37 protein-coding genes, 1 tRNA gene and 2 pseudogenes are annotated in these 43,310 nt (G+C 45.9%); 14 read left to right on the forward strand and 26 right to left on the reverse strand.

Translation table 11 applies throughout. The features are described from left to right. Positions 1-78 precede the first annotated feature (78 nt). The gene (locus QUA24_RS19385) at positions 79-1,002 is read left to right on the forward strand and encodes a fused MFS/spermidine synthase (protein ID WP_333231376.1); all 924 of its coding nucleotides are present in this window, start codon (positions 79-81) and stop codon (positions 1,000-1,002) included. 528 nt (positions 1,003-1,530) lie between these two features. Here the strand turns inward: QUA24_RS19385 and QUA24_RS19390 are convergent. The 3 genes from QUA24_RS19390 to QUA24_RS19400 form a co-directional block, all read right to left on the reverse strand. Then, the gene (locus tag QUA24_RS19390) at positions 1,531-1,959 is read right to left on the reverse strand and encodes a heavy metal-responsive transcriptional regulator (RefSeq protein WP_333158165.1); all 429 of its coding nucleotides are present in this window, start codon (positions 1,957-1,959) and stop codon (positions 1,531-1,533) included. Between the two features lie 103 nt (positions 1,960-2,062). Next, positions 2,063-2,356, reverse strand: coding sequence for a hypothetical protein (locus tag QUA24_RS19395; RefSeq protein WP_333158163.1), 294 nt, complete (start codon positions 2,354-2,356; stop codon positions 2,063-2,065). A 354-nt stretch (positions 2,357-2,710) separates the two neighbouring features. Further along, complete coding sequence (locus QUA24_RS19400) at positions 2,711-2,881, reverse strand: hypothetical protein (protein ID WP_172186391.1); 171 nt, start codon at positions 2,879-2,881, stop codon at positions 2,711-2,713. Positions 2,882-3,048: 167 nt separating this feature from the next. Between QUA24_RS19400 and QUA24_RS19405 the strand changes: the two genes are divergently transcribed. The 3 genes from QUA24_RS19405 (at position 3,049) to speA (ending at position 7,258) form a co-directional block, all read left to right on the forward strand. Then, a complete protein-coding gene (locus QUA24_RS19405; RefSeq protein ID WP_333158160.1) occupies positions 3,049-3,639 on the forward strand; it encodes a DUF3611 family protein in 591 nt (196 codons plus the stop codon). A 147-nt stretch (positions 3,640-3,786) separates the two neighbouring features. Continuing rightward, the gene (locus QUA24_RS19410) at positions 3,787-4,938 is read left to right on the forward strand and encodes a helix-turn-helix domain-containing protein (RefSeq protein ID WP_333231379.1); all 1,152 of its coding nucleotides are present in this window, start codon (positions 3,787-3,789) and stop codon (positions 4,936-4,938) included. A 310-nt stretch (positions 4,939-5,248) separates the two neighbouring features. Beyond that, complete coding sequence (gene speA / locus QUA24_RS19415; RefSeq protein WP_333231380.1) at positions 5,249-7,258, forward strand: biosynthetic arginine decarboxylase; 2,010 nt, start codon at positions 5,249-5,251, stop codon at positions 7,256-7,258. Between the two features lie 129 nt (positions 7,259-7,387). On the opposite strand, the gene QUA24_RS19420 is transcribed toward speA, so the two are convergent. The 8 genes from QUA24_RS19420 to QUA24_RS19455 form a co-directional block, all read right to left on the reverse strand. After that, positions 7,388-8,551, reverse strand: a complete 1,164-nt coding sequence (locus tag QUA24_RS19420; RefSeq protein WP_333216205.1) for an NDP-sugar synthase — start codon at positions 8,549-8,551, stop codon at positions 7,388-7,390. A gap of 320 nt (positions 8,552-8,871) precedes the next feature. Further along, positions 8,872-9,687 carry a segregation/condensation protein A gene (locus tag QUA24_RS19425; RefSeq protein ID WP_333231382.1) on the reverse strand — a complete coding sequence of 272 codons (816 nt, stop codon included), beginning with the start codon at positions 9,685-9,687 and terminating at the stop codon, positions 8,872-8,874. Positions 9,688-9,760: 73 nt separating this feature from the next. Continuing rightward, a complete protein-coding gene (locus tag QUA24_RS19430) occupies positions 9,761-10,150 on the reverse strand; it encodes a LapA family protein (RefSeq protein WP_333231384.1) in 390 nt (129 codons plus the stop codon). Positions 10,151-10,350: 200 nt separating this feature from the next. Beyond that, a complete protein-coding gene (locus QUA24_RS19435; protein WP_333231386.1) occupies positions 10,351-11,175 on the reverse strand; it encodes a DUF3153 domain-containing protein in 825 nt (274 codons plus the stop codon). Between the two features lie 213 nt (positions 11,176-11,388). Further along, the gene (locus QUA24_RS19440; RefSeq protein WP_333231388.1) at positions 11,389-12,693 is read right to left on the reverse strand and encodes a TldD/PmbA family protein; all 1,305 of its coding nucleotides are present in this window, start codon (positions 12,691-12,693) and stop codon (positions 11,389-11,391) included. A 166-nt stretch (positions 12,694-12,859) separates the two neighbouring features. Then, on the reverse strand, positions 12,860-13,495 hold the full coding sequence (locus QUA24_RS19445; protein WP_333231390.1) for a hypothetical protein: 636 nt from the start codon (positions 13,493-13,495) through the stop codon (positions 12,860-12,862). Between the two features lie 77 nt (positions 13,496-13,572). Further along, positions 13,573-14,094 carry a tetratricopeptide repeat protein gene (locus tag QUA24_RS19450; RefSeq protein ID WP_333034929.1) on the reverse strand — a complete coding sequence of 174 codons (522 nt, stop codon included), beginning with the start codon at positions 14,092-14,094 and terminating at the stop codon, positions 13,573-13,575. A gap of 47 nt (positions 14,095-14,141) precedes the next feature. After that, positions 14,142-14,501, reverse strand: a complete 360-nt coding sequence (locus QUA24_RS19455; RefSeq protein WP_333098950.1) for a single-stranded DNA-binding protein — start codon at positions 14,499-14,501, stop codon at positions 14,142-14,144. A gap of 330 nt (positions 14,502-14,831) precedes the next feature. Between QUA24_RS19455 and QUA24_RS19460 the strand changes: the two genes are divergently transcribed. The 3 genes from QUA24_RS19460 (at position 14,832) to mreD (ending at position 17,296) form a co-directional block, all read left to right on the forward strand. Beyond that, complete coding sequence (locus tag QUA24_RS19460; RefSeq protein WP_006632285.1) at positions 14,832-15,839, forward strand: rod shape-determining protein; 1,008 nt, start codon at positions 14,832-14,834, stop codon at positions 15,837-15,839. Positions 15,840-15,926: 87 nt separating this feature from the next. Beyond that, positions 15,927-16,733 carry a rod shape-determining protein MreC gene (gene mreC, locus QUA24_RS19465; RefSeq protein WP_333231392.1) on the forward strand — a complete coding sequence of 269 codons (807 nt, stop codon included), beginning with the start codon at positions 15,927-15,929 and terminating at the stop codon, positions 16,731-16,733. Next, positions 16,730-17,296, forward strand: coding sequence for a rod shape-determining protein MreD (mreD, locus tag QUA24_RS19470; protein ID WP_333231393.1), 567 nt, complete (start codon positions 16,730-16,732; stop codon positions 17,294-17,296). The genes mreC and mreD overlap by 4 nt, the downstream gene beginning before the upstream one ends. Positions 17,297-17,348: 52 nt before the next feature. Here mreD and QUA24_RS19475 read toward each other — a convergent pair whose 3' ends face one another. Next, positions 17,349-18,140 (reverse strand): HAD family hydrolase, encoded by a 792-nt coding sequence (locus QUA24_RS19475; RefSeq protein ID WP_333231395.1) that lies wholly within the window; start codon positions 18,138-18,140, stop codon positions 17,349-17,351. Between the two features lie 246 nt (positions 18,141-18,386). Between QUA24_RS19475 and argB the strand changes: the two genes are divergently transcribed. After that, positions 18,387-19,298 carry an acetylglutamate kinase gene (gene argB, locus QUA24_RS19480; protein ID WP_333034924.1) on the forward strand — a complete coding sequence of 304 codons (912 nt, stop codon included), beginning with the start codon at positions 18,387-18,389 and terminating at the stop codon, positions 19,296-19,298. 365 nt (positions 19,299-19,663) lie between these two features. Next, positions 19,664-21,139, forward strand: a pseudogene (locus QUA24_RS19485) (transposase). Between the two features lie 46 nt (positions 21,140-21,185). Here the strand turns inward: QUA24_RS19485 and QUA24_RS19490 are convergent. The 4 genes and pseudogenes from QUA24_RS19490 to QUA24_RS19505 all read right to left on the reverse strand — a co-directional run. Then, positions 21,186-21,744: pseudogene (locus tag QUA24_RS19490) on the reverse strand (IS4 family transposase); the annotation flags it as partial. Positions 21,745-22,111: 367 nt separating this feature from the next. Then, complete coding sequence (locus QUA24_RS19495; RefSeq protein WP_333231397.1) at positions 22,112-22,315, reverse strand: hypothetical protein; 204 nt, start codon at positions 22,313-22,315, stop codon at positions 22,112-22,114. 91 nt (positions 22,316-22,406) lie between these two features. Next, positions 22,407-23,837, reverse strand: a complete 1,431-nt coding sequence (locus QUA24_RS19500) for a hemolysin family protein (RefSeq protein WP_333231418.1) — start codon at positions 23,835-23,837, stop codon at positions 22,407-22,409. Between the two features lie 115 nt (positions 23,838-23,952). Further along, the gene (locus tag QUA24_RS19505; RefSeq protein ID WP_333231399.1) at positions 23,953-24,642 is read right to left on the reverse strand and encodes a hypothetical protein; all 690 of its coding nucleotides are present in this window, start codon (positions 24,640-24,642) and stop codon (positions 23,953-23,955) included. A gap of 185 nt (positions 24,643-24,827) precedes the next feature. On the opposite strand from QUA24_RS19505, the gene QUA24_RS19510 reads away from it, so the two are divergent. Then, positions 24,828-24,900, forward strand: a tRNA-Ile gene (locus QUA24_RS19510). A 496-nt stretch (positions 24,901-25,396) separates the two neighbouring features. Here the strand turns inward: QUA24_RS19510 and pyrR are convergent. The 4 genes from pyrR to QUA24_RS19530 form a co-directional block, all read right to left on the reverse strand. Further along, the gene (gene pyrR / locus QUA24_RS19515; protein WP_333083995.1) at positions 25,397-25,930 is read right to left on the reverse strand and encodes a bifunctional pyr operon transcriptional regulator/uracil phosphoribosyltransferase PyrR; all 534 of its coding nucleotides are present in this window, start codon (positions 25,928-25,930) and stop codon (positions 25,397-25,399) included. A gap of 267 nt (positions 25,931-26,197) precedes the next feature. Beyond that, positions 26,198-27,277: an adenosylcobinamide-phosphate synthase CbiB gene (cbiB, locus tag QUA24_RS19520; RefSeq protein ID WP_333231400.1), complete on the reverse strand. Its 1,080-nt coding sequence runs from the start codon at positions 27,275-27,277 to the stop codon at positions 26,198-26,200. A gap of 362 nt (positions 27,278-27,639) precedes the next feature. Further along, positions 27,640-28,023, reverse strand: coding sequence for a GFA family protein (locus tag QUA24_RS19525; RefSeq protein ID WP_333215708.1), 384 nt, complete (start codon positions 28,021-28,023; stop codon positions 27,640-27,642). Positions 28,024-28,060: 37 nt separating this feature from the next. Next, on the reverse strand, positions 28,061-28,504 hold the full coding sequence (locus QUA24_RS19530) for an Rrf2 family transcriptional regulator (protein ID WP_333077293.1): 444 nt from the start codon (positions 28,502-28,504) through the stop codon (positions 28,061-28,063). A gap of 265 nt (positions 28,505-28,769) precedes the next feature. On the opposite strand from QUA24_RS19530, the gene QUA24_RS19535 reads away from it, so the two are divergent. The 3 genes from QUA24_RS19535 to QUA24_RS19545 all read left to right on the forward strand — a co-directional run bounded on the left by QUA24_RS19535 (position 28,770) and on the right by QUA24_RS19545 (position 33,501). Further along, positions 28,770-29,159: an AbrB family transcriptional regulator gene (locus tag QUA24_RS19535; protein ID WP_333060228.1), complete on the forward strand. Its 390-nt coding sequence runs from the start codon at positions 28,770-28,772 to the stop codon at positions 29,157-29,159. Positions 29,160-29,267: 108 nt separating this feature from the next. Then, positions 29,268-29,432 carry a hypothetical protein gene (locus tag QUA24_RS19540; RefSeq protein ID WP_333215706.1) on the forward strand — a complete coding sequence of 55 codons (165 nt, stop codon included), beginning with the start codon at positions 29,268-29,270 and terminating at the stop codon, positions 29,430-29,432. Positions 29,433-29,838: 406 nt separating this feature from the next. Beyond that, entirely contained in the window at positions 29,839-33,501 is a 3,663-nt protein-coding gene (locus tag QUA24_RS19545) for a PAS domain S-box protein (RefSeq protein ID WP_333231402.1), read from the forward strand. A 286-nt stretch (positions 33,502-33,787) separates the two neighbouring features. Here QUA24_RS19545 and QUA24_RS19550 read toward each other — a convergent pair whose 3' ends face one another. Then, complete coding sequence (locus tag QUA24_RS19550; protein ID WP_333231403.1) at positions 33,788-34,891, reverse strand: site-2 protease family protein; 1,104 nt, start codon at positions 34,889-34,891, stop codon at positions 33,788-33,790. A 509-nt stretch (positions 34,892-35,400) separates the two neighbouring features. Here QUA24_RS19550 and QUA24_RS19555 point away from each other — a divergent pair. Beyond that, positions 35,401-36,477 (forward strand): DUF3616 domain-containing protein, encoded by a 1,077-nt coding sequence (locus tag QUA24_RS19555; protein WP_333231405.1) that lies wholly within the window; start codon positions 35,401-35,403, stop codon positions 36,475-36,477. Between the two features lie 140 nt (positions 36,478-36,617). Here QUA24_RS19555 and QUA24_RS19560 read toward each other — a convergent pair whose 3' ends face one another. The 5 genes from QUA24_RS19560 to QUA24_RS19580 all read right to left on the reverse strand — a co-directional run bounded on the left by QUA24_RS19560 (position 36,618) and on the right by QUA24_RS19580 (position 43,170). Continuing rightward, on the reverse strand, positions 36,618-38,255 hold the full coding sequence (locus QUA24_RS19560; RefSeq protein WP_333231407.1) for an AAA family ATPase: 1,638 nt from the start codon (positions 38,253-38,255) through the stop codon (positions 36,618-36,620). A gap of 188 nt (positions 38,256-38,443) precedes the next feature. Continuing rightward, entirely contained in the window at positions 38,444-38,728 is a 285-nt protein-coding gene (locus QUA24_RS19565) for a DUF2470 domain-containing protein (protein WP_333231409.1), read from the reverse strand. A gap of 194 nt (positions 38,729-38,922) precedes the next feature. After that, a complete protein-coding gene (locus tag QUA24_RS19570) occupies positions 38,923-40,284 on the reverse strand; it encodes a WD40 repeat domain-containing protein (RefSeq protein ID WP_333231411.1) in 1,362 nt (453 codons plus the stop codon). Positions 40,285-40,386: 102 nt separating this feature from the next. Beyond that, positions 40,387-40,965, reverse strand: a complete 579-nt coding sequence (locus tag QUA24_RS19575; RefSeq protein WP_333231414.1) for a ferric reductase-like transmembrane domain-containing protein — start codon at positions 40,963-40,965, stop codon at positions 40,387-40,389. Positions 40,966-41,238: 273 nt separating this feature from the next. Further along, entirely contained in the window at positions 41,239-43,170 is a 1,932-nt protein-coding gene (locus tag QUA24_RS19580; protein ID WP_333231416.1) for a flotillin family protein, read from the reverse strand. Positions 43,171-43,310: the final 140 nt, after the last annotated feature.

The raw sequence follows: 43,310 nt of genomic DNA on the forward strand, positions 1-43,310 counted from the left end.
AAAATCTAAAATCTAAAATCTAAAATCTAAAATCTAAAATCTAAAATCTAAAATCTAAAATCTAAAATCTAAAATCGTATGACTGATTATAAAGGCGATCGACAAACTAGCAATTTAGCAGCTATTCACCAACAAATCAATTGGCTTCAGCAACAGCCAGACGGCATCCTATTTCAACAAAACTCCGGCGCCAACTGCATCGCCGTAAAAAAAATAAACTCCGTCCTCTTACTGCTTTTAGCAGACAGAGAAACCTTAATCACAAATGTAGCTCAATCAATCCTAGACCTCAACAATCCACTAAATTTAATCTTTCCCTATTCCCAAGCCGTGCTGCTAGCATTAGTATGGAAAACTCACCCAAAAAAAATCTATGTAATTGGATTTGGTGGCGGCACCCTCCCCAGAATTTTTCACCATTATTTCGCTAACGCGATAGTCGAATGTACAGATATTGACCAAAAAGTAGTCGAAGTAGCTCAAAAATTTTTTGGCATTCAATTCGACGACAGACTCAAAGTAGCCATTCAAGACGGGCGCGAATATCTAGCCCAACAAGATTCCACAGTAAAAAACGATATAATTATCGTGGATGCTGGTTTTGGCAGCGGCTATATGCCCTATAAATTGGTGACACAAGAATTTTACCAACTCTGCAAAACTCGCTTGTCAAGTGCAGGTGTTCTAGTTGTCCACCTGTTCCACAAACAACAGTTTAATGCGGCAGCGGTGAAAACGATTCAAACTGTGTTCGCACAAGTTTATATATGCAATTTAGAAACCGGCAACACCGTTGTCATTGCGACTAATGCTCCCGATTTAGCTAAAAATGAAATTTTCTTGAAAGCCGAACTTATTCAAGATTTCCACAATTTAGGATTTTCCTTAATAGAAATGTCGCTCCAGCTAAAAAAAGTAGCCCAATTCCCGGAATGGGTGAAAATTTGGGAAACGCTGCCAATTTTTACAGATGCTGAAATACCCGCCGGATATTTGGACTGATAAATATAGCCTTTCTCAGAAAGATGAGGTACTCATGGGCATAGGGCATAGGGCATAGGGCATACCTCACTTTTTTGAGAACCGCTATATACACAATTAGAGCTGTTAACCGAATCCGACAAAAAACTCTAATTGTAGGGTGCTTATGGGGGCACCATCGGGCTGTAGGATGCTTATGGGCGCAGCATCGCTATGTCTGTAGCAAATCCCAATCAGTCCACAGTTGATACTACGAAACATCGCTCTAAAAAATACTTGACAGTGAAAATCTGGCGGTGTATTATAGAAGTAGTGCAAACAATTAAAAATATGAGACTAAAAAGTTGGGAGTCTCCTCGCAGCGAGGGCAGAAACTCCAAAGGTAAAGGCGGCTCAGCCAGGGCTCGGCAACTCAAAAAGCAACAGCAAACTCTGCGAAAACAGTTAAAAGCTCAACACGATCGACAAAACCACCCACAAAACCACCCACAAAACCATCAAGGGAAGGAAACCCATAATTCCTTCCCTTTTTTTGTATCTTTCCGCTGCTCAATCCCGCTGAATGTTCGGACAAATCGTGCTAGTAATGCTCGCCTGCGAGGGTTGCTCTTGCCAGCAGTTGAGAATGCCTTGCAATTCCCCCTTCAAAGTTTCTAAGGCTGCAATTTGCACGGAAATTTCCTCTACCTTAGCCGTTAGATGCTGCTTCGCTTCAGAGCAAGGCAAGTCTCCCCGATCGCGAACCTGTAAAATATCCTTAATCTCCTGAAGGCTCAAACCCAGAGCCTGAGAGCGTTTAATAAACGCCAACCTGTTGAATACGGTTTCGCCAAACAAGCGATAACCAGCGGGCGAGCGCTTTACCGCAGGAGACAGCAAGCCCATCTCCTCATAGTAACGAACAGTTTTCACCGACAAACCACTACAGGCAGCTACAGAGCCAATTTTGTACAGTTTCTCGGCAACAGAAATATTCATAAACCAAGCATCCAAGATCGAAAGACTTTCTTGCCCTATCTTTTAGTGCCTCAGATCCAGGGAGTCGATCGGCACATCGCCCAGTCACCATTGCCCGGTAATCTTAATAAGGAGGATTTTTTTTAGACACATTAAGCACAGGCAACTGGGGGCGAGAAGACTGAGGAGGAAGATAGTATTCAGGAGCAGGTGCGGTTTGTTCGGCTCCAGAGCGGTAAAATTGCCACCAGCGGAGAGCCATCGCCACCCCAGCGGTGCCAAGCCCAAAAGCCAATAAAGAGCCACTCGCACCCATGCTGCCGATGGCTGCATCGACAACGCCCACTGTCACAACAAAGCTGGTAATTGGCTCTTTACGGTAAGCTGACCTCAAAAGTCGCGTCCACGAAGCATTCATTTGGTTTTACTCTGTTCTATATTTATTTACAAGCTCTAAAACTTAGAGTTGGCGGAACGATCGGGATTTCTAGCTCAAAGACTAGCTTCACCTAAATTAATCTTCTCGCCTGTGGGGAATTGTACGGGAGCGAGGCAAAATTGCCAAGCTTGTAAAATCAAAATTCCACCCCATATATACCTCCAAAAGCCAGCTATTGCATTCGGGAACAGATCTCTCTCGACAGAGAACTCGCTGGGCTTGTTTCTAATTAATATTTTAATCAATTCCCGAATTTGTCGCGGTCAGCAGCAGTCACACCCGCGGCCGGAAGAGTCAAGACAAAGTGTAAGGCTGACCGCGCCATTGCTAAAATTAGTTGAGACCTAACCAGGACAGCAAGCCCTGGCCTGTGACATACTCGATAATTAAAGTTAGAGAAAAACCGATCATCGCGGCTCGACCGTTAAGGCGTTCCGCGTAGCTGTTGAAGCCAAACTTTGGCTGTTCCAGTTTGGGAGTGACCGTGGGTTGTAGTTGTGTCATTGCTTTGGGTACCTGGCGATCGACGCTATTCAAATGTGAAATCCAATGTTAGTTACAAATCTTAAACATTGCTACTTCTATTATAAAGAGGGTTAACCGCCGTCAACCGTCCCCGAAGAGAAAAAACTGCTGCCAACTAATGCCAATTAATTATACCCGCTCAAAATATGACTAATCAGTTAGATAACGATAAGCTTCCTGTCGCCGTACAGCGAGTAGCCTTTGCCCTTCGTACAACAGGCTGGGTTTGCTTCTGGGTACAGGTAGTGCTAGGGGTGGTAGCGGCGATCATTTTGCTCTTTGCCATCCCCTTCGCCCTCCCCAGGGCTAACGCCGCTGCGGGTTCAACCAGTGCCGGCACCGGCGGCGGCGTATTTTTTGCCATTTGCGGGCTGGCCGTACTCGCTTACAGCATATATCGCTCTTTCCGCTTCACCCGCTTGTCGAGACAACTGCGATCGCCCGCTAACGCTGTCCGCCCCAAAAAAGCAGACACCATCAAAGAGGTGCGGCTGGCACTGATGAGCAACTTATCAGGAATGGTGCTGACGCTGATCGGCGCAGAAGCCATCAGCGGCACGCTTTTAGCCAAATCTCTAGCTCAGCCGCAAGCCTTGTTCGGTGCCGCAGTTGATTTGGGCCGATTTATTCAGCCCCTAGATATATTTGTGGTACTCGCCAATACTCACGCCACTGTTGCCCATTTTGTCGGGATTTTCGGGGCTCTGTGGTTGCTCGATCGCATCCACAAGCAATAGTCCTGGGTGAGGGGCAACCGATGCCCGATGCCCGATGCCCGATGCCCGATGTCCGATGCCCCACTCTCCCCCAACCTACATCCGGAATCACTGCCAACCTGTCGAAGAACGTACTCAGATACCTTCTACCAAGACAACATGAATATCATGGCACTGAAACCCGAGGCTTATTTTGGGGTGACAGATCACCCAACTATTGAAATTTCTCAAGAAAGTTTTCGTTCTGTCCTAGGTCAAATAGAAGCTGAACTCGTATGTAGCGACACCTATAGCCAAGCTCTAGCTAGCTTGCAAACAATGTTGGGTGAAGCAGCCTCCGCTGCCGAAATTTTAATTAGAGCAGTTAGCAGAGAAGCCGTCAAGCTCGCATTCGATCGATTTCCCAAACAAAACAAAATTGAACCGCAAGTAGCCCCAGAGAGTTTTACTGCTGTAAGTCCCGCCATTGAGACGGTGACAGAAATTCAAGAATTGGAGCCACCAGTAGCTGTTCCTGTCTTCTATTGGCGCAGCGCTAGTGTGGAAGCGCCGCCCCAAACCGAGTCCGACACAGAAGAAAATTCCGATCGAGAGACTGACACTTCTGAAGACAGCAAACAAGCGCCCCAAGACGAAATTAAAGTCGAGTCTGCTCCACCTGCAACTGTCACCGTCCCCGGAAAATCCTTCCCAGGGTTTGGTTTTCCCAAAAAGCCGAAAAAACTCACCAGGGAAGAAGAAGCAGCAATAGCAGTTCAACAGCGAGAAGAGTGCCTGCGGGAGTTGGGTGGAGAATTGCGTAAGGGACGGCAAGTTCGCTCCCTATCTCTGCAGCAACTCCACAGTCAAACTCTCGTGCCGCTGCACCACATCGAATCGATCGAAAATGGCGAAATCGACAAACTGCCCCAAGATATTTACGTTAGAGGTTTTATCCGCAGACTGGGCGACGCCTTGGGACTAGACGGCAGTGCTATGGCGAATGCTTTGCCCAAACCCGCTCCGAGTCCAATTCCCAGTATGTATGTGTCTGTTTCCGATTCCGACTCAAGCGAAGGCTTTCAAATGCGTCCGGTGCATTTGTACATCGGCTACACCGCTTTGATGGCTGGGGCTGTAGGGGGCTTGGGTTGGCTGTCGCAGCAACCCGTGGTGCCAGGAGCACAGGCAGTACCTCCAACGCAGGTGACACCGCCAGCCTCAGTTGCACCGGCTCAGAAGACCCCAGAAAAAGCACCTCAACCCGGCTTGAAAAAGTCTAGCAACGGGGGATTGAGGATGGGGGCTGACATGGCGCCGCCGGAGGTGATTTTTGGTTAGTGTGTGTCGGGCGAGCGATCGTCCGACCACTCTCTTGGTGCAGGTGAACTCGGAAACCTGGTTTCCGAATTCACCTCCATACGGATACTTGCTTGAAGAAATAAGTCCAGCAGAGCAATTAGGGTTGAGATTTTAGTTCAATCCCCCACCTTCATCGATCTGTAGAGTCAATTCTAAAATCTAAAATCTAAAATCTAAAATCTAAAATCGCCAGCCCGTGTACCCAAAGTGAATTTTCAACTGCATCAGGAAACCCGATATGTGCGATAAACTATCTATTTGACCACTCCTCAAAGAGGTTTCCGATAAGATGAGTTCCCCAGCCACCGCTGCTTTCTCCGATCTCGATCCGCTATCGACTCACTCGCCAACAGTCACGAGTTTGGCTGCACCAGACACTGCTTTGGTAACGGCGGCTGAACTGCCAAAAGCATCTTGGACAATAGAAGATAGTGAGAAACTCTACCGAATTCAAGGTTGGGGCGAACCGTATTTTTCGATCAATGCAGCCGGTCACGTTACAGTGTCTCCCAAGGGCGATCGCGGCGGTTCCCTCGACTTGTGCGAACTGGTAGACTCTCTCAAACAGCGAAATTTGGCTTTGCCCCTGCTGATTCGATTTTCTGATATTTTGGAAGACCGGATCGAGCGCTTAAATTCTTGTTTTGCCAGAGCGATCGCTCGGTACAATTACAAAAATGTCTATCGCGGTGTGTTTCCAGTTAAATGCAACCAGCACCGACAATTAATTCAAGATTTGGTGCGTTTCGGTCAACCTCATCACTTCGGACTGGAAGCCGGATCTAAACCGGAATTAATGATAGCTTTGGCGACATTGAAAACTCCAGGCGCTTTGTTAATTTGTAATGGTTACAAAGACCGCGAATACATCGAAACTGCTATTTTGGCGCAGCGGCTAGGCCAAACTTCCGTAATTGTGCTGGAGCAAATTGAGGAAGTAGAACTCGCTATCGCCGCGAGCAAAGCATTAGGAATTAAACCGATTTTGGGAGTGCGAGCAAAACTCACTACCAAAGGCGTTGGCCGCTGGGGAGGCTCCACGGGCGATCGGGCAAAATTTGGCTTGACAATTCCTGAAATTATCCGCGCAGTCGGCGAACTAGAAAAAGCTGGAATGCTCGATTGTTTGCAGTTACTGCACTTTCACATCGGCTCTCAAATTTCCTCAATTAGTGTCATCAAAGACGCCATTCGAGAAGCCAGCCACATTTATGTAGAATTAGCTAAATTGGGAGCTAATATGAACTACTTGGACGTAGGCGGCGGACTCGGCGTTGACTACGACGGCTCTAAAACAAACTTCCACGCTTCCAAAAACTACAATATGCAAAACTACGCTAACGACGTAGTAGCGGGAGTGAAAGATGCCTGCGACGAGCGGAAAATCCCAGTTCCCATTATCATTAGCGAAAGCGGGCGGGCGATCGCTTCTCACCAATCAGTGTTAGTTTTTGACGTACTCGGTACTAGCGATGTCCCCAGAGAAGTACCCGAACCAGTAGACGAAAACGCCCACCAAATTCCGCGCAATCTCTACGAAATTTACCAATCTATCAGTCCCGAAAATTACCAAGAAGTTTATCATGATGCTATCCAATTCAAGGAAGAAGCAGTCAGTTTATTTAACTTAGGCTATTTGGGAATTGCGGAACGGGCAAAAACCGAACAGTTGTACTGGGCTTGCTGCGATAAAATCCAGAAGATCGCGCGGCAAAAAGAATATGTATCTGACGATTTGGAAGACTTAGAAAAGGTGATGGCCTCCATTTATTACATCAACTTATCGGTTTTCCAGTCAGTACCAGACAGTTGGGCAATTAACCAATTATTCCCAATTATGCCAATTAACCGACTCGACGAAGAACCAACTCAACGCGGTATTTTAGCTGATCTTACCTGCGACAGCGACGGCAAAATCGACCAATTCATCGATTTGCGAGATGTAAAGTCGGTTTTGGAACTGCATACTCTCAAACCAGGAGAACCGTACTATTTGGCGCTATTTTTGGGGGGTGCTTATCAAGAAATTATGGGCAACCTTCACAACTTATTCGGCGATGCAAATGCAGTTCATATTCAGCTAACACCTTCTGGCTATCATATCGAACACGTTGTGAAAGGAGACACTATGAAAGAAGTCCTCAGCTACGTACAGTATGATTCAGAAAATTTGGTTGAAAGCATCCGCCGTCAGACAGAAGCAGCTTTGCAGCAAAATAAAATTACTCTTTCCGAGGCCCAGCTTTTGCTGCAAAATTACGAGCGGAGTCTCAGCCAATATACTTATCTTCAGTCTTAAAATGTAGGGTGCAACCTAAGCACATTACCAGAATTAAAAGCTGAGATCATAAACGTAAAAGTAGGGTGCGCCTAGCGCACCTTACCTTGATCCCTTAGCAATTGCCAATTAGCAATTAGCAATTAGCAATTATGCACCATGACCGAGAATTTCAGATATCGCCCGCCGCTCTTCTCCCTGCTGAGTTGGTAAAACTTGGCGCGCGTCAGTAATCAGCCAATCGAGAGCCGCCGCTTGCAAATCGATCGCAGCCCCGGTTTTATCAACGCAGTAGCGCCCGAACACCAGTTTGTCAACCAACCGCACCTCCGGGCCCAAACGAGAATACTCAAAAATCACGCTGTTTTCCACAGTGGCGCCACTGCAAAGCCAACAGTTTGGACCAATCATTGTCGGGCCGACAATTTTTGCTCCATCCTCAATGATCGTCATTCCACCAATGTAAACAGGCCCAGTAATATCAACCTTATCCCAGTTGACAGCTACATTCAAACCAGCATAAATGCCGGGGCGCACTTCAATTCCCGGAATCGAAACATTTTTAACTTGTCCCAGCAGCACGCTCTGAATTGCCCGCCAATAGTCAGGAACTTTGCCGATATCCACCCACTCAAAGTCCATGCTAATCCCGTAAAAAGGTGCGCCTTCTGCTACTAGCTTGGGAAATAACTCCGAACCGATATCATATTCCTGACCCGAAGGGATGTATTTGAATATTTCCGGTTCAAAAATATAAATACCAGTGTTAATGTCGGTACTCAGAGCTTCTTCTACAGAAGGTTTTTCTTGGAAAGCTTTAACTTTGCCAGACTCGTCTGTTACCACTACTCCGTAACTGGGAACCTCTTCGCGGGGAACCGATTTCATAACAATAGTAGCGATCGCCCCTTTTTCCCGGTGCCACTTCACAGCAGCAGTCAAGTCCAAGTCAATCAAAGCGTCGCCGCACAGCACCACAAAAGTATCGTCAAAAAACGGCGAGAAGTCCTGAATTCGTTTCATGCCACCAGCCGAACCGAGAGCCTCTCCAATCAGTTCTCCCTCCTCAATTCGCCCTTCAAAAGAATAGGCAATTTGTACCCCAAACTTTTGACCGTCACGGAAGTAGTTTTCAATCACGTCTGCCAGGTGGGAAACATTGACCATAATCTGGTCAAATCCGTGCTGGCGGAGCAATTCAACCAAAAACTCCATCACTGGCTTTTGCAGGATGGGAATCATCGGTTTGGGTATTGTCTGAGTAATAGGACGGACGCGAGTGCCTTTACCGGCCGCCAGAATCATCGCTTTCATTCTTAACTTCCTCAACCCTCTGTTAACTGATATCAACTGAACAATTAGATGCTAGCGGTTGCGATCGTCGAATCGATCGAGCGCGGCAAAATCCTGACCTGTTTATAGGCGACATCGTACCAGGCTATCAATGACTCTTCCCTATTTGCTTGATTTAAGAAACCAGGAATCGGGAATCAGCAAAAACTTCGCACTCCCGCTGTCCGCATTCGAGACTCAACAGCAGAATGTCGGCGAGCGAGGTTCTGTCTGGAATTTTAACCGACGCAGCGGCACAGTTATTAGTTTCGCTTCGCCCGATAACCTAATACCCTGCAAGCTCAAAGCGCGCGGATTTTGAGGTCTTGATAAAACTCCTCTTGAAGCAACTCTACTTTAGACTGAGCCGATAGCAGCAACAACGCCCAAAAAATACCCACGCGGTCATGATTTGGCAAGTGAACTTCCCCAGTCGATACCGGGTGTTCTGGGTTGACAGGAGAGTGCAAATCGTTATGATGCCAGAGCTCTAGCAATTTGTCCAAGTCCAGCCAACCCTCGTCAATTTCCGCGCCCCGCTGATTCAGAAACCGTTCGAGTTCACTAGCAGTTTCTACGAGATTTTCTTGGTGAGCTAGCTCAAAGATAGCCTGTGCGGCTTGCGATCGCATTTTTGAGGTAGGGCGGCGTCGGGGAGTAACTGTCTGCTCCATTGCTGCTTTCATTAGCTGCAACTGCTCAATCAGTTCTGGGAGAGTCACCGGGCGTTTTTGCGGTAGTTGAGCTACACCGCGACGGCGCAATTGTCGCTCTAAATGCTGTGGCAAGTGTCGCCCGCCTGAGTGTTCTGCGTCTTCTACTGCCGGCTCGTCGGCCGAGTCGGGATTCGCGGGGGGTTCGGAGAGGACGATACTTTCTGCTTTGAGCAACACCAGCATTGAAGCGTACAAAAACGCTTGGCCGGAGTGGGACAAATCGGAGAAATCCTTACTCTGATCGGCATCGCAGGCGTTCGTAAGCTTGCTCAGACATCGATCGAACACTTCAATTACCTTAACGTCCCAAGGATCAATTTCTCCCCGTTCGGCTAGGTCAATTAAAATTGCGATCCCCTCAGAAATCGTTTCTAACCCATCTTGGTCTCGGGAAACGGCCATTCGATTTTAGATTTTAGATTTTAGATTTTAGATTTTAGATTTTGCCTCTGGGACAACGAGAGAGCATATCAAATTAATTGGCGGTTATTTCAACAGCTTTGGCCTCAATGGCTGCTATTTCTAAACTTATCGGTTCTGCACTTTCTAACAAAGGTTGTTGGCCTTCTACTCCGACTCTATAGCGTTCAAGATTTTGTTCTAATTCCTGAATCCGCTGCTCTTTTTCGCGAACTTGGCGAATCTCTTGGCGCAACGCGAGGGTTCGCTGCATTCTCGACCACAGACTGAACAGCCACGCTAGTGTTGCCCCTAATCCGGTCGCTACAATTAGTTCTACGCACAGAGGAGCTTTAACTTGGACGCCTTGGATAACTTGAATCGCGACTGGCTGTGTATTTTCGATGCTGAATAATACTAGAGCCAAGCAAATCAGAAAGATGAAGAAGAAATTTAGCGATCGCATTTTCTCTGTTCCTAATTCTCAATTCAGGTTAAGCAAATTATTTACCATTTGTCAACTTTTTTTTGGCAGATGTTCTCAGTTTTGTTGATAAGATAAAATCGGGTCAATCAACCATACTATCCGGGGAGGGGCGGGTTTATTGGAGTTCTGAGAGTTGATTGAAGATATTGGTTAACCCGCCCCTGCAGGAGATATCCTCTTTAAGTTTGACCGATGTTTTGGGGTTTCTTTCCGATTCCCAGTGCTGGCAATATTTTATATTTCAAAGCAATGCCCGCGGCTACAAACAAGGCAATAATCAGCGCCCCAATTCCTACGGGACTGGGAATCCAGAATATCGCCTCCAAATAGTTAACTTCTCCGGGTTTGAGCTTCCAAACTAACTGTTTTCCCTGCTGATAGCTTTCGGGAACCAGCGCACCGGCGACTGTTTCAATACTTTTTGCGCCCCAAGGCGTGTTCAAGCTAAAGTCTAGTTCCAAAAGTCCCCCCGGACTCAGCAGCAGACTGCCATTAGAAGAAAGCAGTGAAAGAGAGCGCAAATCCAATTCCAAACTCAACCGATTTCGCAGCACCAATAACAAATTATTCTGCTTGACACTGAGGTGAGATTCAAACTTCGGCAAATCGGTTTCTAGCGGACGTGCAACCCGAGATTTTGCGGTTGGTGCGATCGGATTGTAAAATTGGTTGAACTTGTCTTGCAACTCGGCTCCATTATTGAAAGGAATCCTCACTAGAACTTCTGTGGGGGAAACCCGTTTAGTTTTTCCGTCCAGCAACCTCACCCGGCTTTCTACGCTTTTCAACCATTCTGCAACAGTTTCGCTGCTGAAGCTCGTCAACCTTTCCCCTAGTTTTATGTGCTGCACGATTTCGCCACGAGTTTGACTCTCAAAGTTGACCCCGACATCGTACTGAACGCATCCAGTCACTAGAGTTAAAAGGCAAAAAACCAAAGGTAAAAGAAAGAAAAAGTGCTTTTTCTTCTTCCCCGTTCCATCCTTGACATTTTGCTCTTTCATTATAAACTTTTCCCTATTTTTACCTATTTGCATGAATTAGCAAAGCGTTGAATTGCCGACACTGTTTCTATTTTTGTTTAACTGGTTCCTAGGCTCTGCCTGGGAACCCATGTCCAGAGGCTTTGCCTCGCAAGCTTTCATCCAAATTCGAGGCAGAGCCTCACGATCTGTATTACCAGGCTCTGCCTGGTAACGAGTAAAACCGCACTGAATTTATTGCCTGGAAGCTACACCCAAATGTTGAAACAGTATACTCGGCAAATAGGCCGCACCGCCTACCCATTCGGCTTCGCTGCTCAAATCTGCCAAATTTTTAAAGGCTTCAAAAATGCTGCCTGCCACCATTGTATTCTTGACGCGGCCGACAATTTTGCCTTTTTCTACTTTATAACCTAAGTCCAAATTGACCGAAAATTCGCCAGCTAACTGATTGGACTGGCCGGCACCTAAAACCTGCTCTACTATTAGACCTTCGTCCATGCTAGCAATCAAGTCTTGAGTGGCGGTATTTCCTGGGGAAATGCAAAAGTTAGTCAAATCAGGGCCTGGGCGAGACAATCCGCCACGAAAACCGTTGCCGGTTGATTGTACACCGGCGCGAGCGGCCCACCTGCGATCCCAATAAAATCCGGTGACAGTACCTTTGTCTATCAAGATTTTGCGGGTGGTGGGCGTACCTTCGTCGTCAAAGGGACAAGCAGAAGGGCCTAAAGTGGGGTCTTCAAAAAAGGTAAAGCGTTCGTCAAATAAGGTTTCGCCGATTTTGTCGGCTAGGGGAGAGGCTTTTTGAACTACTGCTTGACCTGAAAGGATGGTATCAAAGAGGCCGCCGAGGGTGCTAGCGGCGGCTCTGGGAGTAAATAATACTGGGTAGGAACCGCTGGTGATGGTGGCTGAATGTTCGGCGAGGCGGTATTTTTCGAGGAGTGATTGGAGGATGCTGTCGGTATCCAGGGCACGATCGCGCGCAACGTCGTAACTGTATGCTTGCATAAAGTCTTCTCCCTTTACCAAATTTCCCGAGATCGAGCCGCTGACTATTTGGCTGCTTCTTTCGGCATACAAATCTCGCGTCGTGGCAATTTTCACGCGGCCACTGCGGACGTGGAAACCGACATCTACCATAATATCGGGATTGTAGGCGTGAACTTGCTCAATCAGGTTTTTGCCGTTTTCGACTAATTCTTGAGTTGTGGGCGGAGTGTAGGTGGTTTCCGGGCCTTTTAGGTGGAAGTTGGAGGCGAGTTCAAATTCTGCGGGGTCGCCGATTTCGGCTGTTTGAATCGCTGCATCGACTAAATCGTCTATCCGCGTTAAGTCTGTGGAACTGGCAAAACCGATTTTGCCGTTGTAAATCAGCCGGAGTGCGACACCTTGCAGTGCTTTGGTTTGCAGGGATTTGAGGCGATTGTTTTCAAATTCGATCGGGGTGTCTTGACTCGACAGGTAGTATACTTCAGCGGCATCCGCGCGTTGAGATGCCAATTTTAATATCTGTTCTATGGTTGAATCGCTCACAATAATCGCCTTTCTGGTTGGGTCTTTTTTTATTTTAGCAATTATCGCTATTCAACTTCTGACTCCTGCCTCATGCTCGATCATTAATCCGTGTATCCGTGTCAAAAGCACTGGTGGTGTCTTCCTTATTTCTTCATCCTAACCTGCGCTACATCCGTTACATCCGTTAAATAATCCGTTGCCGAACTTCCTTCTCCTCTAATTGTAATTCACACTGTTTAAAAACATAGTTAACTGCTGCAAACAGCCGATCTAAGTCCTGAATTGTATAGAAAATTTTATTTTGAGTAAACATTTCTAACTTGAGCTTGCCAAACTGCCACATTGCCCCATTAGAAACAATCCCAAAGATAGTTTGTTCTGGTTCATTGTTAAGTCGTTGCACGGCGATCATTTCTGCCAAACACTGCCCCCATCCTTCATCAAATGCGCTCTCTTTCTTGGCTTCAACTAATATGAAATAGGGCTTGTCAAAAACTACTGTGCCGAGGGGGGAGCGCTTCGCCAATATATAATCTGGAATTCCTGACAGATTCTCATTATAGACTAAGGTTTGGTGACTCCAGAGGAGAAAATTACTTCGATAATTTTTCCAAACTTCTTTTAATACAGGATAAATGATATTTTCACAAATGGCGATTTCCGAGTTGTCAAATACTCCCTCATTGAAAATCAATTCTAATTCATTCCTAAAAACGTCGCTGACTGCAAATTCTGTTTCGACAATGAAATTATCCCTTCTGCAATTAATTTGGAATTCTTGGGCGACCGCGCTGATACTTTTATAATTGCTAAAAGGCATTGCTTAACTTCTCTCAGTAGGGGTAAGGTGCGCCTCGGCGCACCCTAGAGATAGGGTTTGTGCCAATGAAAAAATGATTAATAACTAAGAAATAAGCCGCCTAAAATTAGCCCGATAGCAATTAACGCCACCCAGATAAACCTATTATCTTTCGTATTAACCTGACTCAAATCTACAGGCTCTGGTACGACTGGCTTGGGTTTAGCGTACTTGATATCAGCGTTCGGATTGGCTTGAAAACTGATTGATTGATTTTCATCTAAAGCTGCCAAATCAGGGATTTTCACCATCCATTCAGGAGGGATAGTGAGTTTGGGAGCTTCGAGAATGAACAGCAAGCGCTTTGCTTGTTGGCGGGTTTCTTGGCGGGGATGGCGGGTGAGCTTGCGGCAAAGCTCGATCGCCCTTTCTGTATTGCCAGAGGCTTCGTAGGCTGTCACAAGCCACATCTGCACCTCACCGCCCAACCGGGAATTTCGATCGACTAAACCGGTAGCTGTTTCTAAACTCTGCACAGCTTGAGCATACCGGCCACTCTCAAAAGCTACTTGCCCAGCTTGGTACTCAGTTTGAACAATTTCTAACTTTTCTGAAGTCACGAGCACCCACCCAATTCACAAATATTAATTCCCAAATTCCCCAAACGCTAGAATTCGCTGTTGTGTTGCGGCATACCCGACTCGTTGTCGCGTTTGGAACCCAGCAAGTCTAAATGGTCTACCTTAATTACCGGCTTTGAGCGATTTGAACCGGTATTGCGGTCTTGCCAGCGATCGAACTTCAAAGAGCCTGTTACGCCAATTAGAGAGCCTTTGCGAACGTAGTCAGCAGCAATCTGCGCTGTTTTGCCCCAGATTTCCAGATTAAACCAGTCTGGTTGATCGCTGTTCTTGGTTCTGCGATTCACTGCCAGCGTCAAACTACACTTAACTGTACCCGACTCAAAATACTTAACGTCCGGGTCGCCGCCGACGCGGCCTACTAAAGTCACAACATTAAGACTCATAAACTTTTTTGGGAATGTGGTCGATCGGTGATGTAGTTAAACAGTCCACACGCGCATTAGCCTCCAAACTGAACTTGGAACAACGCTTGTGAGGCTTCATCCTGATTGTACACCCAGTTAGCAGAACATATTGATAGTGGATGATTGGCGAGTCTGCGCTCAACCTGAGCTCGACAATGTACATTTCTGACTAGACTCAGGATGAAAAACGTAATAGAATCCACCTCGGTTACACTTTTGTAACAACATTATTGCACACAATAGTATTTTAGTTTTTGGGGGGGGTACGAATCAGTGGGTCTTCTCAATCGATTTTCGTTATCTAGAGATATGGGTATCGACCTCGGTACTGCTAACACGCTCGTTTATGTATCGGGCAAAGGTATTGTTCTGCAGGAACCTTCTGTAGTGGCGATTGACCAAGATTTAAAAATACCGCTGGCTGTTGGAGAAGAAGCTAAGAAAATGCTCGGGCGCACGCCAGGGAATGTCATAGCACTGCGCCCGCTTCGCGACGGGGTAATTGCAGACTTCGATACGGCGGAATTGATGCTCAAGACTTTTATCCGCAGAGTTCACGAAGGCCGAAGCTTAGTTTCGCCGCGGATAATTATTGGCATCCCCAGTGGTGTCACTGGAGTCGAGAGGCGTGCTGTCATTGAGGCGGCGACTCAGGCCGGTGCTAGAGAAGTACGGTTAATTGATGAACCCATCGCTGCGGCGATCGGAGCTGGACTGCCTGTTGCTGAGGCGACTGGCAATATGATTATAGATATAGGCGGAGGTACGACGGAAGTTGCGGTTTTGAGTTTGCAAGGTACGGTGATCAGTGAGTCTGTGCGGGTAGCCGGCGACGAACTCAATGAGGCGATCGTCCAATACATGAAAAAAGTTCACAATTTGGTCATCGGCGAACGCACTGCTGAAGAAATTAAGATTCAGGTGGGTTCTGCATATCCAACTCCAGAGGATGACGACGTAATGATGGAAGTGCGGGGCTTGCACTTACTGTCGGGTCTGCCGCGAACTGTTACTATCAAAGGCCCAGAAATTCGCGAAAGTATGTCGGAACCGCTTTCAGTAATTGTGGAAGCTGTCAAGCGTACTTTGGAACGCACCCCCCCGGAACTAGCAGCAGATATTATTGACAGGGGAATTATGCTGGCTGGTGGTGGGGCGCTGATGAAAGGTTTAGATACTCTGATCAGTCACGAAACCGGAATTGTCACTCACGTAGCGGCCGATCCGCTGTGCTGCGTGGTTTTGGGAACTGGTAGGGTATTGGAAAACAAACAGTTGGAACGGGTTTTCAGCGGGCAGTCGTCGCGTAATATGTAGTTAAAAAATTTGGGATTGTGGATTCAGAAATACGGCTGCAATCTCAAATCTAAAATCCTGACTTAACAATTTTAGATTAGTGAAATTATGCTAAAAAATACATTCCGAAAGTGGTGGGATCTGCGGCTGCAAATTGCTCTTTTAGGTTTAGCTGTAACTGCCGCTTGGGGAGTTCGACAAACACAAGGTGCGGCAGTATTTGAAGTTTACAATTGGGTGACTCGTCCGTTTCACGCCAACGGCTCTGGGCAAGAGGAACTCATCTCGGCGCGCACTCAAGAATTGCAAGCGCAGCTATTAGAAGTAGAAAATCAAAATCAGAAGCTAAAAGAGCTTTTAGGTTACGTTTCGGGTAAGAAACCTCAAGGAATTGTAGCTCCTATTGTCGGTCGCAGCGCCGACCACTGGTGGCAGCAAGTAACCTTGGGCCGCGGCAGTAAGGATGGCATCAAAACAGATTTTACTGTGATGGGTCCCGGCGGTTTAGTAGGCAGGGTTGTCAGCGTTACTCCTAATACTAGCTTGGTGCTGTTAGTCAGCGACGCTACGAGTCAATTGGGTGTGGGAATTACCCGCAGTCGCCACATGGGTTTTATGCGCGGGAAAGGCGGAAATCAGGCGGTGATGGAGTTTTTTGAGAATGTTCCCAATGTCAAGCCTGGGGATGTGGTTTCAACTTCTTCTTACAGTCAGTTGTTCCCTCCTGGTTTGCCTGTGGGAAAAGTGGTTTCGGTGGATATGAATAAAACTCCGGCTCCAGAAGCTGTGGTTGAGTTCTCTGCACCGATGAATTCTCTGGAGTGGGCGGTCGTTTACCCCCACTCTAAGCAAGCCGAACCGAAGGATTCGCAGAGTCAATCTTCAGCAGCATCTGAGGGAGCACAGCAACAATGAAAGCTTTATCTCGGATGTCTTCGCGATCGCGCCAATTTCTCAACTTCGCAGTTACATTTCTATCTGTGATGCTGTGCATACTGATATTGCCCACTCGGATGCCGGGAATGGAATTGCTGGGAATTGGACCTAACTGGCTGTTAATTTGGTTGGTAGCTTGGAGTATTAAGCGGAAACGTACAGTTTGGGGAGCTGCTAGCATGGGCTTGGTTTTGGGGTTTCTTCAAGATGCGATGACGGCTCCTCATCCCAGCCACGCTGTGAGTCTAGTTGTTGTAGGAGTCTTAACAGTTGTTTTGCAGAAAACCTGGTCGATTCCGGCAGATATTGTTGAGAGAGATCCGATTCCGATCGCGCTAATTGTGTTTGGGATGGCGGTGGTAGCGGAAACGGTGATGGGGCTGCAATTTTTTACTATGGGCGATCGGGCTTTACTGGAAATTTGGAGCTATCACCAGCGAGTGGCTTTGTGTTCTGCTATTCTTAGCAGTCTTTGGGCTCCGGTGATTTATTTTCCGCTCAATCGCTTATGGGAAATGACCAGGAATGTAGAAAAACCTTAGTCATTACTCATTACTCATCATTCATCAGTTAACAGTCAACAGTTAAGTGTAGTCATTCTACTATTAGTTGTTGACCGGAACCTAATAAGTGATGAACGGCAATAATCAAGTCGCTGAGAATTAAATTAGGCTGATGCTTTTGCAGTTGATAGCGACTGCGAATTCCGCAGGTAACGGCAATTGTAGGTATTCCCAATGCTTTTCCTGCGAGGATGTCTGCTTCTGTATCTCCGATCATCCAAGCCGAACCCAGCGATGACTCAAATTCTTCTGCCACTTCAGCCAACAATTCAGTTTTTAAGGCTGTATAGTTGTGATAGGCGGCATCCGCCATCTGAGTTCCGCGAATGCTGGTAAACAGTCTGGCTAAACCGTAATTTTGTAACAGTTGAACGGCTTGATTTCTCGGCCGCAGGGTGACTAAAATCAGCCGCACGCCGCGGGAGTGCAGAAGTCCGATCGCCCATTGCACTCCCGGCTGGATGCGATCTAAGTGCAACAAGTCTGGTTGATTGACAAGGTGACTCACGCATCCTAGAAAAACGTGAATTTCTTCTCCCGACAAGCCGGAACTTTTGGCTATTTCAGCATCGGGTACTCGGTTTTGTTTCATTTGCCAAAACTGCTGTTTGCTGAGGATTTGAAGGTTGAGGTTGATTCCCCGATCGAGATAAGCTGCTTGAGTATCGGCCAATCCCTGTTGATAGGTGGCATAGTAGCGATCGGACACATCGACTATGGGCCCGTCTAAATCGCAAAATACCGTCATCCGGGGGGACGACTCAGCCTCTGATGGTAGCTTGTACTGAAGGTTTTCGGAGTCTTGGGCGACAGCAGTTAACATAAAACGTTAAGTAAATCTAGGGAGTTATACATTTCTTGACTGTAGCAAAAAATGTATAAGTTATAATACATAAATTTTAATGCTTTTATTAAAAAAACCTATGAATTTTTTGAGGATGGGGTTCAATAAAGGCGATCGAGCCTGTGCGTCCATAACTTCAAGGGAAAAAGTGATTTTTGTGGCTGTTAATATGTGCTTTAGCCATTAAAGTTTAGAATTAAGTTTTTAGTCTTTTGTAATTTACCCATGCTCAAACAAAGCGATTTTGTTAGGAATTCGGACACTAATCGAGTAGAGGTGCTGTCCGAAGCACTGCCTTACATTCAACACTTTGCCGGTCGCACCATAGTCGTCAAATATGGCGGTGCGGCGATGAAAGATAGCAATCTCAAAGACAAGGTGGTTCGGGATATTGTGCTGCTAGCTTGCGTGGGGATGCGTCCGGTTGTGGTTCACGGCGGCGGCCCTGAAATTAATATTTGGCTGGAAAAATTAGGGATTGAGCCACAATTTAAGGATGGTTTGAGAGTGACTGATGCGGCGACAATGGAAGTTGTAGAAATGGTTTTAGTGGGGAAAGTAAATAAGGAAATTGTTTCCTTAATCAACCAAGCTGGCGGCAAAGCAGTGGGATTGTGTGGCAAGGATGCCAATCTGATTCAAGCTCGTCCAGATGGCCGCGAGGGAATTGGGTTTGTGGGTGAAGTTAGCGGGGTGAAAATCCAGATTTTGGAGTCTTTGGTGAACAGCGGTTATATTCCGGTGGTGTCGAGCGTGGCAGCCGATGAAAACGGTCAATCTTACAACATTAATGCTGACACGGTGGCTGGAGAGATTGCGGCTGGTTTGGGAGCGGAAAAGTTGATTTTGATGACTGATACTGCGGGAATTTTAGAGGATTATCACAAGCCGGATAGTCTGATTGCTAAGTTAGATATTCAAGAAGCAAGAGAGTTGGTTGAGTCGGGAGTTGTCTCTGGGGGGATGATTCCGAAAGTTAATTGTTGTGTGCGGAGTTTGGCTCAGGGTGTGAAGGGTGCTCACATTATTGACGGTCGAATTCCTCATGCTTTGCTGCAAGAAATATTTACGGATGCGGGGATTGGGTCGATGATTGTGGCTTCTGAGTTTAGCAGCGCGAACTTAAGGCCTAAGTAATGGGTAAATCCTAGCGTGGGGAGGGCGGGTGCGTGAAAGGTGTAAACTCGCTGCGATTGCGTATATCCTAACTAAACCTGCCCCTAAAAACCTTGAGAAGGTACTTCGGGGAAATTACTTCAACTAATTCTAACCCTTGTTGAATTTCAGCTTTTCTGAAACTATGATAAAACGCTTTAGAGTTTTGGATGCTGTTGCGCTTCTTAAGCCGATTTCAAATACGCGATTAGCGCTAGTGGAACCAGAATACGCATTTATTTTTAGAGCATCGGTTCAGTATGCGGTGTTGACAAAACAGACGGGAAATGATAAGTGAATTGAGAAGCATGTTAAATTCTCACAATCAGAAAGAAGGAAGAAACCTTATGCGTCCTCCCTTATGGCATCCTCCAATTGAACTCTCAGAAACAGAAGCGTTGATTATCAAGCGCATTAAACGAGCCAAGTTATTCACGTTTCTAGGGCTCAACCGTTCATTCATATTTAATGATGAGTTTCAAGAAGAACTTGCTACAATTTTTAAAGACAGCACAGTAGGTCAGGGCCCAGTTCATCCTGCACAAATTGCTCTGGCAATTATTCTGCAAGCCTACTTAGGCATTTCTGACGATGAAGTAATTGAAGAAATGCTCATGGATCAACGTTGGCAGTTAGTTCTCGATAAGGTGGATTTGGCTCATCTCAACTGAAAGCAGCTTTAGATTTCTCACCTTTATGGGGAGCTGGTAAAGTCGAAGATACATATAATCTCTTGGGTCATGATGAGCGTAAGACGGTGAGTATGATAGCTGCTGTGCAGGGGCGGGAGCCAGCAGAAATTGCCCTGGAAGCAGGTGCACCCATCCTTAATAGTTCTAGCTTAAAAACGGCCTATAATTTAAACTAGGATAATCCAGTAGAGCGTCAAAATGCACTCTTAATTATCCTAAGTAGCTTAAATTCAGTGGAAGAATGGATGCAAAGCCAGTCTAATTGTGATGAATTTGAAGTAGTCCAAGAGACTCTGGATGTTGCCCGAGTGATTGAATCTCAGAATGTAACTTTCGATTCACAAGGCGTTCCGAGTTTAAGTAAAGGGAGCGCCAAAGATCGTCGCATTTCTATTGAATACCCCGAGATGCGGCATGGGCGTAAAAGCCGCTATAAAAAAATAGATGGATATAAACGCCACGTTCTTAAAGATTTAGAGAGTGGTGTAGTTTGCGCGGTGGCGTTGACACGCGCCAATACTCCAGAATCCGCTGCTACAATTGACCTATAACGTGACTTAAAATTTCAAAATATTCACCTATCTGAGTTACATATCGATCGGGCTTATTTATCTAGTCATTGGGTGATACAACGGGATGATAAATTACAAATATTTTGTAAGGCGTGGCCGGTCAAAAATTCTCGATTATTTGATAAAAATTATTTTTTTCTTGACTGGGATACGCATTTAATTAGCTGTCCTAATCAGGTAAGTATCCCATTTTAACCCGGAAAAATTGTTCATTTTCCTCAGAATGAATGTGCAATTTGTCCTCTGATATCTGGTTGCACGAATAGTAAAAGATGACGGAGTGTATCAATTCATCCTGATGAAGCCTTAATGCAAGAGTTGCGAGCACGTCAATCCACTGCTATTGGTCGCCAAGAATTGAGAAAACGTACTACAGTTGAACACTCTCTGGCTCATATTGGCCATTGGTAGGGGAATCGTGCTCGGTATCGAGCGACAGCGGAAAAATCTCTTCGATTTACGGCGAGTCGCTGTTGTTCATAATCTTCATGTCATTGCTCGAATGGATCAGGTTCGGCCAATTAAACCGGGCCTAGAGTCTAACTCATTGACCGGGTAATTGCATACATCTCTTTTCTTGTCAACTCTTAATACTGAACCGAAGCCCTAGTATCAGAAGCTTTGGGATTTTCTTCAAACCAAATCTCAACAGACAATCTGGTTACTAAATCAATGACTGTAATTATATTTCCGGCTAATTGTCCTTTTTGAAGTGATTCTAAGCTTTGTAGTTTTCATTCATAGCGCCTCCAATATTGAGCCATCTATTATCCAAATTTTCTCGAATTTTGACAAGGTAAATTGAATACTTTCTGGCAACGGACGTTGATTTCTACTATGCCAAGCTGAAGAGAGATTGGGCAATAAATCTTTAAATACTTTTTTAAATAACTCCGCAGGAAATGTCAAAAATCATTGTGACACCGCTTGTTGACTAACTTTTATCGGATTACACCACAGAAAACCGTCTCTGGCTAAGATTCTTGTCAGCTCTCTCACGGATGCTACGTCTCGCCACAGTAAAATTAACACCCCAGCCATCATCAACGGTAAATTCAAGATCCGCTCTCTGAGTCCTAATTTTCGGTAGTAATTTTGTTGATTTGTAATGGCCGGTGTCAGCAATCTTTCCAGTTGCTCTGCAATTACTTCATCTTCCACCATTGGTCTGTGTGTTTTTTTCGCGTGGTCTCGATTGGTTTTTCGGGTGCTGGTCATGGCTGCTCACAATCCCTCTATTACTTGTCTGTCATAAGTTTCCTACGCTCCAAAACCCATGGAAATACTACCCTTGAAAATTTCCCTTTTTCCTTAACTTGTCACCAATGCGGTAGGCTTGACCACTATTTTCAATCCCTAGGATGCCTCCACATCCACTACATTGCTGCGGGTAATGGTTGATTACTTCTTGACACATTTGGGTCGGGTATAGCTTCCGTTCGTGTCCCGAATGTCCTAGTTGCCCACCCCGCTTCTTGCCGGTGGGTTCCTTTCGATTGGGCTTAAATCCTTGAGGATTCTTCGATGGTGGTTATGATGAATTTGCCGAAGTTCTGGCTAATTGCTCCTTGAGAAGCTCGTTTTCTGTTCTCAGTTCCGCTATTTCCTGTTCAACCCGATCCATCCTACCCACTAATTCGTAAATTAGTTCGAGGACACTATCTGGCACTTGCGCCCACTCTGCTGGGCTGATTGCCGCCATTAATTCCGGCACTGTCTTCTCCAGGTGCCTCACCTTATCAGATTTTTTTGGTTTTTGCTACCCCCGTGAACTTCTACGAATAACTGCTACCCCTACTTATTGAGCCGATACCGCTAAAATATGCTCAACTAGAAATTTTCGCCACACTACTTACCCCGCTATTCTTTCGCCCTTTCCCCACAACTTCCTCATCCGCTGCTGTAATTCCATCTAAAGCTCGATCGCCCGCCGCCTCTGACAACAAGTGAATTTGAATTTGATCCAACCGCGGCCCGCACACAGAAACAACCGTAAGTTCCACATTTTCTCCGCGCCAAACTTCCCCCACTGCCGGCATTCTTTGCAACTGATAACTCAGAAAACCTCCGATTGTCTGATATTCGTCAGTTACTGGCAGATCCACATTCAATATTTGATTCACATCATCTAAATTTAACTGCGCTTGCACTAAATAAGTGCGATCGTCCAATACTTGCAAAGCAATTTCTTTGCTGTCGGGCGACTCGTAGCTGCGGCCGATAATTTCGGCTATCAAATCCCGCAGTGTAACTAACCCGGAAATGCCGCCAAATTCATCGACTACGATCGCAATTTCTTCCGACGAACTCTGCATCAAAGGCAGCAGTTCCCCCAGCAGCATCATCTCCGGTACAAACCTCACCGAACGCATCCAAGGTAAAATTGGCGTGTCGGGAGATAGCAAACCTTCAGCTAGGGGTTTTGCCAGTTGTTTGAAACCAATAATGCCGATAATGTCGTCTAAAGAATCTCCCGTCATGGGATAGCGGGAATGGTGAGAAATCGCCATTTCGTCGAGCAAAGTTTGAAAGGTTGCCGTCTTGGGAAGTGCGACAATGCTAGGCCTGGGTACCATTACTTCTTCTACCCAAACTTCGCCAAATTCAAACACGTTGTTGAGCAATTCTCGCTTTTCTGCTTCCAAGCCACTGGATTCGCTGGAGGTAGCTATAATTAATTGCAGTTCTTCGGGAGTAACCGGCCGGTGCCTTAGATCGTATTCGATGCCCGCAAACCGCAAGAGCGATCGAGTAGATTGATTGAGAAACGACACAAAGGGCTTGAACACACGGGCAATCAATAAACTCGGAGGCCCTAAACTTCTGGCTAGCTGTTCGGAATGCAGCAACGCTACAGATTTGGGAAAAAGTTCGCCCAGTACGATTTGCACGTAAGCTAGCAACAAAAAAGTTACTATTGATATGCTAAAAGAATGGGCGATCGCCGACTTGATGTAAATTGGCAGCGGCAAATAGCTGATCGACATTCGGACTAGCACGGCGATCGTACTTTCCCCAATCCAGCCGAGAGCTAAACTAGAAAGAGTTATTCCCAACTGCATTGTCGAGAGCAATCGCTCAATACTTTGCTGCAAAGATTGCACAGTTAAAGCTGCCACGTCGCCAGCTTCCACTAACTGATTGATGCGCGATCGGCGTACCGTCACCATCGAAAACTCAGCCGCCACAAAAAAAGCATTGATCGCAATCAGCAACAGCACTGACAGCAACCGCGACAGCACCTCTGTCCAACTCATCGCGGGTAAATCAGATATGTCCTGCACTCTCGCCCCTAAAAGTGACACAATGCTCCCTAAAAAAACTTTCTCGATCAAACGTGAGAATCCCTTTGGAGGTTTTGCTCCTTTTGTTTTACTTCGCCACTGGAATGCCAGATATTTGCAACTGAAGTTTTTGACCTGGATAATCTGTCAGCGTCAGCGAAACTTCCTTAGCATTTTCCAGCAAAGCTGTGGGAATACTCACCGTACCGTAAAACACCTGCCCGTTGGGGGGCAGTTCCGACGGCAAATCCTCGGCAGTCGCGCTCAGGGCCCGGCCACGATCGTCAGTGACGTTCAAGAAACTGTAGAGAAACCTCACAGCTTGCGAGCCTTCATTTTTCATGCTCACGTCTAGCAGCATGGAATTGTTGCGCTGACTGGCCGCGCTCACTTCCAGGGTTATTCCTCCGTCGCGACTGTTCAGGGGAAACTTGGCGCTAGCATTTTGTGCAGCCGGTTTTTTTGCCGCGGCTGGTTTAGAGCTTGCCTTCTCTGTTTTAGTATTTGCCCCGGCCGTTTTTTCTGGATCGCGACCTTCTACCCGTGCTTTGACGGTTGTGAGAATGTCTTTTTCTTTCAAAATGCTCACTTGGTCTTTACTAGCCGTCTTTCCAGGCTTGCCGCTGCCAGCATTGTTGCTGGGACGAACATCGGGTTGAGTCGTTCCTTGCAAGGCTTCGCGACCTATAGTAAATCCCCAAACAGAACTCGTCACGCCTGCTCCAAACATGAGAGCGAGCAGAATTAGAGTCAGAATTACCGTCGAATTCACTGCCATTGCCTATAAGTTTATGCCGAGTCCTAGAAACTGCTTTGCCCGGTCGATCGGCTTGCCTAACATTGGCTAACAGGCGATCGGGACTCAGCAGATCTAAAGATTTTGATTTTTGTTCTCTAGTTCTAGCACGGACTGAGAAATTATGTTATAATTCATTTTCAGTTAGGTCGAACAAATCGACTTAACGGCAGTTGGCCGAGCGGTTTAGGCAGCGAACTCATAATTCGCCCCAGGCAGGTTCAACTCCTGCACTGCCGATTTAAAATCAATCACGACGCTCCCCCCGTGAACCCAAAACCGGGTTTCTTCCCTCGACGCATGGGAGGCGAGAAACCAGGTTTCTCCGAATTTTTACGTTAGACCTCTTGCAAAAATAGCTGGGACGGGCAAGATGCCCGCCCCACAAAAAGTTTTTTCTCTTGTGGGATGGGAATCTTGCCCGTCCGAAAATTTGATCGAAAGGACTTTTGCAAGAAGTCTGTTGAGTAACGATAAATCTACGTAGAAACCAGGTTTCTGAGGTCGCAAGTGCGATCGCTGCAAACTAGACATTCGATTGATCGACTCCTTGTGGAGATATCTTGGCTCCGCGCGCGTCGATCGCACTTGCGACCTCAGAAAATTATGATTCCGATGCCAACGGAAACGATAAGTAGATCCACCTAATTAAACGAAAAATACGGCTCGCGCTCAAGCTTGCTGTGTAAGTCTTCTTCCTTCTTCCTTCTTCCTTCTTCCTTTTTCCTTCTACTTATCAACCCTTAATTAACTCCACTCCGTCGCGCCCGTCGAGATCTTGAACGTAAACCTTAACTTGTTCTTCCTTTGCAGTCGGCAACTTTTTACCCGTAAAATCTGGCTGAATCGGTACTTCTCGGTGACCACGATCGACTAATACCGCTAACCAAATTTTCTCCGGCCGCCCGTAATCGTTGACCGCATTCAAAGCTGCTCGACTCGTTCTGCCTTTATATATAACGTCATCTACCAACACCACGGTTTTGCCCGTCAAATCGAAAGGAATTTCTGTTTTAGCTGGTGTCCGCATCGCAACTCGATCCAAGTCATCTCGGTAAAAGGTAATATCCAAAGCGCCCACGGGTACTTTGACTTGTTCGAGGACTTCAATTTGATCTGCCAAAATTTGAGCTAAAGGCACTCCTCTACTATGAATGCCCAACAGCACTAACTCCGAGGGATTCCCTGATTTTTCGACAATCTGGGAAGCGACGCGGGTGAGAGTGCGCCTCACTTCATCAGGGGATAAAATTTCGATAATTTTAGTCATAGGTTGCTGCGAGCTAATTGTTGGCTGTTGGCATATCGAACAATTGGAGATTGGAGATTTGAGATTTGAGATTGACTTGACAGAGGAATCTGGGGGTTTGAACAAAAGTCAAAACTTTTTTTTGCTTTTGTGGGTGGCTGATCTCTGTCTTCTGCTGCACTTAGCCCGAATGGATGAAAAGCAAATGCTGGGATTGCTTGCAAGCGGGCGAACAATGACAGAAATACGTTATTTATGTCTCCTGGACTGTTCGGGTGAGGTCATCAGTTAGCGGCTCAAACATAATAAGGTATAAAAAAGCAATGATAGTCCCAACCAAATCAGAAAGCAATACCGAGTTAATTGCAATGCTTGGCAAATTAGCGGCGCTGTGATAGGGTGATCCGGCTCGCCTAACAGCGGTTTGTGTTTGAGAACTCCGCGATAGGAATTAGTACCTCCTAGTTGTACTCCCAAGATGGCGGCGTAAACGCACTCGCTCCAACCGGAATTGGGGCTGGCATCTTTAACAGCATCTCTCTGACAAATTTGCCAAATGTAAATCGGTTTGCCCGATATAACGGCTAAAGTAATCACTGTTAGCCGGCAAGGAATCCACGTCAGCACGTCTTCTAGTTTGGCGCTAAACCATCCTAAATCTGTGTATGGGGCTTCTTTGTAGCCGATCGTAGAATCTAATGTGCTGGCTGCTTTGTAAGCGATCGCCAAGGGGACTATAGCAGTCGCCCACATCGAGTTAGGATCGATCTGCGAACCGGTAACACTTAATAATAGATGCGGCAGAGCGAACCCAAGTAAGGCATAAAATAGCGGTGCTGTCACGCCATCGACTGCATTCTCTGTTACAGTTTCTAACAATGCTCGCAGAATTTCTGGCTCGGATAAGTTTTCGGTATCCCGGCCGACGTAAAGGCTCAACCTTTCTCGCGCCTTGACTAAATCTCCAACATTTAAAGGTGCTAGCACATCCTCTGCTGCCGCCCTCAAACTGCGACCTGCAAAACAGCTTGCCAGCAAAATGGTCTGTATGGCAATACCTAAAAGAGGATGCACCCAACTAGCAGCTTGGACGATCGACCAACTGACAGTATAACTGCCTACAATCAGCCCGATCGCTAGTATTGTACCAGCACATCGTAGCAGCAGTTTGTGCCGATCGCCAGCGGGACGATTCTCTGCTTCAGGCATTTTGCCTGCGGGATTATTCCATATATTAAAGACAAGTCGAGTATAGCGGTCGATCGCCCAACCCATCGCCTGCACGGGATGCGGCCAACCCCAAGGATCGCCGATCGAATAATCCAACACCGCAGCTAAAATCAAAACAGGAAATTCATCCGGCATCATTATATATTTTGTCAAACTTGATAGTCCGTCAATCGATTTTAGATTTTAGATTTTAGATTTTAGATTTTAGAATTGAAGAAAGCGACCCCACCGATCAATCCGGGGACTTGCGATGGGGAGCGAGGAGGTTTTTTCTCGCTCCACGGATGCCTCCGGGGACTCGAAGCATCTTCCTTGATTGTCAGAGCAGGAGCAATCGCCCCAGAGAGCAGATTTTAACTCCTGCTACCCTTGCCGACTTTGATTTTTTGAGGGGCGATTTTATTGTAGAAGGAAGAAGGAAGAAGCAATAAAGGCAAGGGTTTGAGCAATTCAAAACCTCATCATTATCAGGCGTGGTTGCTCTAACTGCTGAGATTAGTTTAGTCGCCGAGCAAGTGTACGTTCTCCTCCCAATTAACACCGTCAAAGGGTAGGATCTGAAAGTGTTCGATGGCATCTGAGTCAAGACAACGGACGTTGACATCGAAATGATCGGGATGCGATCGGGGGCGATAGAACGAGTGAATGCCGCAAATTCCGCAGAAAGTATGTTGAGCAGTTCCTGTATTAAATGTATAGGTGGTCAAAACATCTTGGCCACTGAGCAAGGTAAAACGTTCCGGCGGCACAATGAGGTGCAAAAATCCCTTCTTTTTGCAGATAGAGCAGTTGCAATCTGATGCTTCGTGTTTGTCAACGGCGACACGGAAGCGGACAGCTCCGCAGTGACAGCCACCAAAGTAAGTAACAAGTGTTGCGTCCATGTGTGCTTGCTGGCGATCGAATGAATGAACTTACCATTTAAATGATAAAGCTAGTTTCTTCGCCAAGAGCCGCTTGCCAACTGCGGACATCATAGTATAAGTCTTCGAGGGAAATACTGTACAGCGCTTCGGCAAGTTTTTTGTGCAATCGGTTCCACAAACTGAATGTTACCCAGTCCTCTGCTTGCGTCGCGTCGGGAAAATGTCGAGGTAAAGGTTCAATAGTTTCACCTACAGCCTCTAAGATTTGTCCTAAAGAGATTTGAGCGGGCTGGCGGGCCAATTGATATCCTCCTTGGGAACCCCGAACAGATTGGACTAAACCGGCTCGTCGCATTTCAATCAGCAATTTTTCTAGATACGGAGCAGGTAACTCCTGTCGCTTCGCTATCGATTTCACCGATGTCGGGCCATAGCGAGGTTGCAAACTTAGATCCAGTAATGCTTTGACACTGTAGTGTCCGCGTGTGGTTAACTTCATGGGATTTTAAGAGCGGGGCAAATATTCAGCTAGCTGATAGCTGATAGCTTATGCTACCGAGTTTAGAGATTGCTCGCATCGGTTGCAGCTACTCCTCAAGAAATACTGCAGGTTGTTAAAAATATTTAGATAATAGTGGTTAACAATTGAGCCGATCGGTGTAATATAGTTTTACGACCAGCTATAAAGCTAAAGTTTCTTGGTCAAACCAAAAACCAACCGAGAAAAAATCCGTACACCAGTTGAATATTTCAGGACTCAGTAAATGGCTAAAAAGAAAAATATCGAACCCCTTGAAGGCGAAGATCTGATCAAAAAGGTCAAAGACCTAGAGAACCTTACCAAGGAAGAAAAAGCTAGAGCCTGTGGCTACTACACCGTTACCAAGAACGGCGTAGAACGGGTCAACATGATGAAATTCCTCAATGCGCTGATTGATGCAGAAGGCATTCAGCTAGACGGGAAGCAAAACGGCAATGGACGTGGCGGACGCTCTGCCAGCTATCGGATTAGCGTTCAATCTAACGGCAACTTACTGATTGGAGCTGCCTACACCAAACAGATGGAACTCCAGCCAGGAGATGAATTTGAAATCTCTCTGGGACGCAAGCACATTCACCTGCGCCAAATTGATCGAGAAGAAGAAGTAGCCTAGGCCTTTACGACTTGCTTTGACTTCTTGCTTGAACAGGTTGGTTTGACTTCAAGCATTGACTGCAAGCAGACAATTGGCTCTGAAATCTTTCTGTGAGCCTCAAATAGTATGGCTTCTATAGATGGCAATGGCTCGACAACAGCCACTGCCACTACTTTATATTTTCCGAGAATACCTATTCTCGCCCCTCGCTCTATCCGTTTGGACAAGCGGGGGATTTTCCGCGTAGCTGTTAAAGAGAAGTTCGGCAACGGATTGTGCTACCGGATGTAACGGATGTAACGCATGGATGTTCACCAAGGGATTGTATAGCGGATTTAACGGATGAATGTTGAGTTTCGATGGTCGAGGTTCCACGCAAGAATCAGGTTTGGTTGAGCTAGGAAACTCACGAAAGCAAGAAAATGGCGGAGGTATTCTCAGCTAACAGTGCGTCATACTCGTTGAAAAAAAGAGTGCAACTGTAGCGAAGCTCGAAAGCAAGAGCTTCATCATTCATTCGGAATTATTTAATCTAAAATCTAAAATCTAAAATCTAAAATTGTATAAGTCTCGTGCTTGCTCCTGATTTGTGTCTTTGTGGGAGGGGTTTTGAGGGCAAGGAAACACCTCGATTGCCCCTAAGTGAAATTACAGGCTGGAACAGTTAAAGTGTTAGGGAGCAATTAGTCATCAGCCTATGCCGTTGCCCCGATTCGCGAGTAAAACTTCTCAACACCAAACAAAAATCTCCCTGCGTCGCCTTCTGGTGGCCTCTTTTGTGCTGCAAATCGTCGCCGTAGTCGGGATTGTCGGGTATCTGTCCTTTCGCAACGGAGACAAAGCAGTCGAAGAACTCGCGGATAAATTGATCGCGGAGACGGGAAAGAGAGTTGAAGAAAAGCTGATTTCTTTTCTCGAACCTACCCAGTGGGTAAATCAACTTAACGCTGAAGCGATCGAGCGCGGTGAATTAAACTTACAGTTAGAAAAGCCGCAGCCTCGGGGAGAGAAGTTCCTCTGGCAGCAAATGCGCTCGTTTAAAAGCATTCAGTGGATTTCCCTCGGTGCGGAAAAATCAGGAGAATATCTCGGAATTTGGCGCAACCCCACGGATAACAGCTTGCAAATTGTCGCGGCAAACAAGTCTACCAAGTTTCAGAGCATTTACTACGCTACAGACAGCCTAGGCACTCGCACCGCTAAATTAAAGGCAGAACCCAGAACCTACGATGCCCGTCTCCGTCCCTGGTACAAAGAAGCTGTCGCAGCTAATAAACCGATTTGGACGAGCATTTATCCGGGTTTTAATCCTGGGACTGTTTTTATTGCTGGCAGCCAACCGATTCGCGATCGAAATGGTAAATTGCTGGGAGTTTGTGGCGTAGACTTTTCGCTTTCGGAGCTTGAGCAATATCTGCATCGCATTAAGCTTAGCAAAACGGGACAAATTTTCGCGATCGAACGATCTGGCTTGCTGGTTGCCAGTTCGAGTCAAGAATCACCCTTTAGGAAGATGTCTGGAAAGCAGCAACTGCAGCGGGTGAATGTTTTAGACAGCCAAACTCCTGTCATTCGCACCGCAGCTAAATATTTGTACGAACACTTCGGGGGGTTTGGCGACATTAAGCAGCGGCAGCAACTGAAATTTAGCCGAGATGGGAAGGAATATTTTGTGGAAGTGCTGCCTTTTTCTGATGTTTACGGTTTGAACTGGCTGATTGCGATCGCAGTTCCCGAATCCGATTTCATGGGGCAAATTAACAAAAATACGCGCGCTACAATTTTACTTTGTTTGGCGGCGCTGCTGCTATCGACAATTGCCGGAGTGCTGACAGCGAGGTGGGTAACGCTGCCGCTGCTGCGGCTCAACGAAGCAGCTAAAGATATTGCCGCCAGAGAGTTTGATCGCCCTGTTACTGTCAGTAGGCTTGAGGAAGTCGGCGAATTAGCCCAGTCTTTTAACGAGATGGCAGCTCAACTGAAACAGTCTTTTCAAGCTTTGGCAGAAAGTGAAGAAAAATTTGCCCAACTGATAGAAAATTTGCCTGTTGGAGTCTCGGCGATGAATCCGCGCGGCGCAGTTATTTTCATGAATTCGGCGGGTGAGCAGATATTGGGTAGGGGAGAAATGCCCGATGCTACCGCACAAGAGCTACCACAAGCTTATCAAATTTATATAACAGGCACTAATCAACTGTACCCTGCCGAGCAAATGCCGTTTGTGCGGGCGTTGAGTGGCTTGGAGGTGATTGCTGAAGATATGGATATTCGCCGAGACGGGAAAAATATTCGTTTGGAAGTGCGAGCGCTGCCGGTGTTTGACGGTGCGGGGAATATCCTTTATGTTCTTACTGTTTTTAAAGATATTACGGCTCGCAAACACGCAGAGCAAATATTGGCTGACTACAACCGTACTCTGGAAATTGAAGTTGTCGATCGCACGATCGAGCTAGCCTCGATCAATGCCCGCTTGCAGCTCGAAATTGAGGAGCGCAAGCAAGCTGAAAAAATTATCCGTCAAGAGCGCGACTTTAACTTAAAGATTATCGAAAATTCTCCTATTTTTTTTGTGGCGATCGACTCTGAGGGTAAAATCCTGCTGGCGAATCACAGTATTCTGGAAGCGGTGGGCTATACTGCCACAGAAGTTGTAGGCAAGGATTACTTAGCGACATTTGTACCCCCAAGCGATCGAGCCGGATTACATTCAATTTTTACGGGCGTAACAGCGCGGGAGCAAACGGTTAACGAACATCGCATTCTCACTTCTGACGATCGAACTTTGTTAGTCGAGTGGTACGGCACACCGGTGCTCGACGAAGGTGGCAGCCTCGATTTTTTGTTTGGATTTGGGATTGATATTGGCGATCGCAAACAAGCACAATTAGCCTTGCAAAAAAGCGAAGCTCTGTTTCACAAATTAGCGAACACTGTTCCCGGAGAACTTTACATATTCGTGCAGCATCCCGACGGCTCAGTCAAGATGGAATATATCAGTCCTCTATGCCGAGAAATTCAAGAATTAGAGCCGGAGGAAATCCAGAACAACTCTGCTTTACTCTACGAACAAATACACCCGGACGATCGCTCCAGCCACTTCGAGGCGTTTGTCAAAAGTGCCACTGATATAGAACCATTTTCCCACGAGTGGCGGATTGTGACAGCATCAGGAAAACTCAAATGGCTGCAAGGATATTCTCGACCAGAATTGCGCGAAAATGGAGATATTGTCTGGCACGGCATAATTATTGATACGAGCGATCGCAAACAAGCAGAACAAGAACTTCAACAAGCCAAAGAAGCCGCAGAAGCTGCCAACAAAACTAAAAGCCTCTTTCTCGCCAACATGAGCCACGAATTGCGAACCCCCCTCAACGCCATTCTCGGCTTCGCTCAATTAATGGAACCAAGCGCTAATTTAACTTTGCCGGAACAAGAAAATATCAAAATTATTCGCCGCAGCGGAGAACACCTGCTTCAACTGATCAATCAAGTTTTAGACTTATCTAAAATAGAAGCTGGGCGCATGACACTCAACGCCAAAGTTTTTGACTTTTACCGCTTGCTGGGGGATGTGCAAAATATGTTTCAGATTCCGGCGGCAAATAAAGGATTGCAATTAATTATTGACTGCTCTTGTGATGTCCCCCAATACGTGCAAACTGATGATATTAAGCTGAGAAAAGTGCTGATCAACATCTTAGATAATGCGGTTAAATTTACCGAAACAGGTTCAGTTTCCGTCACAGTATGGCACAAACAATTAGGAATCAATAAGCCTACCAAAAACTACTTAAATATTGGAGGACATCAAAAAACTATTTTTATTGGGTTTGAAATAGCCGATACAGGAGTTGGTATTTTCCCGAAAAAATTAGAAACCATATTTGAATTATTGGTGCAAACTTCATCAGAAAAGCAAGTTCAAACAGGTACGGGTTTAGGATTAAACATCAGCCGCGAGTTCATAAGATTAATGGGCGGCGACATTACCGTCGAGAGCGAAGTGGGACAAGGGACTGTCTTCAAGTTTGATATTCAAGTTGTTACCGCAGTGGGTGCTGGTGAAGTCATCAATAAATATGTTGAAGTCAATGATTTATCGCAGAGTTCAAGTATGGTACAAGAAAAAATATCTGATAGTGCTGCAATATTTACGCTGGACTCCAAGCCAAAAGTTTCCCCAGAATGGACGAGCAATCTAAAACAGGCAGTTCGTGAGGCTGACTTCGACTTGATTGCCACAACTATTGAGGAAATCGGCAGCGATAATGATGTTTTTGCGGAAGTTCTGAGGAATCATCTATATAATTTTGATTATCAAAAAATACTAGATTTGATTGCTGAAATTGAGCTGTAGATTGCTGAGTTTTCGAGTGCTGCTAAGCTCACCTTATCTATAAAGTAGCTGTTCTGCATTGATGCTCCCAAAACAGTTGTTTTAGCGACTGCCACAATAGTCATGATACGGCATAAAATCCTCGCTCAGATGCTCAATACACTCCGATAATTATCATGCTTGATTTGCTGCTAATAATTGAGTGTTTGAATTGACTTTTTTCAAGCTAGAGTTAACCCCCCCGATCACCCTTTTGGTAAGGGGAAATCGAGGGGGTTAACTCTTATTTGTCAAGTATCGGAGGATATCAAGCAGGGTTAGCTTCGGCTCGTCTTTGTAACAGGCGGGCAATTTCAGCTTTTTCTACAAGTCCGACGAGGACACCATTTTCGCGAATGACGGGGAGTTCTTGTACTTTGAGTTGTTCCAGAAGGGTGACGACTTCCAGGAGGGATAATTCTGGTTTGACTGTTGTGGAAAACTCGATCGGCTTCAGGAGTTCTTTGACTAAAACTTGGGGCCAAGTTCCGGTAGGAATGGTTTTGAGGTCGTCTAGGTCGATCGCACCTACCAATTGTCCGGCATCATCTGTTGCCAGGAATCTGCGCCAGGTTTGAGTGCTACCGATCACGTAGTTGTTGGCAAATTCTCTGAGGGACAAGTCTTGGGAGACGATCGGACTTTCGGCGGTAACAGCATCTGCGGCTGTCAGGCCTGCCAGTTGATTTTGGACTGTGGCATATTGGGCAGATTGACCGGCATTTTGCAGTAAGAACCAACCGATTACTAGATTCCAAATATTGCCAAAGATGCCTGTAGCAATGGCAATCCAACCAATTATTTGACCAACGCGGCTAGCAAAAATTACACCTTTGTAAGGGTTGCCAGTAATTTTCCAGACAATTGCTTTGAGGATGTTGCCGCCGTCGAGGGGCAAACCGGGAATTAAGTTAAATAAGGCTAAAACTAAGTTGATGGAAGCTAAAAGTCCGACGATGGCCGCTGCGGGGCCTGTGAGACCAGCACCGATGCCGATCGCTGTTAACAAACCGGATAACAATAAGCTGACCAACGGGCCTGCAATGGCTACCCAAAATGCTTCTGCGGGGGTTTTAGATTCTCTTTCTAAATTAGCTAGTCCGCCAAACAGAAATAGCGAAATCGATTTCACGCCAATTCCCTGTTTAATGGCTACCCAACTGTGTCCTAATTCGTGGGCTAAGACGGAAGCAAATAACAGTAACGCGGTGAATAATCCCAGCATCCAGGGCGCTACGGGGCCCAATGTGGGAAACAGGGCAGCTAATGCGCCGCCGTACTGCCAGGTTACTAAACCCAGAACTAAAAACCAAGATGCGTTGACAAAGAAGGGAATCCCAAACAGGTTGCCGACGCGAAATGTACCGTTCATAATGGCTACCTCTGATTTTACGAATGAGAGGTTTTTCTCTCTGTCTCCTTATCGTAACGAAACGTAACGGCGATGTTAATGCTTCAATTAGGGTGTTATCCGTCTGTGGAGGTTCGGTTTGCTGAATAATTACCGCCGACTGCGGTTTTGCCCGCTAGGGGTTAAATATTCTTATCTCAAAACGGAAGTTTTTGCTATGAGGCTTGAGGAGGATATCTTTTTTAATTTTCTGTTTTTGTTTTCAGTCGGTTTTAACTCAAATCTTGCACCTCTGTCATGAACAGACAAGATGCCTGTTCCACAAAAATTAAATGTTCTTGTGGCCCTTGCTCCTAGCCCGCCCGTAAAAGCTTTATTGAGAATGGTGCAACCTCTCAGTTTTAACTGAATGCCAGCTTTGAGACGGAGAAGGAATTCCTGGCGGACTATTACACCTGTGGCAAGATCTCAGTTTCAAGCAGGTTTAACTATAATGACTTACCCTAAGAATAGTTTTGATCCTAATAATTATGCCAGAATCTTTTTTGCTCGGCCGGCTGCTGCTGCAATTCAACAGCGAAGTCGCTGATATCATTACAGACTTATCCGCTGTCGCTTTAACTCCCGATGGTCATTTGTGGCTGGGTTCCGATGAGACGACTTCGATCGAGCGTTTGTCGCTTGTCGCGCCTCATATTTTTGGAGAACATCAAAGATTTGCGATCGCAGATTTTATCGATCTACCTGGAAAATGCGAAATCGATATCGAAGGAATGGATTTCAGCAGCGATTATCTTTGGCTGGTCGGTTCTCACAGCACAAAACGCAAAAAAACTAAAGGCAAAGACGCCGACAAAGATATTGAAAAATTAGCACAAATCGAGACAGAGGTCAACCGCTATTTGCTGGCGCGCATTCCTATGAAAGACGGAATTTTGTGCGAGTCAATTTCCCCTTCAAACAATCCCGAAACCCAACTGAAAGCGGGATGTCTTCAGCGGACAGAAACAGGCAATTTGCTGACAGACGCGCTCAAAGATGACAGCCACCTCGGCTTGTATTTATCTGTGCCGATTCCGAGTAAAGAAAATGGCTTTGATATTGAAGGGTTGGCGGTGCGGGGCGATCGCATTTTGCTCGGTTTGCGGGGGCCGGTGCTGCGGGGTTGGGCGATAATTTTAGAAATAGAAGTTGAAGAGGCAGAACCGGGAGTTTTAAGGCTTAAGGAAATTGGAAAAGGAGGGAAATTGTACAACAAACATTTTCTCGATTTGAACGGTTTGGGCGTGCGAGAATTGTGCTGGAAGGGGGAAGATTTAATTGTTTTAGCAGGGCCGACGATGACTTTATCTGGGGCGACGAGGGTTTTTCGGTTGAGGGGAATTTTAGGGCGATCGGGCGACAGTATTAGTGGACAAGATGGGGGAGATTTGGAGGTATTGTTTGACTTGCCTTTTAAGGTTGGTACGGACAATGCTGAGGGATTGAGCCTGTTTCCCTATTTGGACGGGCAGAATTCGCTGTTAGTGGTTTACGATTCGCCGGATGCGGGGAGAATAATTGAAAAGAATTCTATTCTTGCTGATGTTTTTAGGTTGGGTTTGTAGTAGTATGCTGCGTCATAACGGGAGATATTTGAGAGAATTAATCAGCCAGGAAATGACGCATCATACGATTAAGAATGTGAGTCAGAGGGAATTTGTTTGAGAATTAATTGGACACGAACTGACGCACCCTACAAATTGGGTTAATTGTCGATCGCATCCCTTCGCCGCTGGCTGTAGCGTTTCAATTCATCAATTAAGTGAGTATCGTTAGAAGCTGTTCTCGCGCCTGCTTCAGCCGCCCAGCGCTTCAAATCTTCAATTTGCGATCGCGCGATCGCAGCTAAAGGTACTGTATCCTCGATCGACCTCAAAATATCCTCCGTCATCAAATCCCGGCGCTGTCCGTTTACAAACGTGCCAAAGGCCCGATACAACCCATCTATTACAACTTGCTCGATTTCTGCACCGCTAAAATTCTCAGCGCGTTTTGCCAAAACCGTCAAATCAAACTCCCGCAATCTAGTTGGCCGCAGTCGCTGCAAATGCACTTTAAAAATATCTTGCCGTTCCGATTCTGAGGGCAAATTCAAAAAGAAAATTTCATCAAATCTGCCCTTTCTCAGCAACTCTGCCGGCAAAATCCGCACGTTATTTGCAGTTGCGACAATAAATACCGGACTGGTTTTTTCCTGCATCCAAGTTATCAAACTGCCGAATACCCGCCGCGAAGTTCCCGAATCGCCGTCGCTGCCGCTGATAATGTTGCCGAAGGCTTTATCTATTTCATCGATCCACAAAACGCACGGTGCGATCGCCTCTGCTAATTGTATCATTTGCCTGACGCGGCTTTCGCTTTCCCCGACCACGCCGCCAAACAATCTCCCAGTATCCAATCGCAACAGTGGCAAACGCCATTCTGAGGCTATTGTTTTCGCAGATAAAGATTTGCCAGTTCCTTGAATTCCTACTAACAAAACTCCTTTCGGATTCGGTATGCCGTAGCGACGCGATTCGTCAGTAAAAGCATCTTGCCGCATTTTTACCCACTGTTTCAAATTCTCCAAGCCGCCCACACTTTTTAGGGATTCTCTGGAGTTAAAAAACTCCAAAATGCCCGTTTGGCGAATTGCTTGCTGTTTTTCCTCCAAAACTCCGTCAATATCTGACTCGTTAATTTGCTGTTTGGCGGCCAAAGCTTTAGCCAAAACTCGTCCGATTCTAGCGCGGCTCAAACCCTGACAAGCTTTAACCAATTGTTCCCTTGCTAAACCGCTAACTTGCAACTGTTGTGGCTTTTCGACAACGTGGGAAATTAAACTGTCGATTTCTTGCACGTTGGGCAAAGGAAAATCAATTACTGTGACTTCTTCTTTCAATTCCTCCGGCAATTCCAGCGTATGAGAAGTAAGAACTATAGTTTTTTTGCTACGCTTCAATTCCCGCGTTAAATTCCGCAATTCCCGCACTACCGGCGCATTTTTTTCGCTGTATGGATATTTCAAAATCGGGTGCAAATCCCGCAGCACAAATATGGTATATTCTTCAACAGCGGTTTTGCTGACGCGATCGAGCGCCGCCATTACCGAACCTTTCCCAGAACCGTTATCCTCCCAGCCCCGCACGAGATCCCAGAACAACACCCGGCGCGCGGGAGTTACTTGCAGCGCTACTTGGGCAATTACGGCTTCGACCGGTTCCTCCTCCGCGCCGACAATGTACAGCAGCGAATAGCGGGCGCGAATCATCAAATCTAGTCGCTTTACCAGTGCCTCGAAATGGTTATTTTTACTGCCATTGACGACATCTAATTCTTTGGGGGTTGGGTAATTTTCTGTCATTTTAGTGGATATTTTAGAGGGGAATTAAACTTTATTAAATATTTGGCTTGCAGTCAGGATTTTAGTCTTTAAAATAATTTCACCTAACTAAAGGTTTGTAGTAAGGATGTTAGTCCTTAACAACTATTTAAGCGGACTAAATTCCGTACTGCAAACATTAAAATTATAACAGCCTAGTACGCAATTGACTACTTAGCAACTTTTCGAGCTTGTTTCACCATTTCAATGAGAGTGTGGTGAGCATCTTCGGCGTCTTTTAAAGTGCGATCGAAATTTACTCTGACGGGCACTGTTTCGTCGTTGACTTTAGCGTTTAAATCCATGCCGTTGGCATCAATAGCGAGCATTTGAGCTTCCGTTGCCTCTGGTTTGCCGCCAAATGCTTGAGCGTACAGCACTACAGCACTAGCGTGGTCTTCGTTCATGTGAGCGCAGATGCGATCGCTAATCTCAGTGGAAAACTGTTCTGACATGGGGAGATTCCTCAGATGCAATATTGATCGATTGTACTGCGATCGGTACAAACTTTTCAACCGCGATGAATTGCATCAAGAGTTATGAGTGAAATAAAAGGAGAAAGAAGGAAGAACCAGAAGACAATAATATCGAGCGATTCAGTAATTCAAAAATCCCTCATCAAACCGAATTTTCTAGATAATTAGTAGGATTAGCTCCACCCTTCCCACGGGCTGACTTCCAGAACACCAGAGGGTTTTAAGACTACCTTAAATTGAGAAAAATGCTGATTTTTACCAGCCTTACGAAACGAAGAAAGAGAAACTTGTTGAATAAAATCACCCGCTGCTTGGTTCAGCGGCTGACAATCTGTAATTACCCCTTCTTCATTCACGGCAACGCGATAAACTAATGAAGTGCTGAAGGTGGGAGTCGATCGCCAATTCTTGTCAATTTGGTCGTAAACTTTCCGGTTCAACTGTGCAATTTCACCGGGGGAGATAATTTCAGAAGGTGCTGCCTCTACCTCTGGTGCTGGAGAGTTAACCTGAGTCGCACGCGGGACAGGTACAGGCCAAAACTTAATAGTTTCATCGGCGCTACCGCTGGCTAAAACAGTATCTTGAGAACTAAAAGCGACTGACCAAACAGGCTTAGAATGCTCCGCAAAATTTGTTATCAGTTCACCTGTTTTTAAGTTCCAAAACTTAATAGTTTTGTCGTAGCTGCCACTAGCTAAAGCCTGTCCATCCGGGCTAAAAGCAACTGAGAGCACCGGGCCGGAATGTCCTATTAATGTGTGCAGAACTTTGCCATTTGTAAACTGCCACAGCTTAACAGTTTTATCCGCACTGCCACTCGCTAAAGTTTTCCCGTCAGGACTGAAAGCAACTGATGTCACGGGCCCGGAATGCCCAGTCAGGGTGTAATTGCCGCCATCATCAAGCCACCAAATCTTGATAGTTCCATCCTCGCTGCCGGTTGCTAAAATTTTACTGTCTGGGCTAAAAGCGACAGATTGAATCCAGTCTGTATCTTGAAGTGTGCCCAGTAGTTTGCCATTGGGAAAATTCCACAGTTTTACAGTTTTGTCGGTACTGCCAGAAGCGAGTAACCTTCCATCAGGACTGATACTTATTGCCTTGACATCATCCGCATGACCTTTCAAGGTATTGATGAGTATGCCAGTTTTGAGATTCCACAATTTAATCCGGTTATCCCAACTCCCGCTAGCCAGAAGATTGCCATCAGGACTAATGGCGAGGGATTCAATTGCATCGGTATGTGCTTTTAAGGTGTAAAGTAATTTGCCGGTTTGCAAGTTCCAGATTTTGATAATGCCGCTATAACAGCCGCTGGCTAAAGTTTTGCCGTCTGGACTGAGTGCGATCGCGTAAATCCACCCTGAATTATCTTTAAAACTGCTAGAATATTGAGTGAGCAACCCCGATTTAAACTGCGATACAGTTGTTTCTAATTCCGCAAAATACCTGTATAAGCCTATGCCCGCCGCAGTTACAACTGCTGTTAATGTCAAGGCTAAACTTTTCCATTTAACGGCTTTTGATATCATAAACATGACCTCCAAAACTAAGTTTATGTAAAATAAACTTCCGGATTTCAATTCCCGAAAATTATCGCGGAGGTTGCGGCTGGATTCTCACTTTAATAAATGCTATCCAACACTTTTATTTAGCACTGTTACTTTGTCTGCGGTTGGCTGATGTTTTTGTGGTTTAGATTGGCGCTCAATCCAGGTGCGACAGAGGAATAAAAATATTATGGCGGTTATCGCTGCAATTCCAACAGGCGTTAAATATGTCCAGTGATAGGCCATTTTATCCCAAATATGCCAGGTTACTAAAAACATAGCAAGGTAAGTGAGACTCTGCAATTTTTTCCAATTTTTCTTAAGCCTTTTCACACTCCAATCATTAGACGTGATAGCCAAGAGAGTAAAAATAATGAATGTTGATACTCCCTGAAAGTAAACAAAATAAGTTTTGAGATCGAAGACATCAAAGTTTCTTTGTTTGAAAAATATGAATCCGTGAGCTACAGCTAAAAAGAAAGAGAGCAGACCAATGAAACGCCGATATTTCAGCAGCCATTGGGGAAAGCCCGTTTTTTTTGTCAGAGGGAAAACAATTCTCAAATTTGTGGGAAGCAGTGTGAGAATATAGGCTGTTAAGGCCGCAAATCCCAGGAAACTCGCCTGACAGAATGTATCTAAATCCATCGTTGAAAATTGCATAACTTACTCTCATTGCTAAGTAGGTAAACTCCAATTGAAGCTAGGCTAGCTTTTGGAAATTGCAATGTCAATTAATTTTTAAGCTTAAAACACTTATTCGCAAAAATAGCTGGTTAAAAGTTGAGTTGTTACCTATAAAAAAAGGTCAGAATTAGCTGACCTTGGGTTGAGGAGATTACCTGAACTTTTGGCTAGGTATCACGCCCAAATACAAACTGATAATACCCCCTTTCCATAAGAGAGGACTGAATTCCTCGCTACAAACGGCACAGCCTAACTAAAAGATCGATCGTCAAACGGCAATTCATCAAATCGCGAATCCATATCAGCCTCAGAATTCGCAACAGGGGAATTAGCGCGAGATGCCGACGGCTTAACAGAATTCACCTGGGCTACTGATAACTTGGCCACAGGTTCCGATTTCTGTAGGTTAACTACAGGTAACTCCCCGCCATTTTCTCCATTTTTGCTCGTTTGATTCCACATCATCATTCCCAGCAAACCATCAACCAAACCGCCACCGCTACCGTTACCTGTTACCGCAACATCCGGCACAACTCGCACATTGCGATCGCCTATAATTTGCATTAACTGCAAAGCCGTATAACCCGAACCTCCCAAAGCTACAACACCCGCGCGATAAGCTTCAGCTTGAGCATTTCCCTTTACTCGAATCGACTCAGCTTCACCTTGAGCTTGTTTCACCTGAGAATTCGCTTTCAACTCAGAAATCTTCACGCCTTGTTCCGATTTCACCATCTCTTGCTGAATCTCAGCCAGCGCCGTTTCCCGCACCAATTGTTGCCGCTGAGTTTGTGCTAATTGCTGCACCTCATAAGTCTTGCACTGTTCCTCAGCAATTTTGCGATCTGTTTGAGTTTGCATCAACTCTGCAGGCGGCAAAATATCCCCGATCAAAGTATCAATTGCCTGCACGTCGTAGGTACGCAAAGCTGCTTTGATATACTCGGCTGCTTCCGCTTGCCTGCCGCTTCTTGCTGAGAGAAAATCTAATACAGAATAAGCTTGAGCAGAATTGCGGAAATAATTGCCAATTGTCGGCTGCAAAACGTGGTCTACTAAATTCTGCATCGAACCTACGCGAGAAATCACTTTTGGAGCATCCAAAGCCCCGACGTGAATAATCTGAGCTACTTCTAAATCAAAGGCAAAACCGTCTTGAGAACGCACGGTTAAAGACGAAAGTTGAGAATCGTAACTGTGCCTTTCTGTTTTACCAGACCAATTCAATACTATATTAGTAGTCGGCACTAACTCTACTTTCAAAATGCGAGTATTCAGCGGATGTTTCCCCGGATAAAGGGGAGTTACCCAAACCCCTTTATTGCCGACATTTACTAAATTTCCGTGGGTAAAAGCAGCGCCGCTCACATCTTCTGAGGTTTTGCCGACATAAGAAATAACCGCGCCGACATAGCCGATCGGGATTTCGGTCATCGGCACTTGGTCAACTCCGACAAACCAAGGATTTAAGTTCCACGAACCGGAAAGCAAAACCTGTTCCTGCAAACCGCGTCGCCCGCCAGCGGTGATAAATTTTTGCGCGTTTTGGAAGTTGTCGTGATTCGGAATCATTGGCCCTGCAATTTCGCCATCTTGAATCGGAACGCCGTCATAAGTTGTCACAACTCCCACTTTATCGGGAGCAATTTTGTACAGTTTCAACTGTTCCGCTGTCATCCCGTGTTTGGGAGCATTAGCTGCTGTAATTACCGTAAATAATGCCGTATTTATTCGATAGCTGCCACCCGTCAAAATGCCGAGTTGGCGACCTTTTTCTCCACCGCTTTTAAGAAATTTGCGAGCATCTTGAAAATTGTCGCATTCTGTGATTTTGCCGAGGATGCACTGCGGCGGAATCGACTCGCCGGCGGCGGCGATAATTAAACCAATTTCACCTTGGGGAACTACAGTTAGAGACTCTTTGCGAACGTTGTACTGCAAAGGCCAATAACCCCAGTGCCAACCGGGGGGCAAAGTATCAGCTTGATATCCCGCTTCTCCGTTTAAGGCAATTAAATCTCCGGGCGGTAAAGACTTGCCGCCGAAGCTAAACTTTTTACTGACAATGCCAACTTCGCGATCGCCAATTACTACCAATCCGCCAAAAAACAGTGGCAGCACCAGAATAATTATCATACTGCCGATCGCGATCGGGATAAATCCGCCGGGATCGAGCTGCATTGTCTGCACGGGAACAGTGCTGCGTAACTGCCCTAGCTGCAAGCTAGAATCAGGTTTTGCGGCTATAGCAATCCTAAATCATTATCAAGACTATGATACAATTATATGCAATACTTGATTGTGACCATAAAAAAATGAAT

The organism is Microcoleus sp. Pol12B5 (genome assembly GCF_036701335.1).
Taxonomy (GTDB): domain Bacteria; phylum Cyanobacteriota; class Cyanobacteriia; order Cyanobacteriales; family Microcoleaceae; genus Microcoleus.

Excerpts from the sequence above, each read along its gene's own strand:
- QUA24_RS19385 (WP_333231376.1), top strand. The coding sequence starts at position 79 with ATGACTGATTATAAAGGCGATCGACAAACTAGCAATTTAGCAGCTATT.
- QUA24_RS19390 (WP_333158165.1), bottom strand. The coding sequence starts at position 1,959 with ATGAATATTTCTGTTGCCGAGAAACTGTACAAAATTGGCTCTGTAGCT.
- QUA24_RS19395 (WP_333158163.1), bottom strand. The coding sequence starts at position 2,356 with ATGAATGCTTCGTGGACGCGACTTTTGAGGTCAGCTTACCGTAAAGAG.
- QUA24_RS19400 (WP_172186391.1), bottom strand. The coding sequence starts at position 2,881 with ATGACACAACTACAACCCACGGTCACTCCCAAACTGGAACAGCCAAAG.
- QUA24_RS19405 (WP_333158160.1), top strand. The coding sequence starts at position 3,049 with ATGACTAATCAGTTAGATAACGATAAGCTTCCTGTCGCCGTACAGCGA.
- QUA24_RS19410 (WP_333231379.1), top strand. The coding sequence starts at position 3,787 with ATGGCACTGAAACCCGAGGCTTATTTTGGGGTGACAGATCACCCAACT.
- speA (WP_333231380.1), top strand. The coding sequence starts at position 5,249 with ATGAGTTCCCCAGCCACCGCTGCTTTCTCCGATCTCGATCCGCTATCG.
- QUA24_RS19420 (WP_333216205.1), bottom strand. The coding sequence starts at position 8,551 with ATGAAAGCGATGATTCTGGCGGCCGGTAAAGGCACTCGCGTCCGTCCT.
- QUA24_RS19425 (WP_333231382.1), bottom strand. The coding sequence starts at position 9,687 with ATGGCCGTTTCCCGAGACCAAGATGGGTTAGAAACGATTTCTGAGGGG.
- QUA24_RS19430 (WP_333231384.1), bottom strand. The coding sequence starts at position 10,150 with ATGCGATCGCTAAATTTCTTCTTCATCTTTCTGATTTGCTTGGCTCTA.
- QUA24_RS19435 (WP_333231386.1), bottom strand. The coding sequence starts at position 11,175 with ATGAAAGAGCAAAATGTCAAGGATGGAACGGGGAAGAAGAAAAAGCAC.
- QUA24_RS19445 (WP_333231390.1), bottom strand. The coding sequence starts at position 13,495 with ATGCCTTTTAGCAATTATAAAAGTATCAGCGCGGTCGCCCAAGAATTC.
- QUA24_RS19455 (WP_333098950.1), bottom strand. The coding sequence starts at position 14,501 with ATGAGTCTTAATGTTGTGACTTTAGTAGGCCGCGTCGGCGGCGACCCG.
- QUA24_RS19460 (WP_006632285.1), top strand. The coding sequence starts at position 14,832 with ATGGGTATCGACCTCGGTACTGCTAACACGCTCGTTTATGTATCGGGC.
- mreC (WP_333231392.1), top strand. The coding sequence starts at position 15,927 with ATGCTAAAAAATACATTCCGAAAGTGGTGGGATCTGCGGCTGCAAATT.
- mreD (WP_333231393.1), top strand. The coding sequence starts at position 16,730 with ATGAAAGCTTTATCTCGGATGTCTTCGCGATCGCGCCAATTTCTCAAC.
- QUA24_RS19475 (WP_333231395.1), bottom strand. The coding sequence starts at position 18,140 with ATGTTAACTGCTGTCGCCCAAGACTCCGAAAACCTTCAGTACAAGCTA.
- argB (WP_333034924.1), top strand. The coding sequence starts at position 18,387 with ATGCTCAAACAAAGCGATTTTGTTAGGAATTCGGACACTAATCGAGTA.
- QUA24_RS19500 (WP_333231418.1), bottom strand. The coding sequence starts at position 23,837 with ATGAGTTGGACAGAGGTGCTGTCGCGGTTGCTGTCAGTGCTGTTGCTG.
- QUA24_RS19505 (WP_333231399.1), bottom strand. The coding sequence starts at position 24,642 with ATGGCAGTGAATTCGACGGTAATTCTGACTCTAATTCTGCTCGCTCTC.
- pyrR (WP_333083995.1), bottom strand. The coding sequence starts at position 25,930 with ATGACTAAAATTATCGAAATTTTATCCCCTGATGAAGTGAGGCGCACT.
- cbiB (WP_333231400.1), bottom strand. The coding sequence starts at position 27,277 with ATGATGCCGGATGAATTTCCTGTTTTGATTTTAGCTGCGGTGTTGGAT.
- QUA24_RS19525 (WP_333215708.1), bottom strand. The coding sequence starts at position 28,023 with ATGGACGCAACACTTGTTACTTACTTTGGTGGCTGTCACTGCGGAGCT.
- QUA24_RS19530 (WP_333077293.1), bottom strand. The coding sequence starts at position 28,504 with ATGAAGTTAACCACACGCGGACACTACAGTGTCAAAGCATTACTGGAT.
- QUA24_RS19535 (WP_333060228.1), top strand. The coding sequence starts at position 28,770 with ATGGCTAAAAAGAAAAATATCGAACCCCTTGAAGGCGAAGATCTGATC.
- QUA24_RS19540 (WP_333215706.1), top strand. The coding sequence starts at position 29,268 with ATGGCTTCTATAGATGGCAATGGCTCGACAACAGCCACTGCCACTACT.
- QUA24_RS19545 (WP_333231402.1), top strand. The coding sequence starts at position 29,839 with ATGCCGTTGCCCCGATTCGCGAGTAAAACTTCTCAACACCAAACAAAA.
- QUA24_RS19550 (WP_333231403.1), bottom strand. The coding sequence starts at position 34,891 with ATGAACGGTACATTTCGCGTCGGCAACCTGTTTGGGATTCCCTTCTTT.
- QUA24_RS19555 (WP_333231405.1), top strand. The coding sequence starts at position 35,401 with ATGCCAGAATCTTTTTTGCTCGGCCGGCTGCTGCTGCAATTCAACAGC.
- QUA24_RS19560 (WP_333231407.1), bottom strand. The coding sequence starts at position 38,255 with ATGACAGAAAATTACCCAACCCCCAAAGAATTAGATGTCGTCAATGGC.
- QUA24_RS19565 (WP_333231409.1), bottom strand. The coding sequence starts at position 38,728 with ATGTCAGAACAGTTTTCCACTGAGATTAGCGATCGCATCTGCGCTCAC.
- QUA24_RS19570 (WP_333231411.1), bottom strand. The coding sequence starts at position 40,284 with ATGATATCAAAAGCCGTTAAATGGAAAAGTTTAGCCTTGACATTAACA.
- QUA24_RS19575 (WP_333231414.1), bottom strand. The coding sequence starts at position 40,965 with ATGCAATTTTCAACGATGGATTTAGATACATTCTGTCAGGCGAGTTTC.
- QUA24_RS19580 (WP_333231416.1), bottom strand. The coding sequence starts at position 43,170 with ATGCAGCTCGATCCCGGCGGATTTATCCCGATCGCGATCGGCAGTATG.